The organism is Hymenobacter monticola (assembly GCF_022811645.1).
Classification (GTDB): Bacteria; Bacteroidota; Bacteroidia; order Cytophagales; family Hymenobacteraceae; genus Hymenobacter; species Hymenobacter monticola.
In genome coordinates, this window is the sequence record NZ_CP094534.1 from 57672 (window position 1) to 112085 (window position 54414).

Below are 54414 nucleotides of genomic sequence, written 5' to 3' on the forward strand. Positions count from 1 at the left end.
CCGTGGTGCTGCAGCCCGTAGCCGGCGGCTTCGCCATCCGCTACCGCGGCGCCATCGACGACAACCCGCAGGTGGCCGGCAGCGTGCAGCAATACTACCTCAAACAGGCGCTCGACAACGTGCTGGCCGGCCGCCCCGTCGGCGGGGAAGCCAAGCGCGCCACCGGCTGTTTAATTAAACAGTAAGGCCTCTGGCTGTCATTGCGAGCACGACAATTCGTCCTGTTCTCAGTGACCGGCCTGATAAGATTATAAAGTATAAAAAGCCCCGGCACTGTACAGTGTCGGGGCTTTTGCTTCGCTGACTTTCGGTTCTGGTAAAAGAGCGGGTCTGGTTTTGACAGGACGGATTGCTTCGGCTCCGCCTCGCAATGGCAGTCGGGTGCAGACACTTGCTACTCCAAGATGCTCAGCAGTACAGCTACCTCAGCGGCTTTCAAAGGCTCCTGGAGCTTCTCGAAGCTCATTTGCAGGTTGCGCAGGGCGCGGCGCACGATGTCGAGGTTGGAGCAGGGCTCGTAGAACATCGGGTTGGAGGTGATGTTGAGCTGCGAGACGTAGTGCTCGATGTCGGTGCGCGAGAGCACGAGGCCGCGGTTGTAGCAGTTGATGTAGAACGGTTCGGCGCCTTTGAGCTCGGGGCGGAAGGTGAGCACAAACAGGTTGGGCAGGTTCACGCCGAACACCGGCAGCTTGAGGCGCTGGGCCACCAGCAGGTAAATCACGCAGAGTGTGAGCGGGTTGCCGCGCTTGGTTTCAATCACACGCTGCAACATAGAATTGGCTGGCGAGTGGAAGTGCTGGGTGTTGGCCGCGAACTTGTGTTGCCGAAACATCACGTAGTTCAGCGTCTGCACCTGGTCGGCGGGGTGCATGTCGGGGCGCAGGGCGGTCCAGGCCTCAAAGCGGAGCTGCTCGATGGCGCGGTTCAGGGCTTGGAAGTCGGCGTCAGGGTACTGGTAGGTGTTCAGCAGCCACATGCCTTCGAGCAGGTCGGTGGCGCCGGCCTCGCGCCACACTTTCAGGCGCTGCTGCAAGCCCTCAAACTGCAGGTGGTGAATGAGGTCTTCGAGCCGCTGCTGCTGCTGGCCGTCGAGGGTTTCTTCCCAGCTTTCTTCCAGAAACGGAATGATGCTCTCGCCCAGGTTCTGGATTTTGTCCTGGATTTGCGGCGCGATTTCCGGGTCGTCGAGCAGCGAGATGAGGGCTTTGATTTCTTTGTTGGTCATGGATGCGAAACGGCCGCCGCTAGGGTTGCGGGGCCGAATTTAACACACGGCAGGGCCTTTTGGGTTCGGTATTGGCGCGCGCCGTCGCCGTTTGTCCGCGCCGCCAATCATCCTGAGCGCAGCGAAGGACCTTATCATGACTGAACAGTTTGCAGTGATTACTGCTCCAAACGTGATAAGGTCCTTCGCTGCGCTCAGGATGACAGACGGTGGTTTTACCGAAACAGATTCGTCTTCGCCAGCTCCAGCAGCTCGCTTCCCTTACCGTTCATCAGCGCCTTCAAGGCATACAGCCCGAAGCCCTGCGCCTGCTTCAGCTCGATGCTGGGCGGTATGCTCAGCTCTTGCCGCTTCACCACGGCATCCACCAGGGCGGGTCCGTCGTGGGCCAAGGCTTCGCGCAGCACGCTTTCCAGGTTGGCCGGGTCGCTCACACGGAAGCCTTTCAAGCCGGCGGCCTCGGCCACGGCACCGAAATCGGGGTTGTCAAGCTCGGTGCCGTATTCAAGGATGCCGGCGGCCTTCATTTCCAGCTCCACGAAGCTAAGGGCCGAGTTGTTGAAAACGATGATTTTAACCGGAATATTGTGCTGGCGGATGGTCAGCAATTCGCTCAGCAGCATGGCCAGGCCGCCGTCGCCGCACATAGCGATAACCTGCCGGCCGGGCTCGCTGAGGGCCGCGCCGTAGGCCTGCGACACGGCGTTGGCCATGCTGCCGTGCACGAAGGAGCCGATGAGCCGGCGCTGCCCGTTCATGTGCAGGTAGCGGGCGGCCCAGATAGTGGGCGTACCCACGTCACAGGTGAAAATGGCGTTTTCCGCGGCCATTTCGTCCAGCAACCGCGCCACGTGCTGGGGGTGCAGGCTGGTGTCGCCGGCGTCGCCGGTGGCCAGCTCAGCCAAGTGGGCGTCGTCGTCGCGGTGGCGCTCCTGGGCCGCTTCCAGGTGGCTCGAATCGGGGTGCGAAACCAGGTATTGCAGCAACTGGCGCAGGGTGTCGGCCACGTCGCCCACCAGGCCGATTTCGACGCGGGTGCGGCGGCCGATGTTTTCGGGCCGCACATCCACCTGCACCACGCGGGCATCTTCAGGATAGAACTGACGGTAGGGGAAGTCGGTGCCCAGCATCAGAAGGGTGTCGGCTTCCATTAGGGCGTGGTAGCCGGCAGGCATGCCCAGCAGGCCACTCAGGCCCACGTCGTAGGGGTTGTGGGGTTCCACGTGCTCCTTGCCGCGCAGGGCGTGCACCACGGGCGCCTGCAGCAGCTCGGCCACTTGCAGCAGCTCGGCGTGGGCCCCGGCGCAGCCAATGCCGGCCAGAATGGTGACTTTGCGGCCGTTGTTGAGCACCTGGGCGGCCTGGCGGATGTCGGCATCGGCCGGGCGCAGGGCACTGCGACGGCCCAGAGTGGGCAGCAGCACTTTGGGGGCTTCGGCTTCGAGGTAGGCCACGTCGCCGGGCAGCACCACCACGGCCACGCCGCGCTGGCCCAAGGCGGCGGCCACGGCGCTTTCAATGGTGCGCACGGCCTGCTCAGGGGTCGAAATCAGCTCGCAGTAGTGGCTGCACTCCCGGAACAGGCGCTCGGGGTGGGTTTCCTGGAAATAGCCGGTGCCGATTTCGACGCTCGGAATCTGGGCGGCGAGGGCCAGCACCGGCACGCGGCTGCGGTGGCAGTCATAGAGGCCGTTGATGAGGTGGGTGTTGCCGGGCCCGCAGGAGCCGGCGCACACGGCCAGGTCGCCGGTGAGGTGGGCTTCGGCGCCGGCGGCAAAGGCGCCGCCTTCTTCGTGCCGCACGGCAATGAATTCGATGTTGTCGCGGGCGCGGATGTTGTCGGTGATGCCGTTGAGCGAGTCGCCCACCACGCCAAACACGCGCTTGACGCCGGCGGCCACGAGGGTATCGACGATGATTTCGGCTACGGATTTTTTGGCCATGTTTTCATAAAGTTGAGGTTAGCGGGTGTACGCAAAAACAAAAAGCCCGGCAGAAATTGCCGCGCTTTTCTCCGTTGGCTATTTCAACTATTTCGGCTGGCAGGCCGCGCCTTTGGCCGAGTATTCGTCGGCTAAAAACATTGAGGCGCAACACCGGGCGCACAACGCTAGTACGGTCTGTGACCAGGCAATATTCTTTAATCGAGTCCGTTTTTCTCCACATGAAACACTTTTTCACGGTGGCGCTTCTCGCAGGCGCTTTCTCCGCTCAGGCCCAGCAGGGCTCGCTCTACATCGGCGGACAGGCGGGCTTCAACACCTCCAACACCGAAACCGATGGTTCCCTTGGCACCATCACCATCCGCAAGGCCAGCAACTACAGCTTCTCGCCCGAGCTCGGCACCTTCCTCAGCAACCAACTGCAGCTGGGCGTGGGCGTCACTGTCAGTGGCTCGCGGGAGGAGTCACCCCGCTCCTTTGGCACCACTCTTATTTCGCGCACCAACCGCTTCGGAGGCACCGTGTACGGCCGCTACTTCTTCGGCGAGGGCAACTTCCGGCCTTTTCTCGGCCTGAACGTGTCGGTATTGCCCGGCAACCGCACCGAAGAAAGCAGTGGAGTGGCCAATTCCACCACCAAATACACCACCCTCGACCTGGGCGCCAACCTCAACGCCGGCTTCGCCTACGGCCTGAACACGCGCTGGACCGTGGTGGGCTCGTTTGGCACGCTGGGCTTCCAGCGCTCTACCTCGAAGCTGGATGATATCGACTACAAAACCACCACCACCGATTTCGGCCTCAACGTGAACACGCTGGGCAACCTGTTCACGGTGGGCGTGTACTACACGTTCAAGGAGGCGAAGTAGGGGGCAGCGCTGTAAACCCTGCGCTCGTCGGCGCCTAGTCCTGCTGCGAGGGCAGGCGCTCCTGGCCCGGCGGCACGGCGCGGTGCGATAACTTGTAGGTGAGGGCCAGCACGATGTTGTTTTTGGCGGCCGTGTTTTGCAACACAAACTGGCCCTGGCGGCTGGTGTAGTTGTAGTTGGCCTGGTTCACGTAGCCCAGCTGCGCAATGAAATGCTTGGTGAACTGGTAGCCCACGCCACCATAGATGCGGTTGCGCTCGAACACCGGGCCGCTGGGGTTGAGAAAAATCTCGTCGTAGGCCGAGAGGAAGAGCGTGCCGGTGGTGATGGTTTTCTTATTGAGCGGAAAAAATCCGTTGAGGCGGTAGCGGATGCGCTGGCGGAAGGCCGTGCTGTCGTCGCGAAACGAAAACCAGCGCTGCTCGATGCGGTAGCGGTGCTCCAGCTTGAGGCGCTTGGAGTATTGGGTGAGCACCAGCTGCTCCCACAGGCGCTTTTCGGTGTTCAACGGACCGTCTTCGAGGGCGCGGTAGTCGGAGGTGGAATAGCGGCCGCCGCCCACCAGCACCGTGAAGTTGGGGTCGATGTCGAAGCTCACGCCGCCCTTCAGCTCGTAGTAGAAAAACTGCCGGGCCAGAGCGTTGGAGCGGCCCTGCAGCTCCACGTAGCCGCCCCAGCGGTGCTCGGCGCTGCCCGGTAGCTGTGCCGTCAGAATGGCCCAACTGCCCCAGGGCTGCACGGGGTTGAGGGGCGTTTGGGCGCGGGCGGCGGGGGCCGCGCTCAGCGTGGCGGCCAGCAGGGCGCCGGCCAAAAGGTGCTTGTTCATTCGGAAAGCCGAGGCCCTGACTTCTGGAGCTGGCCGGGGCCTCAAAGTTACCCCACCTGGCAACCGGTAACATTCGCTTAACACAATGGTAACACAGCAGCTGAGGTTGTTGACCGAGCGCATTGGCTGCATGGCCCATTCCCTTTCACCGCTGCACGATTCAATGGCGAGTTGTGCAATGGCAGGGGCAGCCGCTACGTAGCCCGGGCGTTCCGTTCAACGGCGGGCGGGGCAAGCCCCGCCCCTGCCCGCTGCCGCCACAAGCCAACCAACAGCGCCACTGCCCCCACGCCTACGCATCCGCCAAGCCAGAACAGAAAATCATACCGGTCGGTGAGCACGCGGTAGCCAGCGGTGAAGGCAAACAGCACCGCCCCCACCCCAGCCCAGAGCGGGCTCTCATACAGCGGCGAGGTTTGTTCCGCCACCACCGGCAGGTTCAGCAGCACGCGCAGGCGGTTCCAGTCCCAGAGCAGGAGCAGCAGCGTGGCCAGCAGCATGAGGCCGGTAATGACGGGCGTATAGGCGAATGGGTAGGACAGGGTGATGACGAAGACGTTGGCGATGATGCCGAAAAAGAGCACCGCGCCCAGCATAGCGAAGCGTTGCGTGAGCAGCAGCAGCCCCGCCAGCAGCTGCGCCCAGCCCAGAAACTGCCAGTACAGCCCCGACTGATACATCATCTCGAAGAAGTGGCCCGCGCTGTGCCCGCCATCGTCGGGAATTTGGGTGAAGCGGTGGCCCTTGATTTTAATCAGACTGGCAAAAACGAACGCACCACCGATGAGGTAGCGGGTATAAATGACGGCCAGCTGCAACAGCAGCGACTGCTTCAGGGATTGACGGGTCATGGAATGGAGCCGTTTGGATGCAGAAAGGCCGGCCGTGAGAGAATCCTTCGATTCGGCCACAACCGGCTTTCTGTTTGCAGAAAAGAGGATGAGAAAAGCGGTGTTTTTTCTTAGCGCTGGCCGAGGTTGTTCAGCCCGGCGCCCGTGAGCGTGGCCCGGGCGCTGTCGCCAAACTGGGTGCGCAGGTTGGCAATGCCGCCGGCTTCGAGCTGGAGCTGGCCTTCGTTTTGCACGTTCAGGTAGGCGGCCGCAATGCGGTTGCTTTTTTCGATGCGCAGCTGCGGGTGGCTGCCGGGGCTGTGGCCGGCTTCGGCCCGCAGGAAGCCCAGTTGGTTGCGGGCCAGTTCTACCAGCGTGCCGTGGTCCTGCTGCACAGTCAGGCTGTCCTGGCGGAAGCCTTCGATGCGCAAGGACTGGCCGGCGTATTGCTTATCCGTCACGGGTTTGCCGTTCATCAGGTAGGTGCCAGAGGCGCTGAGCTTGGCGAGCCGGGGCAGGCTGATGGTCAGGGTTTGGCGGCCAACCGACTCGCGGCCCTCGGGGAACACCAGCGCAATGCGGAGACGCTGGCCCTGCTGGGTCACTTTCACGTATTTTTCGGCGGCCTTGTTCAGGCGCACGCTGTAGGGGCCGGCCACCACTTTCAGGCCCACCACGTTGGCCGCCTGCAGGTCGATTTCCGTGAAATCCTTGAAGTTGAGGGCCACGGTGTTGCGGTTGGGGTCTTTGTAGGCGCCTTTGCGGAACTCGGCGCGCAGGCCCATGTTGTAGGCCGTGAGCGAGCCCAGCAGCAGCAGCAGCGCCGCCAGCAGCCATTTATTACTGGTTTTCATTGTCCGTTGGGGGTTGCGGTGGAAATGGGATGACTGGCCAATTGCTCGGCTTTGAAGGCGGTGTAGCGCTGCTCCAGCTCTTCGAGGCTGATGTCGAGCAGGAAAATGGTTTTGAACACCTCCGGCAGTTCCTGCTGCAGGAAGCGCGCCCGGCGCATCTGCTTCACCTTGAGGCCGGCATCGGGCGCCACGAAGAAGCCGATGCCGCGCTTGTTGTACACCACGCCCTGGTTTTGCAGAAACTCGTAGGTGCGCATCACCGTGTTGGGGTTCACTTGCAGCTCGCTGGCCAGGTCGCGCACCGACGGGATTTTGTCGTCGGGCGGCCACTGCTGGCGCAGGATTCTTTCGCTCACGTACCCGGCTATCTGCAGGTAAATGGCTTCGTTATCGCGGAATTCCATAAGGATTGATGAAGATTAAAGCTGCTTTTCCGTCACGCGGAAATACGAGGCCACCCACAGCAGCCCGGCCAGCAGCACGGGCACCCAGGCCATCCAGGTGGCTTGGTTTTCGGGCAGGCCAATGGTGTAAAACTGCTGCCCTTGCGCGAACACCACGCCCGTGAACGGCGGGGCCACCCGCAGGTCGGCCGAGCCCACCAGCACTTTCAGCACCTGGTGGTTCAGCACCGAGAGCACGCCCATTAGCAGCAGCACGGCAAACGCGGTTTTGATGAAGTGGGCTTTTTCGAAATAGATGGCGCCCCACAAACCCACGCTGTTCAGCAGCAGCAGAAACCAGAGCACGGAAATGATATTCTCGCGGACCGCAACGGCGAAGATGTTCACCACCTCCGGCGCCTGCCCCGGCGCGGCCCCGGCGTGCACCACCGCCGCATCGGCCAGGTAAAACAGCGGCGTGAACACCAGCAGAAAAATCGGCAGCGAGTAGAGCCAAGCCACCAGCCATTTCTCGAAGTGCGAGGCCGGCAGCAGCAGCGCCACCGAGGCCCGCCGCCGCTCGCCAAACTGCGCAAACACCGTGCTGGCGAATACCAACCCGCCGGCCAGCAGAAACAGCATGAAGAAGATGCCCTGGGCCGTGACGCTGGGGGCACTTTTTTGCAGGTAGGTGAGCAACCCCATCACCACAAACATGAGGCCCAGGCCCACGGCCGCCGTCATGAGGTAGGCCGGCAGGTGCTCGGCCGTGTGCCGGCCAAACAGGCGCGCAAAACGCGGGAAGCTGAAGGTTTGGTTACTGGACGGGCGCATGGCTGGGCTGATTGAGGTAGGCATAAAAGGGCGCCGCATCGGCGCTGGTGAGGGCGTTGAAGAGCAGCTCCAAGTCGACGCGGCTGTAGGCGCCGGTGTGGTTGGGCCGGATGGCCACCGGCCCGCGCACCGACATACCCGTGTGGAACGCGCCCGGTGCCTCGGCCTCGGGGCCGGTGGCGAAGGTGAGCCGCTCGGCCAGCTGGTCGATTTCCTCGTTGAGCACGATTTCGCGGTTGTGCACCACCACCACGGTGTCAATGAGGCTTTCGAGGTCGCGCACCTGGTGGGTCGAAATCACCATGCAGCGCTCCTCGCTCAGGGCCGAAGCCAGGATTTTGCGGAACTGCACCTTGCTGGGAATGTCCAGCCCATTGGTGGGCTCGTCGAGCACCAGCAGGCCGGTGTTGGCGGCCAGCGCGAAGGCAATCATGAACTTCTTCTGCTGGCCGTGCGAGAACTTATTGAGCTTGGCGCCGCGCGGCACCTCCAGCTCCAGCAGGTACTCATACAGCTGCTCGGCGTTGAAGCGCGGGTAGAAGCTGGCCGTGTGCGCCACAAACTGCTCGGCCGTCAGGGCCGGCGCATACACTTCCTCGGGCAGAAAAAACAGGTCTTCCAGCACCTGAGGCTGCCGGGCGGCAGCTGGCTGCTCGTCAATCAGGCAGGAGCCGGCCCAGGGGAAGGCCAGCCCCACAATGTTCTTGAGCAGGGTGGTTTTGCCCGCCCCGTTCTTGCCCAGCAAGCCGTAAATATGGCCGCGCTCCAGCGTCAGGCTGAGGTTTTGGAAGAGGGGGCGCTTCTTGGAGTACCCAAAATCGAGGTTGCGGATGCGTACCATGAGCTTGTCGTTCTAGTGTATTATTGTTCTAGTACACCACAAACGTAATGCAACCTTTCTGTCTGCGCAAGCTTTATTTTTTATTGACACAAAAAAACCCTTTTCGGCAGCGAAAAGGGTGGTTGTTGCAGCCTTGAGGCGCGAAAATCAGAAGGTTGCCAAGATGTAGTTCCGGCGCTCGTCATACTCCGCTTCGGTAATGCGGGCGGCATCGAGCATGCTTTTCAGCGCGCGCAGTTCCGTGAGCGTGGCGTTGGGGCCCGCCGCGAGGGCCGTTTTAGGCCGAGTGACCATCGTGGCCAGTTGCTTGCGCCGAACGCAGTGGCTGCAGGTATCGCCCAGCGCAAGATGGCCGCATTCGCAATACATGTTTTCCATCAATTATTACTTTTTGGCGAAACTTCAAATTTCCGAAGGCCGCGTAGGACGATGCGAAGGTCAAAAATTTCTTTTCTTTGTAAGAAATCTACTGAACTCCCTGGTGCCTCGCCTTTCATCTCCCCTGCAAGCCGCGTTGCGCGAGGCCGTGGCGGCCCGCTTTGGCCAGCCGCTGCGCTACCCCAGCCACTGCGACGCCCTGGAGCTGGAACTGCAGCACAACGCCGCCACCGCTGGCCGGCGCCTGAGCCCCAGCACCCTGCGGCGCTTCTTTGGGCTAGTTGATAAGGAAGGGGGCTACCACCTGCATACCCTCGACACGCTGGCGCGCTATGCTGGCCACGCCGACTTTGCTGCCTTTGGCCAGTCCGTGTCGGGCCGTGCCCTGCAGCCGGATAGTGCCCACCACCCAGCCACCACCGACATTCCCGAGCTGCTGGCCATGGAGCAGCTGGCCTACCCCGAGAAGCTGCTGCTGGGGTATTTTTTGGGCCGCATCACGCGGCCAGCCGTGCCGGGAGGGCCCGCCGCGCCGCTGGCCCTGCAGCTGGCTACCCACCCCGCGGGTCAGGAGTTCTACGTCGAATCGTTCGTGGACCTGGCCCACCTGACCGGAGCGTTTGGGGAGGTGCTGGCCGTTTACCTGCAGCACAAGCGCACGCCCGAAGCCCAGCTGTTTGGGCACGCTGCGCTATTTCTGGCCGAATTTCTGGCCCAGGACGAACCGGCCTGGCGCGCCCGCCTGGCCGTGGTGCGGGCGCTGCCCGTGCCGCCGGAGGTGCACGCCTTCCCAAGGGGCCGACGCGCATTTGCCGAGATTGTGACGGCCTGGCACGACGCCCCCGACGGCGTGGTGCCGCCCGCGCTGCTGGCCCGCGTGCGTCAGGAGGCTGCCATTGTGCCGCGCACGCCGGTGCCGCCGGCGCCCCTACCGGCGTTCTACAACCTGTTTCCGGCCGGCTACCACTATTTCGTGGCCGAGGCGCTGTTCCTTACGGGCCAGTTTCCGGCCTTGCTCGATTGGCTGGCCTTCACCAACCGCGAGTTTCCCGAACTGGCCTGGCTCGAAACCAACGTGTTCGACCAGCTGCTGCGCGCTTTCCAGGCGGTGGCTGAGCTGCGCACCGGGCTCATCAGCGCCCGCGCGCCGCACCTGCATTCGCTTTTCAATCTCGAAACCAACAGCTGGCTGCTCGACTATTTTCAGGTGCACATCTGGCTGGTGGAGCTGCACTTCGCCGCCGGCACCGATGCCGCCGAAGAAACCCGGCTGCGCAGCCACATCCAAGAGTTTTCCGAGCTGCACGGCATGCCGCTTTTCGAGTGCGTGGCCGAAGGCATCGGAGCAGTGTAATGGCAGAGGCTACTCCGCCACCTGCGGCGGAATTTTGCTCAGAATGCGACTATCGATATAGAACGTACCGAACGGCACGATGCAGGCCAGCAGCACTTTCCAGGTGGTCTCGCTAAACTTCCAACGCTTTTCCACGCCCACGCTCAGCGTTTTGATGACGAACAGCAGGAAGAGTAGCCCGTGTATAGGGCCCACACGCGCACCAGCGTGGGGTTGCCGTAGAAGTGCTTCAGGGGCGTGGCTACCCCGAGCAGCACCAGCAGCGAGATGCCTTCTAAAAGCCCAATCAGCCGCAGCTGACGCACATTATCCTGGAAAAAACTTGCCATCAATCAAAAGTGAAAAAGAGCCCGGCTGGCCAGCGGCGAAAACGGCCAGGGAATGAATAAAAAGATGCTCAACAGAGCCACGCCGTGCCAACGCAGCAGGGTCCGGAATTGCGCCCGCGCCGTGGCCCGCCGCTTGGCCAGCGCCGAACCAATGGTGATGAGCACCACCGAAACTAACATCAGCAGCGGGTGCAACAGGGCAAAAAAGGCGGCATTCAGGGCCCAACCCGTTTCGCGCAAGCTGGCGAAGCTGGCCTTCACCACGGGGCTGCTGACGTAGAGCGCCATGCCCAGCAACAGCTGCACGTGGGCCAGGGTGGCCGTCCAGTGCCGCACGGCATCATCGGTTTTGGTGAAAGACTGCCCGGCCGTCAGGCCGGCGTAGGCGCGCAGCAGCGCATAAAACAGGCTGGCCAGCACGAGCCAGCGAAAGGCGGAATGGAGCGTCAGAACCGTGGCGTACATCGGGCGGAAATGAATGCGGCAAAGGTCTGGGCGGGGCCGGGGTGCCGGCTAGGATGGATGCGGCCGGTTTCCGGATTTTTCAATCCGGCGCCGGAACTCCAGCGGCGTGAGGCCCTCATGCTTTTTGAACAACCGGCTGAAAGAGGATGCATCGGTCAGGCCTACTTCGGCCGCCACCTCCCCCACCGACAGGGCACTTTGGTGCAGTAGTACCTTAGCTTCGAGCACCACGGCTTCGGCTATCCACGTGGTGGGCGACTTGCCGGTGGCGGCCTTCACCACTTTGTTGAGGTGGTTGGGCGACACGCAGAGTTGGGCCGCGTAATCGGCCACCAGCTGCTGGGTTTTGAAATGAGCGAACAGCAACTCCCGAAAGCGGTTGGCGAGGTGGGCCCCGGCGGCCGGCCCGGCCGCCACCGGCCGGTAGTCCTGGCTGATTTCGCGCAGCAAGGCCACGAGGTAGGCTTGCTGCAAAGCGGCGTGCGCCAGCGCATGACCGGCGTGGTCCTGCAACATGCGGTCCATAAGCTGCTGCACAAATCCAGCCGTTTCTGTGGTGAGGCGAATGCGCGGGTTGCCCCACACGCGCAGAAACTCGAACTCCGGCGGCCGGTTGCCAGCTGCGGGTGGGCCCACCAGAAAGTCGGGGCGGAAGTTGCACAGATAGCCCCGGTTCTGGTCGACGCCGCTCGCGAAGGCAAACACCTGGCCGGCGGGCACCACCAGGCACTCGTGCGGCCCGATGGTGTAGGTTTCGCTCCCGATGTCCATTACGGCTTCGCCGTCGGTGAGGAAAACGAGCGAGCTGGCGTCGGTGCGCGTGGGCGGCACGGGCAGTTTCATTTGCCGCATCATGTCCTCGACCCGCACGATGAAAAACTGCTCAAAACCGGGTTGCAGCAGCGGCTTCTGCGGCGCCTCGGGCTGGATGTAGGCCTGCCGGAAAGAGGCCGTACTATACGTTTTGATGGGGTCGTGCAACATCGGAAATTCTGCTGGTCACCGTTGGCGGGGCTATGCCTGCGCCGGCCGCGCACATCTTATGCCCAAAGATGCCGCAGCCGCTCCCATAATCCTGGCCGGGCCTCTTCGGCGTCCTCCACCGGCAGGGGGCCCAGCAGCGCCTGCGCCCGAAAAATGTCCTTGCCAATGACGCTCACGCCGTGCCGGTAGTCGTTTTGGGCATACAGAACCCGAAAGGGATGCGGGGTAATGCCCGCCGCCGCCAGCCGCGCCTGCAAGGCCCGCGCCGCCGGCTCGCTTCGCAGGAAGCCCACCAGGTGGCTGTGCTCCATCTGCATCACGAAGTCAAAAAAATACCGGCAGGCCGCATCCTCGTCCGACGAGATGAAGATGGGCTCCTGGTCTTTTCCGCGTTCGGAGTAGAACACGGCCCACCCCCGGCCGTTGTGCATGAGGCAAAAACCGTCGTAGCTGCGGGTGTTGAGGGCGTAGTTGGCGGGGTTGGCGCCTTCGGCCAGCAGGCGGCGGTTGAGGTCGGCGGTGGTCATGGGGGGTGCTGCCGCCGTCACTTCAGCAGCGCGTTCATTGTTTGTTGCGCGCCTATTGGGTTGTATCCTTTTTTGATACACGCCAAATTAATGATTTCCGAGGTAAGACCCGAAGCGTAATAATCCTGCGGTTTGGTGCGCTCGTAGCGGTCAATTACCGCTTTAAAAGAACCGCTTTTTACTTCATCAAAAATTTCCTGCGCTTGTTCCTTGGTTGATATTTTTTTCAGCCCTGCCAGTTCCTTCATGTAAGCGTCGCTGAAATACGTGAAGTAAAAACCGGTGCGCAAGGCATTGGCGCTGATTTTGGCCGTGTCGATTGCTGCTTTGGTCGAACCAAAGCGCTGGGACAAATAGCCTACGGCATCCTTGCTCATATGATTTAAAATCACGAGCGAATACCTTGTCTCGGGATAAGGCTCTGAAGTCAGGGCGAGCGTATCGAGCTGCTCCACCTTCAGAACATCAAATTTTCCGGACCGAGCCGAAGAAATGATTTTGAAATGGTCCCCCGCCCGCTTCAGTTGGGATGACGAATGGGTTCGGCCCGCAAAGACGGCCGGATAGTCACGAAATAAGTAGAGCGTGTCGTGGCTCTGCCGCAGCGTGGTCGTACCCAGTCCCCTGCCGATGAAATGATAGTCCTGCGTGAGAAAAGTTTGGCCCTGCGCAGGGCCAAACGTGAGCAGTACGGCAACAAGCAGCACAAACCTCGTCATAACAGGAAGCCGGTTTAACAATTACAAAAGCAAGAATACGCTTCGCTGTGGCCTCTCACCCGCCTCGGGCCGGAAGGGCGAGAGGCCGCGGGTTGTTTCGTCGGCATTCACGAGCTCACGGCATCCTAGTAACCCGGGCATCAGAGTAAAGGCGGCTGTGGTTTTGCCCGCGCCGTTGCAGCCGGCTAGGAGGTAAAGGGTTTGCAGGGGTCTAGCAACGATACTTCACTAAACTCAATCAATTAGGATTATCACCTTCCAACGTGACGGTATTGCGCACCCAATTGAGAAGTATCAGCCCTACAAATACTGATAATAATCGATACAAGTAAAACTCAACTTGTGATGCGGCAGAGTCTTGTATCATTTCATTCATAAAGCGTCCTGCCATTCGCAACACCGGGCTAGCAATGAGCGCAACTATTATCCACAGCTTGATATTAAGCAGAGCCTTTGAACTCCTGATATAAATCAGATAGATAATACTGCTTACCCAAAGAACGTGAAGCAATGTCGATAGCTCGAATTTTCTATTTAGCAATAACACGTGCGCTATTAATGTAAGCGAAAGCACTGCCAGTACCACCCAATAAATTCTCTTATCGGCAAAAACCAGTTTCATTTTCATTGCTCAGTATGCTTCTGCATTCTCATACCTGAATAACCCCCACGTTGTACGCCTTCTCAATCGGCGCGTGGTTGGCTGCCGCAATGCCTTCGGAAATGACTTTGCGGGTTTCCAGCGGGTCAATCACGGCATCGACCCAGAGGCGGGCGGCGGCGTAATAGGGCGAGAGTTGCTCCTCGTAGCGAGCCTTGATGCGGTCGAGCAGTTCCTTTTCGGCTTCGGGGGTGATGACTTCGCCTTTGGCTTTGAGGCTGGCCACCTGAATTTGCAGCAGCGTGTTGGCCGCCGCGGCGCCGCTCATGACGGCCAGTTGGGCCGTGGGCCAGGCCACGATGAGGCGCGGGTCGTAGGCTTTGCCGCACATGGCGTAGTTGCCGGCGCCGTAGCTGTTGCCCACGATGACCGTGAACTTGGGCACCACCGAGTTGCTCATAGCATTCACCATCTTGGCGCCATCCTTGATGATGCCACCCTGCTCACTCTGGCTGCCCACCATGAAGCCCGACACGTCGTGCAGAAACACCAGCGGGATGCGCTTCTGGTTGCAGTTCATGATGAAGCGCGCCGCCTTGTCGGCCGAGTCGGAGTAGATGACGCCGCCCATCTGCATGCCGGTTTTCTTGCTTTTCACAATCTTGCGCTGGTTGGCCACGATGCCCACCGCCCAGCCATCGATGCGCGCCAGCCCGCAGATGAGCGTCTGGCCGTACAAGTCCTTGTAGGGCTCAAACTCCGAGTTATCAACCAGTCGGTTGATAATGTCCATCATGTCGTAGGGCTTCACCCGGTCGGAGGGCAGCAGGCCGTAGATTTCCTGCTCGTCCTGCGCCGGCTTGGCCGGGGCCACGCGGCTGAAACCGGCCGTGGCCTGCCCACCCATCTTGTCGAAGATGTTGCGGATGTGCGTCAGGCACTCCTCGTCGGTGTCGAACTTGTAGTCCGTCACGCCCGAGATTTCGGAGTGCATGCTCGCGCCGCCCAGCGCCTCGTTATCAATGCTCTCGCCAATGGCCGATTTCACCAAATAAGAGCCCGCCAAGAACACCGAGCCCGTGCCGTTCACAATCATTGCCTCGTCGCTCATAATGGGCAGATAAGCCCCACCCGCCACGCAGGGCCCCATAATGGCGGAAATCTGCACGATGCCCATGCTGCTCATCACCGCGTTGTTGCGGAAGATGCGGCCGAAGTGCTCCTTGTCCGGGAAAATCTCGTCCTGCATGGGCAGGTACACGCCCGCCGAATCGACGAGGTAGATGATGGGCAGCTTGTTCTCGATGCTGATTTCCTGAGCCCGCAGGTTCTTCTTGGCGGTGATGGGAAACCAGGCGCCGGCCTTCACGGTGGCGTCGTTGGCCACCACCACGCACTGCCGCCCCTGCACGTAGCCGATGACGACCACCACGCCGCCGCCGGGGCAGCCTCCTTCTTCCTTGTACATCCCCTCGCCCGCAAACGCGCCGATTTCCACCTGGGCCGCGCCCTTATCCAGCAGGTAGTCAATCCGCTCGCGAGCGTTGAGCTTGCCCTTGGCCTTGTGGGCTTCGATGCGCTTCTCGCCGCCGCCGAGGGCTACTTTCCGGAGCTTTTGGGTGAGGTTGAAGCTGAGCTGCTTGAGTTGGTCTTCGTTGCGGTTGAACTCGACGTTCATAAGAAATGCGGGGTGGGATTTTGGTGGGAATAGGAGCAAAAAAATCCGCCCGGGGGGCGGATTTCAAAGGTACGGCGGGAATTGTAGCGCGGACTTTGTGGTCCGCGTCCCCACGCCGTTCGGATGCCGGACGGGGACGCGGACCACAAAGTCTGCGCTACTGACGTGCTACTTAATCGTCGTTTTTTTCTCCGTTTCCACCACGCTGCCGTTGGGCTTGGTCGTAGTGGTTTCGGTCTCGGTTTTCTTCTTGCTGCCCCCGCCGCCAAACACCGAGAAGTGCACGTAGCGCTTGGGGTTGGCTTTCAAGTCGGTGAGCAGCTCGTTGGAGCTGGCGGTGGTGGCGGCCAGGTTGTTGTAGAGCGTCGAGTCGTGCAGCAGGCGGCCCATCGAGCCTTTCTGGTCGCTGAGGGCCGTGTTGAGGCTTTGCACGGTGGTTTGGGCGTCGGCCAGGGTAGAGTTGAGGCGGCGCAGGGCCGGGCCCACGGGCGCGGTTTTGAGCGAGTCAGAGAGCTGGCCGAAGTTCACGGCGATTTTGTCGAGCTTGCCGGTGGTGCGGTTCAGCGCGGTGCTCATCTGGGCCAGGTTGCGGGTGATGAGGGCAATGTTGGCTTGGTTGGCCACAATTAGCTTTTGCAAGGCCTCGGTGCTGGCGCGGGCACCGGCCAGGGTGCCTTGGATGCTCGTCTGGGCGTCCTTGTTCAGAAAGCCGTTGATGTGGGCCAACGTGGCGCCCACCGTGTCGAGCACGGGCAGGGCTTTCGCCTGGAAGGCATCGATGCTGCTGATGGCCGACTTGGTGCGTAGCTCCTCGCCGCCATTAAACTCCTTGCTGTTTTTGCCCATAAACAGCGTGATGCTCTTCGAGCCCAGCAACGAGCCGCTGAGGCCGGCCGTGGTGGAGTCGCCCACGATGATGCCTTTTTCAAGCTCTAGGGTGGCGCGCACGGTATTTCCTTTTTCGGGCTGCAGCTCCAGGTTTTTCACCTGGCCCACCTTGATGCCGTTGAGCAGCACCTGGGCGCCCACCGTGAGGCCGTCGGCCGTGGGGTACACGGCGTAGTAGGTGCGGTCGTTGGAGAGTAGGTTGCTGCCTTTCAAAAAGTTATAGCCTATCACCAGGGCAGCAATGGCAACGATGGCCAGCAGCGCCACTTTGATTTCTTTAGACACGGGAAAAGTGTTGAGTGTTGAATGTTGAGTGTTGAGATAATTAAATACCAAGTGTTAAAAGCTGAAAGATGCCACAGTGACTGTCACTTAACACTCAGCATTCAACACTCAACACTTAGCAGATGGCTAGCCGCCTTCGAGCTCGCGCTTGTATTCGCGAAACGCGCGGTAGATGCCCGCAGCCATATACGTTTGATTGGCTTTGTCGTTGAGGTACCGCTCCTCGGTGGGGTTGGTGAGGAAGCCGGATTCGATGAGAACCGAGGGCATGGTCGATTTCCAGAGCACCAGAAAGCCGGCCTGCTTCACGCCGCGGCTGGGGCGGCTCACGGTGGTGCGCAGCTGCCGGTCCACGCGCTGGGCAAAGCGCAGGCTGTTGGTGATGTAGGCCGACTGAAACAGCGAAAACATGATGTGCGACTGCGGCGAGCTGGGGTCGAAGCCGTTGTAACGCGACTGGTAGTTCTTTTCTTGCAGAATAACCGAGTTTTCGCGCTGGGCCACGCCCAGGTTGGCGGTGGTTTTGTGCAGGCCCATGGTCCACACCTCGGTGCCGTGGCTTTGGCTGGGGCCGGCGTTGCAATGGATGGAAATGAACAGGTCGGCGTGGTTGCGGTTGGCGATGGCGGCGCGCTCGTCGAGCTCCACAAACACGTTGGTTTTGCGGGTGTAAATCACCTTCACGTCGGGCATGTTCTGCTCTATCTGCTTGCCCAGGGCCAGCACAAGGCTCAGGGCCACGTCGGCTTCGCGGGCACTCACGCCGGCGCAGCCCCGGTCTTTGCCGCCGTGGCCGGCGTCGAGCACCACCTTGCGCAGCCGGTAGCGGTCGGGCGAATCGGGGGCCGTGGCAGCCGAGTCGGGCGCGTAGCGGGTGGAATCGGCCGCGGTCTGGGCCTCCGCCTTCCACTCTCCACTTGCGGCGCCTAACAACAAAAGAGCGGCGCTGGCCAGGATGACAATAATCCGCACGTTGTTCGTTGAAGAGGCGGTAGCGACCTGCTACCTTTGTAGAAGCCCCAAAAGTAAACGAATTAACCGCTACTATACTTTGCCTGCTAGGTTTGGCCTTCGTTCCGAAGCCGGGTTTCGGCCCTCGCCGCACCGCCTGACGGCGGCGCGGCTTCGCCCTGGCGTGCTGGGGTGTGTCTTTTTACTGCTGTTCGGCCTCGCGGGTTTAGCTTCGGGCCAAACAGGGCAGCCCACGCCCAAAAAGACCCAGCGCAAAGCCAAAATTCAGGCCCGCAAGGCGCGGGCCCAGGCCATCCGGCAGGCGCCCACCACGCCGGGCGTCGACTCCAGCACCGTGGCCACGCCCCGGCGCGGCACCACCGTGGCCCCGGCCAAGCCCGGCCAGCGGCCTGGCTCGGCCCCCACCCCGCCGGTGCGCAACATCTCGGCCGACCCGCGCGACCCCGTGGGCCCGCCCCCGCCCGGTGTGCGCAACGCCGGCCAGTCGCGCGTGCCCGGCGCTTCCCACAAGCCCGTACCCGATACGCTGGCCCCCGGCGGCGGTGCCCGCCTGCCCGGCGTGGTGCCCACCGACACCAGCGGGCTGGTGAACGGCGTGCGCGGCGCCGGCGATTCCTTGCAAGTGGCGGCCAAGCCCAAGGGCCAGATTCAAACCACCATCAACTACACGGCCAAGGACTCCATTCAGTTCGACGTGACCAAGAAGGTGGCGCGGCTGTATGAAAGCGCCAGCGTGGTGTATGGCCAAACCGACCTCAAGGCGGCCCTCATCACGGTGAACTACGGCAACAACACCATGCAGGCCGAAGGCCGGCTGGACTCGGTCAAAAACAGGCAGGTGGGCACGCCCATTCTTACCGACAATGGCCAGAAATACCAGGCCCGCACCATTGCCTACAATTTCAAGAGCAAGAAAGCCAAGGTATCCGAGGCCGTGACTACGCAGGGCGAGGGCTACGTGGGTGCGCAGGTCATCAAACGTCTGCCCAACGGCGACATCAACGGCCTGATGGGGCGCTACACGACGTGCAACCTGGAGCACCCCCACTTCTACATTCAGGCCAAGAAAATGAAGATGATTCCGGGCGACAAGGTCGTGACCGGGCCCTTCAACCTCGTCATTGGCGACGTGCCCACGCCGCTGGGTTTCCTGTTCGGGTTTTTCCCCACGCCCAAGCGCAGCCGGGGCTCGGGGGTGTTGATTCCGACCTTCGGGCAGGCCGCCGACCGGGGCTACTTCCTCACCAACGGCGGCTACTATTTCGCGCCCAACGACTACATCGGCGTGCGCCTGACCGGGGACATTTACGCCGGCAACGCCGAAACCTTCGGTGGCTGGGGCGCCACGGCCGACATTTCGTACCTGAAGCGCTACACCTACCAGGGCAACTTCAACTTCCGCTTCTCGACGCGGCCCAGCAACCAGATTCTGGCCACCGACGCCGTGGGCGTGGGCCAGACCTACATCCGCCCGCCGGCCGCCAACTCGTTCTGGATTACCTGGAGCCACACGCCCGTGCCCAAGCCCGGCGGCGGCCGCTTCTCGGCCAGCGTGAATGCGGGCACCAGCAGCTACAACCAAATCAACAGCCTCGACGCGCGGCGCTACCTGTCCACGCAGTTCAGCTCCAGCGTCAGCTACTCGAAGCAGATTCGCAACTCCCCCATCAACTACGACATCCGCCTGAGCCAGGCCCAGGGCACCGACGGCCGCATGACCTTCACCCTGCCCGACATCAGCGTGGGCGTGGCCCGGCAATACCCCTACCAGTGGTTCGGCATCAAGCCGGGCCAGGGCGGCAAGTTTGGGGCGGCCACCTACGAGCAGTTCACGCTGAGCTACAACCTCACGGCCCGCAACGAGGTGAGCAACACCATCGGCGCCCGCTCGCTGGCCAATGGCCTGCCCCTGCTGGGCGGCACCAACGACAACATCCGCATTCCGTTCAGCTTTGCCACCCTGGGCCGGCTATTGCAGAATTCCAACAACGGCATCCAGCACCAGTTCGGCATCGGGCTGGGCTCTTACGACTTGGGGCCCCACTTCAAGCTCAGCCCCTCGGTGAACTACAGCGAGGTGTGGTACAGCAAGAAACTACGCTACCTCTATAGCCCGGTGGCCCAAGCGGTGCGCATCGACACCGTCTACGGCTTCAACCGCCTGAATACCTATTCTGGAGCGCTGAGCCTCAACACCACCATCTACGGCACGGTGGTGCGCCGGGGCGTGCACAAGATTCAGGCCCTGCGCCACAAGATAACGCCCAGTCTCAACTACACCTATGCCCCCGACCTGCGCACCGAAGAGCGTTTCCCGGTGGGCTCGACGGTGCTTAATGGATATATTAACCAGTTTGGGCAACCCGTCTACAACACTACGCGGGCCAACCAAGTGCTGCTCAACAACTACACTTTTGACTCTTACCAGAGTTTCCTCTACGGCACGCCAGGCGGCAGCAGCCAGAACACGATTTCGTTCAGCCTCCAAAACGCGGTGGAAATGAAAATTCGGGATTCCAACGATACGACTGGCCTCAACCCGTTCAAGAAATCCAACCTGATTGAAGGACTCGACTTCAACATTGGCTACAACCTGAACAACGGGGAAGCCGACTCGTTGAGGCTGACGCCCCTGGGCGTGAACTTCCGCACCCAGATTGCCAAGAAGCTGAACCTGAACAGCACCGCCACCTTCAGCGCCTACCAGCGCGACGCCAGCGGCCGTACCATCAACAAGTACTTGTTCGAAGCCGACCCACGCAAGCTCCTGCGCCTGACCTCGGCCAGCTTTGGGGCCACCTATAGCTTCAACCCCGCCACGGGCAAGAAGAAAAGCACCATTCCGCGCGCCGTGGCCCCGGCCAACGACCCCACCCTGGGCACCGTGGGCCCGCCCAACTACTACGCCGACTACGTCGATTTCGACATTCCGTGGGAGCTGTCCCTGACCTATGCGGCCGGCTACACCACCAACCCGGTGCCGCTCACACAGGCCTACCTCGACGCCAACTTCCAGGGCCGGCGCCCGCCCATTCTGGCCCTGAACACGGTCGGCGTGACGGGCTCCGTGAAGCTCACCGAGAACCTGCGCCTGAGCTACAACCTGGGCTACGACATCACCAATCAATCCATCACGTACCCGAACATCACCTTCTTCCGCGATTTGCACTGCTGGCAAATCAACGGTACCTGGATTCCCTTCGGAATTACGAAAGGCTACAATTTCACCATTGCGGCCAAGAGCAGTTTATTGCAAGATTTAAAGATTAATCGAAACCGCTACGCGCAGTTTCAGTAGTGCTGAATTCGTTCACATAGGAATTGGCTGTGTTGGCGGGGCGGGGCTTGGCGTTGGGCGCCATTGCCAGCGCGGGCACCCGCCGCTTGGTTGTTTTGGAAACCTTTCCGTTTCCCCTACCGCCATGAATCCCTTCTTCCTCCGCGTGCTCCTGGCCGCCGATTCGGCCCCCGACACCACCGCCGTTGAATACTACCTGCACGACGCAGGCCATGAAGTGGTGCGCGTGGAGGCCCACGGCGACACGGCCCTCAAAGCCGCCCGCCTCGTGCACCCCGACCTAGTGGTGCTTAGCGGCTCCCTGCCCGGCAGCCTCGACGGTGTGGCCCTGGCCGCGGCGCTCCAGCAGCAGGTGCTGGCGCCCACACCCGTCATCATCGTCACCGACCCGGCCGAGCTGCCCGCGCTGCTGGCGCGGCAAATTCCGTCCGCTGCCTGGCCCTGCCATTCCGAAGCCTCCACACTGCCCGATGCCGCCGCTTAAACGCTGGCGTGCAGGCGGTTTTATTGGTTTTTGATATTCGCCCCTGCGCCCCGGCCAGGGGCTTTTTGCGGCGCATGTGGCGCCGGGTAACGAAATTGTTGCCAGCTTTGCCCCGCTAAACGGCCCCTTCACCCAACCGCTGCCGTTTGGCCCACCCCCATGTCCCAGCACAAGGAAGTTAAGCTCATCACCACCCACCAGATGCTCGCCATGAAGCAGCGGGGGGAAAAAATCTCCATGCTCACGGCCTACGACTACTCGATGGCCCAGATTCTGGACGGCGCCGGCGTCGACGTGCTGCTCGTCGGCGACTCCGCCTCCAACGTGATGGCCGGGCACGAAACCACCCTGCCCATTACCCTCGACCAGATGATATACCACGCCCAGAGCGTGGTGCGCGCCGTGAAGCGGGCCTTCGTAGTGGTGGACATGCCGTTTGGTTCCTACCAAGGCAACTCGTCGGTGGCCCTGCAGTCGGCCATTCGCATCATGAAGGAGAGCGGCGGCCACGGCGTGAAGCTCGAAGGCGGCGCCGAGGTGAAAGACAGCATCATCCGCATTCTCACGGCCGGCATTCCGGTGATGGGCCACCTGGGCCTCACGCCGCAGTCCATTTACAAGTTTGGCACCTACACCGTGCGCGCCAAGGAAGAAGCCGAGGCCCAGAAGCTGCTCGAAGATGCTCGCCTGCTGCAGGAAATCGGCTGCTTTGGGCTGGTGCTGGAGAAAATTCCGGCCGCGCTGGCTAAGCGTGTGGCCGAAGAGCTCACCATTCCCGTCATCGGCATCGGCGCCGGCCCCGACGTGGATGGGCAGGTACTGGTGGTCCATGACATGCTAGGCCTCACCAAGGAGTTCAAGCCCCGCTTCCTGCGCCGCTACGCCGAGTTGCACGACATTATGACCGAGGCCGTGCAGCACTACGTGGCGGACGTGAAAAACCGCGAGTTTCCCAGCAAGGAGGAAGGGTATTAATGTAATTTGGTGTAGGGGCGGGGCTTGCCCCTGCCCGGTCGTACGCATCGTTCCAACGATTTTGTGCAGCGACCGGGAGGGGGCACGCCCCACCCCTAGGTTGTCCAGGCGCTCCGTAGCTACTAGTCGGTAACCGCTTCACTTTCCATCAGCTTCGTATCTTCGCCTCCAGAAAAGCAAGAGCGAAACGCCCGGTGCGTGTGGTCTGATGATGTGCGGAAGCTCCCGAGGAGCCCTGGCGCGCTCCTGCTGATAGTCAACCCCGCCCGCTTCCCCTAAGTGAACCGTCCCAACCTGTGGTCCGAAGGCAGAGAAATTCTGTTTGAAGACAATCATTTGCTCGTCATCAACAAGCCCGCCGGCATCCTCGTGCAGGGCGACGCCACCGGCGATGAGCCCCTGTCGAAGAAAGCCGCCGAGTACCTGCGCTTCAAGTACAAGAAGCCCGGCGAGGCCTTCGTGGGCGTATGCCACCGCATCGACCGGCCGGTGTCCGGCATCGTCATCCTGGCCAAAACCAGCAAGGCTTTGAGCCGGCTGAACGAGCTGTTTCGCGATGACAAAATTCACAAAACCTACTGGGCCCTCACCGGCAAGCCGCCCATTCCGGAAAATGGCACGCTCATTCACTGGCTGGTGAAAGACACCGTGCGCAACGTGACCAAGGCCTACCCCACCGCCCACGGCCAGGGCCTGCGCTCCGAGCTGAAATACGAGCTGCTGGGCCAGGCCGGCAACCGCTACCTGCTGCAGGTGAATCCCGTGACGGGCCGCCCGCACCAGATTCGGACCCAACTGGCCACGGGCCTGAGCACGCCCATTGTGGGCGACGTGAAATACGGCTTCATTGCCCCGCTGCCCGACGTGAGCATTGCCCTGCATGCCCGCCAGCTGCAATTGCAGCATCCCGTCACGAAGGAAACGATGACCTTCACCGCCCCGCTGCCCGATGCCGCGCACTGGGACGCGGCGCGTGAGTACTATCAGTAACGCCGCACCCCGAAGCTGTGCTTCGCCCCGCGTGAGCTAACCTATACTGCGCTTATCCTGCTACGTCTGACGCAAGGCGTAGCACAGCTGCGCGGTAGGGCGACTACGTGCAAGATTTTGGCCTTCTGATACCAATCATCCGGCTCCCTTCTCGCTAGCCGTAATTTTGTGTTCATACTACTGAACCTAAGCGCGGGCCTTTTGCTTGTGCGGTCAGTTCAGCTTTCACAACCCTTATGGCTATTCTGATTTTCTTCGTTGCCCACTACTACTTATCGCTGTTCACGCAGACGTTTTACCTGCACCGCTACGCTGCGCATAAAATGTTTACGATGAACAAGTTCTGGGAGAAGTTCTTCTTCCTGTTCACCTACCTCTGCCAGGGCAGCAGCTTTCTCTCGCCCCGGGCCTACGCGCTGCTGCACCGCATGCACCACGCCTACTCCGACACCGAGCTGGACCCGCACTCGCCCCACTTCTCGAACAACGCGTTCGATATGATGTGGAAGACGAAAGTGATTTATAACGACGTGGTAAACAACAACCACGCGGGCGCCAAGCGCTTCGAGGGCGACATTCCGGAGTGGAACTGGCTCGACAAATTTGGCGGCACGGTGTATTCGCGCCTGGGCTGGGGCACGGCCTACGTGCTGTTCTACATCAACTTCGCCACGGCCTGGTGGCAGTACCTGTTGCTGCCCATCCACTTCCTGATGGGCCCCATCCACGGCGCCATCGTGAACTGGGGCGGCCACAAGTACGGCTACCAGAACTTCGACAACAACGACAAATCGATGAACACGCTGGCGCTGGACTTCCTGGCCTTTGGTGAGCTGTTTCAGAACAACCACCACAAGCTTCCCATGCGCGTCAACTTCGGCGTGAAGTGGTGGGAATTTGACCCCACCTACGTCGCCATCTGGAGCCTCGACAAGGTGGGCATCATCAAGGTGAAGCGCAAAAACATGAACCTGAACACGATTTCCAAACAGGTTCGAACCAAGCGTGAGGCTGTGGCAGCGTAGCAATGCCTCGAATGACAAACCCTAAAAAAGCTCCGGCTCCGCGCCGGGGCTTTTTTTATGTGCGCCCCTAGCTAATGCGCTGACCAAACGCTACCTTTGCACTCCCAATTTCGGGAAACCCTCACCAGACGCACGAGTTGCGTCGCACAACCCCACCGGTTTATGGCAGTTAAAATCCGCCTTGCCCGTCGTGGCCGCAAAAAGGCTTCGACTTACGACATCGTAGTAGCCGACTCCCGCTCGCCCCGCGACGGCCGTTTCATCGAGAAACTCGGCACCTACAACCCCCACACCAACCCCGCCACCATCAACTACGACGCCGACCGCGCGTTCTACTGGATGATGACCGGTGCTCAGCCCACCGACACCGTGCGGGCCATGCTCAGCTACCGCGGCGTACTCTACCGTCGTCACCTGCAGTTGGGTGTCGACAAAGGCGCCATCACCCAGGAGGTGGCCGACCAGCGTTTCGACGCCTGGAAACAGGAGAAAGACGCCAAAATCGAAGGCAAGCGCACCGGCTTGGTTGACGCGAAAGAAGAAGCCCGCAAAGCTGCCCTTGCCGCCGAAACCAAGGTGAAAGAAGCCCGTGCCGAAAACCTGCGTCAGAAGCAGGCTGCCCTGCTGGCTGCTAACGCCCCCGCTCCGGCCGCCGAAGAAGCTGCTGACGCTGCCGAAGCTCCGGCTGCTGAGGCTACCGAAGCTGCTGCCGAGTAGTTTTTAGGTTTCTGAAAACCGAAAGCGTTTGGGAGTTGTGAGCCGGACCGGCTGGCAGCTCCCAAACGCTTTTTCGTTCTCCCCTCCCCCACCATGACCCTCGACGAAACCTATCAGCTCGGCTACATCCTCAAAACCCACGGCCTGCGCGGCCACGTAGCCGCCCACTTCGACGTGGACGACGTAGCTGATTATCTCAAGCTTAAAACTGTATACCTCGCCCTGCCTGCCGCCCCAGCCAAGCTGGTAGAGCACAAGGTGGAAAAGGTGCAGTCCCAATCCGGCAATAAGGTGCTGCTCAAGCTGCGCGGCATCGACCGGATTGAGGAGGCCGAGCCTTTGCGCGGCTCGCAGCTCTACCTGCCCCTGACCGAATTGCCGGCGCTGGAAGACGACCAGTTTTACTTCCACGACGTTGTCGGCTTCACCGTGGTCGATTCAACCCTGGGCGAGCTGGGCACCGTGGAAAATTTCTACGAGCTGCCGCAGCAGGACATGCTGGCCATGCGCTACCAGGGCCAGGAAGTGCTGATTCCGGTGGTGGACGAGCTGGTGAGCCACGCCGACCACGAGAAAAAGCAAGTCCACGTGAACCTACCTGAAGGGTTGCTTGACGTGTACCTCAAACCCTCGTCGCGCGATAAGGACGAGCCCGACGAATTCGACGAAGCTTAATGTAGCGTGGACTCTGCGAGTCCGCGCTTGGGCGAACGTTCTAGCAATGCGCGGACTCGCAGAGTCCACGCTACATTCATAATATGCGCATCGACATCCTCACCTGCCTGCCCGAGTTGCTGGTCAGCCCGTTTTCGCATTCCATTGTGAAGCGGGCCCAGGACAAGGGCCTGGCCGAAATTCACCTGCACCAGCTCCGCGATAAGGCCATCAACAAGCACGGCCAGATTGACGACTTCGTGTTTGGCGGTGGCGCGGGCATGGTATTGCGCGTCGAGCCCATTGCGGCCTGGATAGATGAGCTGCAGGCCCAACGGCCCTACGACGCCATCATCTACCTCACGCCCGACGGCGAAACCCTGCGCCAACCGCTGGCCAACCGGCTGTCGTTGCTGCAAAACATCATCATGCTCTGCGGCCATTACAAAGGCATTGATGAGCGTATTCGCCAGACCTACATCACCCACGAAATAAGCGTGGGCGACTACGTGCTGAGCGGGGGCGAGCTGGGCGCGGCCATTCTGGTCGATGCCGTGGTGCGGCTGCTCCCGGGCGTGTTGGGCAATGAGGAGTCGGCGCTTTCTGACTCTTTTCAGGACGATTTGCTGGCGCCGCCCATCTACACCCGCCCGGCCGAATGGCGCGGACAGGCCGTGCCCGACATTCTGCTATCGGGCAATACGCCGAAGATTGAGGAGTGGCGGCACGAGCAGGCACTGGCCCGCACGCAGCAGCGCCGGCCCGATTTGTTGGCTTAAAACCGGATTTGGCCACTCCAATTTTCGAATCAGCAGCAAATCAGTGAACAAGCTAACGCATGTTCTACAAATGACTTGCTATCCTCAACGGAAAGCCCTATCTTTGCGCTCCGTTTCGATAAAAAACTAATTCCCGACGGCGGCGCCGTCTTTCGCAATTTTCTCAGCCATGAGCGTACTACTTGACTTTATCCAGGCCGAATCGCAGGAGCGCCGCGCCAGCTTTCCCGACTTCGCCGCCGGCGACACGATTAACGTGCACGTGAAAATCCGCGAGGGCAACAAGGAGCGCATCCAGCAGTTCCAGGGCGTGGTGCTGCAGCGCCGCAACCCCAGCTCAAACGGTGAAACCTTCACCGTGCGCAAGATTTCGAACCAAATCGGCACCGAGCGTATTTTCCCCCTGCTGTCGCCGAACATCGACAAAATCGAGGTTATCCGTCGCGGCAAAGTGCGTCGCGCCCGTCTGTTCTACCTGCGCGGCCTGTCGGGCAAGCAGGCTCGTATCAAAGAGCGGCGCTTGAACGTGGCCAAGGCTACTGCCTAAGCACGGAAGCAGCCCTAGCTTCTTATAAAAGAAAAAGCCGGCCCCACGCGTGGGGCCGGCTTTTTTAGCTTAGCGCTAACTCGGCGTTTAGATTTGGCCCTTGGGCGTGTGCGAGGAGAAGTCCTGCGGCAACTTGCCGTCTACTTCTACCGAGCCACCCTTGAGTTGCTGAGCCACGGCCGACAGCACCTCGCCAAGCTTGGTCATGCGGGTGGCGGTGTTCACGTTCTCGGCAAAGTTGGCGGCCTGCGTGGTGCCAGTGCCCAAGCGAGCCAGCAGCGGCGAAATGACGTTCACATCGAGGGTGCCGCTGCCAAAGTGGGCTTTCAGGGCCTGCAAGTCGACTATTAGTTGGTGCAGGGCCGGGTTGTTGGCGTCTTTCAAGTCCTCAATCCAGCGCTGCAGCTGGTTGTCGAGGCCCGCTTTTTCGGTGATGGCCGTCAGGTCGCTGGTGAGCAGGTGAATGGCGCTGTCGAGGTGCACTTGGTGCTGCGAATCTTTCTTTTCCATGGGGGGGGTGTTTGGGTAGCTAAGGGCGGCTGTTTTCACCGCCTTTTTAGCCAACGTAGTTTCTCCCCGCCGGGTTGGCGCTCACGCCCAAAGCAAAAAGCCCCGCCGGAACCGGCGGGGCTTTTGTGTAGGATACTTACTTGCCAGCAAGCAGCCGCGCGGCTACTCGATTTTGTTCATGCGGTCTTTCACGGCTTCCAGGGCCACGCGCATGCTCACAATGTCGCCGCGGGCGGCTTCCTGCTCTTTCAGGTTGAGGTCGATGAGGTTGTTGAACTGTTGCAGTTCGGCGGCGTTGGCGGCCAGCATCTGCTGGATTTCAATCTTGCGGGCCTTGTTCTTCTCAATGTCCTTTTTGATGGTTTCGGCCTTGGCAATCACCGCCATGTGGTTGTTTTGCGAGGCAACCAGGGCACGCTCGGCTTCGGCGATTTGCGACACCAGGTCTTCGCGGTACATCATGCGGGCGAAGTCCTTGAGGTACTTCTCGGCCGACTTCCACTGTACCGGCGTTTTGTCTTTAGCCAAGTAGGCGTTGCCCAGGTCGATGCTCCACCACACGGTAGTGCCGGTGGGCGTAGCATCCACCTTGGAGATGACGCGAATAGGGGTAGGTGCAATTTCTTCGATGATAACACCGTCCATTGTCACGACCCCTTTGTTGTTCTTCACCTTGCTGCCAAACTTCTCGTTCAGTTGTTTCAGCCAAGCCGCTTCGACGCGCTTGTTGTCGAGCTGCATGCTCACGCGCTGGCCCGTGCGGGGCACGTTGCCAATCGACATATCAGCTTCATCCACAGGGGATTTCTGGGCATAACCGCCCAGTGTCGCTAAGCATACAAGAAGTAGGATGAGTAGGCTTCGTTTCATGGTAATAATATCTTTATGAGTGCTTTAAAAATGGCCAGTGGAAAAGAACGGAACGAGTACATCGTTGTCCGGCTTTCCAAATTTAAGACCTTTATTTCATGCAAATTCTTTTCCCAAAGATTTTTTTAGGAATAATGCTGTTTTTATTAATTTTGTGCAAACCATAGTTTTTAAAGTATACTAAACCGCAATAGGCCTATTCATGGAATTATGGCCAATGTGGCTTCCACCGCAACAAAGGTACCGGGACCGGGTTATAAGGCTTATGCAAGTCACCGTTTGCCGCACCGAGCACTTCAACGCCGCCCACCGCCTGTACAACCCTGCGTGGAGCGACGAGCAGAACCAGCGGGTTTTTGGCCTTTGCAACAACCCTAACTACCACGGACACAACTACAACCTGACCGTGCGGCTAACGGGTGAGGTCGACCCCGAAACGGGGTATGTGTATGACTTGAAGCGGCTTAGTGATTTGCTCAAGCGCGAGGTGCTGAACCGCTTCGACCACCGCAACCTGAACCTTGATACGGATGACTTCCGCAATCTGAACCCCACGGCCGAAAATATCGCCGTGGTAATTTGGCAGCGCCTGCGGCCGCACCTGGACGCCGGCCTGGCGCTTTCGGTCACGCTCTACGAGACGGACCGTAACTTTGTAGAATACCATGGATAATGCTTCCGGGCTAGGCCCGGCCCCCGACTCGCACCTGCCCCCGGGCCTGCGCACCCCGCTCCGCGACGATGCTTTCGTGCGCAGCGACGACGAGAAAATAGCGGCCATCAGCGACCATTTTGAGGCCATTATGCACGAGTTGGGCCTCGACCTGACCGATGACAGCCTAGCCGGCACGCCGCGCCGCGTGGCCAAGATGTTTGTGAAGGAATGGTTCAAAGGACTCGACCCGGCCAACCGACCCGAGGTGCGCATGTTTGATAACCGCTACGACTACCACCAGCTGCTGGTGGAGCGCGACATCACGCTGTTTTCGTGCTGCGAGCACCACTTTGTGCCCATCGTGGGCAAGGCGCACGTGGCTTATCTGCCGGGCTCGCACGTGGTGGGGCTGAGCAAGCTCAACCGCGTGGTGCAGCACTACGCGCGCCGCCCGCAGGTGCAGGAGCGCCTCACCCGCCAGATTGCTGAGGAGCTGAAGCAAAGCCTGGGCACCGACGACGTGGCCGTGCTCATCGAGGCCGACCACCTGTGCGTGATGAGCCGCGGCGTGAACGACACCAGCAGCTCAACCCTGACCAGCGAGTACGGCGGCCGGTTTGCAACTGACGGGGCGCTACGCAGCGAATTTCTGCGGCAGATTGGGAAGTAGGCGACGGGCGTTGGAGGTTTTGCCGTTTGAACCGTAAGCGGAGTTCGATGTTGGCGCAGAGCGACGGGTTTACTTTTGTCTGAAACAAGCATTATGACCGACACTTCTCCTCGCAAAGTCCTCATCACCGGCGGCACCGGGCTCATTGGCACGCGGCTGGCCGAAATGCTGATTGACAGCGGCTACGAGGTGGCCCTGCTGAGCCGCGAGCCGGCCAAGAGCAGCCACTTCCGCAGCTTCCGCTGGGACCCGCGGGCGGGCACCATCGACGACGCGGCCATTCTCTACGCCGATTACATCGTGAACCTGGCCGGCGCTAGCGTGAGCGACGGCAAGTGGACCGACGAGCGCAAGCGCGACATTATGAGCAGCCGGCTGGGCGGGCTTGCGCTGCTGCACCGCGAGCTTAGCAACCCGCGCCACCACGTGCAGGCCGTTATTTCAGCCTCGGCCATTGGCGTGTATGGCGACACGGGCGACCAATTGCTGACTGAGGAAACGCCGCCTGGCCTGCCTACGCACGATTTCCTGGCCGATGTGGCCCACCAATGGGAGCTGGCGGCCGCGCCCATTGCGCATCTGGGAATTCGGACGGTGGTGCCGCGCATTGGCATTGTGCTGAGCAAGGAGGGCGGGGCCCTGCCTCAGATTGCGCGGCCGGTGAAGCTGGGTGCGGGCGCGGCGCTGGGAAGCGGCAAACAGTACATGTCCTGGATTCACCTGGATGATATTTGCCGCCTGTTCATCGCCATGCTGGAAGGGGCGGCCTGGGAGGGCACTTACAATGCAGTAGCGCCAAACCCCGTCACGAACCAGGAGTTTACCCGGGAGCTGGCCGAGGTGCTGCACCGGCCATTGATTTTGCCCAAGGTGCCGGCCTTCGGCCTGAAGCTGGCCATGGGCGAGATGAGCGACATCGTGCTGGCTTCGCAGCGGGTGAGCGCGGCCAAGGTGCTGGCACAGGGCTTCCGGTTTGAGTATCCGGAGCTGCGCGGGGCGCTGCAGGCGCTGTATGGGGGGGAGTGAATTGGATGGGGCGGTTGTTGGGACGTAATACGTAATTTGCTTATCCAACCAATCGCATTATGAATACGTCCTCCCCCATTACCGTGCATTTTGAGCAGCCGTTTCTGGAGCGGCTGGAGCAGCTGGCGCGGCTTAGCGGCAAAAGCGTCGCGGAAATCGTAGAGCTGCAAACGAAGCTGCAACTGGGGTGGCGGCCACCGACCCCGCCCCTGAGCCCAGAGGTGCAGGCGCTGAAAGGAAGTTTGCCGCTGCTGCAACAGGTAGATTATAAGACGGCCGTTACCGAGGCCATTCTGCGCAAATACGGGGCATGAGGCACTTCTTCGTTGACACCAATGTGTTGATTGACTACCTCTCGGGACGCGAACCTTTTGCGAGCGACGCGGCAGTCCTCTTCGACCTGGCTTTCACCGGCCGGGTGACGCTTTATGCGGCGAGCATCTCGTTCAGCAATTGTCACTACATCATCAGTCGGCAATACCGGACTCTCAACGCACGAGCGCTGCTGGCGGATATATTGCCGTGGCTGGCGGTGACAGATGTTTCGGCAGATGTCATCGCGCAAGGGCTGACCTCCGGCTTCACGGACTTTGAAGATGCCCTGCAATATTATTCGGCGCGCTCCAATCCGTTGGTAGAGGCCATTGTGACGCGCAACGGCAAGGATTTTACGCTGGCTAACATTCCGGTTATGGAGCCAGCGCTGGCTATTATGTTGGCGTAGGTCACGTGAATGAGTCAGCAATAATCGGAACTCCTCCAACAGTTCCGGCAACTCGCTTAACGCTCCCGCAAGTCATTCAACGCTTCCGGAACTTCGTCCAACGTTTCCGGAAAGGCTTCCAACGGCCCCGCAAGTCATTCAACGCATCCGGAAGGGCTTTCAACGCTTCCGCAAGCCAGTCAACGGGTCCGGAACGGCGTCTGACGCCCCCGGAAACCGTTCCGATGGCTCTGTAAACCAGCCGACGCATCCGGAATCGCCTCCGATGGCTCCGTAAGTGCGTCCGACGGCCCCGCAAGCCAGCCGATGGCTCCGGAAACGCATCCGATGAGGCTGGGCAGCCGTTTGCTACCTTCGTTTCTGCCTTTACTTCAACCACCCACCCTATGCTCCAATTACCCGACCTCGAACTAGTAGCCGAAAAAGTCCACGAAGCCTGGATGAAAACCAAGCGCGACCAAGGCGTGACCACCCGGCTGAGCGAAACCGGCGAAGAGCTGATGGTACCCTACGCCCAATTAAGCGAACCGGCCAAGGAGCTGGACCGCATGACCGTGCGGACGGTGTACGCGGCCATTGAAGCGTTGGGTGGCTGAGGTGGCTCTATGTTGCCGTCATAGATTATGCTCAGGAAGAAGAAATGGCGGCAATTCAGGCGGCGAATTCATACGCTAGGTATGGCGCTACTCGACGCAATTAATCGGCTTAGCATTTGGACAAAGCACAAGCTGCATATGGCTCATACCATTTCCCAAGAGCGCGCCCAATTCCTCGAAGAGCATTTCTCAGGGTTCGGTTTTAAAGACAGCACACCGGATAAGCGCTTGTTCGAAACCATCACCAGCCTGATGGAACTGCATTATTTAGCTCACATCTATAATTGGGATGCTGGCCCGGAAGTGCTTAGCTGGATAATTAACAGCCCCCATTGCGACCAAGGCACGGCGGCGCTGATTTTCTGGCGCTCGCAGCCGGATTTCTACCAAGAATACACTGACGAATCGCAGATGAGCTTGCAGGATGGCGTGTTGCCGCTGCTGCAAAGCATCATGGGTAACTGGGAACGGGGCTTCTATCAGCAACAGATTGCTTACGACCGACACGAGGACCCCGCCGCCGGGAAGCTATACCCTGACAATCCGCGGGAGAAGTGGCCAGTGCCTGCTTACTTGCTCACGCCCACCAAAGGCAAGCCTTTTCTATTTGCCTAGCGCCGCAAACTATCCGGCACGCCACCCCCGTTGTTCATCTGCTCCAGCAGGTTGTCGGCGGCGATGGTATCGACGGCCACGGCGCGGCTGGTGTAGCTTTGCTTATGCGTGTTGCCTTGCTTCTCCTGTTCTTGCTTCAAGCAGATTTTCTGTTTGCCCAATCGATGCAACCCCGCCCACTGACCGAGCTCATTAACACCCAAGACCCGGGCTGGCCACTGGTGCAGGGCTGGATTACAGCCGCGAAGAACAAGGTGCAAATATTGCCCAAGACGGCGGCCCGCGCTGACAGCGCTTTGCTAGCGGCACAGGTGACCACCCGTTCGCCAATGGGCGCGGTGGTTTACGAAACGGGTGGAATCCTCGTGGATAATGGCTGGCTCCGCATCCTGGGTTCTGGTTCGCCGGGCCTCGCCCGCGATTTGATGGGTTGGAACAAGGACAAGCAGAAAGGGCTTCTGCTGATTGCCGATGATGCGTTGGGAGGTTTTTTCGCGCTCAACAGCGGCGCTTTTGGACAAGCTATGCTCGGCAAAATTTATTACCTCGCGCCCGAAAACCTGGAGTGGGAGCCGCTAAACAAGGGCTACTCTAATTTTTTGGTTTTCTGCTTTTCCGGCAATCTGGAAAAGTTTTACGATAAGATGCGTTGGAAAGGCTGGCAACAGGAAGTAGCCAGCCTCAATAGCAATCAAGGCTTCAGTTGTTACCCTTTTTTATTCACCACAGAAGGAAAAAATCTAAGTAAGGTTCTGCGGAAACCAGTGCCCATCCAAGAGCTTTGGATGTTCAGTAACGACATGCGCCAGCAACTCGGGATTCATTAGCGCCGGATGGTGTCCATCAAGTAGCGTCCAACATTCATCCACGCTATTTGCAACAAAAAACTATGCTCAATAAGAGAATTTGGCGGCACTTCAAGCGACGAGTTCATACCCTGAGCATAGCGCTACTAAATGCAATTAATCAGCTTAGCATTTGGACGAAGCACAAGTTGCATATGGCCCATGCTATTTCCCAAGAGCGCGCCAAATTCCTCCAAGAGCATTTCTTCGAATTCAGTTTTAAAGACAGTACACCAGACAAAAACCTGTTTGACTCCATCACTAGCCCGGCGGAGCTGCATTATTTAGCCTATATCTATAATTGGGACGATGGCCCGGAAGTGCTTAGCTGGATAGTTGATAGTCCTAATTGCGACCAGGGCACGGCGGCGCTGATTTTCTGGCGCTCGCAGCCAGATTTTTATCAAGAATACACCGACGAATCAGAAATGAGCTTGCAGGATGGCGTGTTGCCGCTGCTGCAAAGCATCATGGGTAACTGGGAACGGGGTTTCTACCAGCAGCAGATTGCCTACGACCGACACGATGACCCCGCCGCTGGGAAGCTATACGCTGACAATCTAAGGGAAAAATGGTCGGTACCTAATTACCTGCTCGTGCCCACCAAAGGCAAGCCGTTCCTATTCGCCTAGCGCCGCAAACTATCCGGCACGCCGCCCCCGTTGTTCATCTGCTCCAGCAGGTTGTCGGCGGCGATGGTATCGACGGCCACGGCACGGCGGCGCGGCTCCGACTCAGACACGCAGGTGTACTTCTTGTTGATTTTGACGGTGGGCTTGGGAAAGTGGCCGGGCGTGTAGCCCAGCTCTTTGTCCTGGTAGATTTTCTCCATGAACTTGCCGAAGATGGGCAGGGCCGTGCGGCCGCCCTCGCCCTGCTGCGAGCCCACGAAGTGGATGCTGCGGTCTTCGCCGCCCACCCACACGCCGGTCATCAGGTCTTTGGTCATGCCCATGTACCAGCCGTCGGAGTAGTTGGAGGTGGTGCCGGTTTTGCCTCCGATTTGGTTGTCGTTTTTCCAGAGCTCGTAGTCCCAGAGGGCCTGGGAGGTGCCTCCCGGTTCTTCCATGCCGCCGCGCAGCATGTAGGTCATCAGCCAGGCGGTTTCGGCCGGGATGGCGCGGTGCTGCACGGGGTCGAACTGCTGGATGACGTTGCCGTTGCGGTCCTCGATGCGGGTGACGAGGCGCGGGTCGGAGCGGAAGCCGTTGTTGAGGAAAGTGCTGTAGGCGTCCACCATTTCGTACACGCTCACGTCGCCGGCCGAGCCCAGGCCGATGCTGGGCACCGGCAGCAGCGGCGAGGTAATGCCGACTTTGTGGGCGTACTTGGCCACGTTTTCCCAGCCCACTTTCTCGGTCAGCTGGGCCGTTACGGAGTTCACGGAGCGGGCCATGGCGTGGCGCAGCGTCATGTTGATGCCGGTGTATTCGCGGGTCACGTTGTCGGGCTTCCATTCCATGGGCTGGCCGTTTTCGACGTAGTTGATGGTGACGCGCTGGTCCCGAATGCGGTCGCAGGGCGAATAGCCGTTGTCGAGGGCGGTGAGGTAGACGAAGGGCTTGAACGTGGAGCCAGCCTGGCGCTTGCCCTGCTTCACGTGGTCGTACTGGAAAAAGCGGAAATCGAGCCCGCCCACCCAGGCCTTAATCTGGCCGGTGTAGGGGTCCATGCACATCATGCCCGATTGCAGGAAGTGCTTGTAATAGGCCAGCGAATCGAGCGGCGACATCACCAGCGTGGTGTCGTTGTCGTCGTGCTTCCAGGTGAACACCTTCATCGGCCGCTTGGCGTTGAGGGCCGAATCGAGGCGTTGGGGCTGGTTTTTGTACCGATTGGCGAGGCTCTTGTAGCTCTCGGTGCGCTTCATTTGGGTGAGGATGAAATCGGGGATTTCCTGGCCTTTCTCGTCCACCCAGGGGTTCGAGCCACGGTTGCGCCAGAAATTGTCGAACTGCCGTTGCAGGGCCTTCATGCGCTCGTGCAGGGCTTCCTCGGCGTGGGCCTGCATGCGCGAGTCGATGCTGAGGTAGATTTTCATGCCGTCGCGGTACATGTCGTGGCCGGTGCTGTCGCACCAAGCGTCGACAAACTGGCTGATGGCGCTGCGGAAGTAGGTATCGGGCCCGTCGATGTGGGGCTCGACGTGGTAGTTGAGCACGATGGGCGTGGCCTTCAGGGCCTGAATCTGGGCGGCGGGCAGCACGCCGGCCTGGCCCATGCGGTCGAGCACCACGTTGCGGCGGCGCAAGGCAGCGGCCGGGTGGAACTTGGGGTTGTAGGCCGTGGGGTTATTGAGCACGCCCACCAGCATGGCGGCTTCCTCGGGCTTGAGGCTGTCGGGCGAGGTGTGGAAGAAGGTTTTGGCCGCTACCTTGATGCCGAAGGCGCTGGAGCCGTACTCCACGGTATTCAGGTACATCCGCAGAATTTCCTCCTTGGTGTAGCGCTGCTCCAGGTCCACGGCCGTGAGCCATTCCTTGGTTTTGGCCACGATGGTGCTCACCACCGGGATGTAGCCCAGGGCGCCGCGGCTCTGCTGGCGGCGGATTTTATACAGGTTTTTAGCCAGCTGCTGGGTGATAGTGGAGCCGCCGCGCTTCTCCCCACGCAACGACGAAAACGCGCCACCTACCACGGCCTGCAAATCGATGCCCGAATGGTCGTAGTAGCGCACATCCTCGGTGGCAATGAGGGCCTTGACGAGAACGGGCGAAATCTGGCTCAGGGCCACCGGCGAGCGGTTTTCGCGGAAATACTTGCCGATGAGCACGCCATCCGACGTGTAGATTTCCGACGCCTGCTCCACCTTGGGGTTTTCCAAGTCGGCCAGGCTGGGCGACTTGCCGAAGAGGAACATAAAATTGGTGCTCACCAGAAACGGGTACACCAGAAACAGGATGATAACCAGCCCAAACAGCACCCAGGCCCAGCTGGCCAGCCGCAGGGGCCAGCGGCGGCGCGGCGCTTTCGGTTTGGAGCCCGAAGAAAGGGAAGAGCTTGTCGGTTGGGAGTCGGCCATGCGAGGCTGCAGAGTAGAGAGCGAAGTCGAAACTTAGCCGCGAAGAACGACAAATATACCAAGCCGCGGCCCCAAGCAAGAAGGGGCCGGATGGCCCGAGTACCCCGAAGCTCCTGCTTCGGCCCGTTGAACGATGCAGACGCAAGCCGAAGCAGGAGCTTCGGGGTACTCGGGCTAGCGGCGCTGGCGGGCGGCCAGGATGGCCTGGTGGTGCACGTTGCGGCGGGCCCGGACTTTGTTGCGCTGCCAGCGCCACACCAGCTCGGCCAAGGCCAGCAGAATAATGCCCAGCCCCAGAAAGTAGCTCCAGTGCAGCATGCGCACCTGTCCCCGCGTAGGAGCTTCCAATTCCTTAAACAGTAGCAAGCCCCACAGCTCATCGAGCAGCGTGAGCACCCACACCACCCCGGCAAACACCCGCCCTACCCGGCCCAGCGCCAGCTGCCAGTGCAGCAGGTAAAGCGTGAGTCCGGGCAGCGCCGAGAGCAGCACCAGCGGCTCCTCCTGCACCAGCGGCAGACCCAGAAACACGATGCTGAGCGTTTCCTTCAACACCTGCGCAGCCGCGAGGCCGCGGCCCAGGCGCGAAATTTTGGGAATGGAAGGCAGCGGATGCAGGTGGTGCGAATGAGGCATAGCGCGGGCAGAGACGAGGCCAATACGCCGCCAATATAGGCAGCCGCCGCTAGTAGCGGCGCAGCATGACGCGGCTGGCCTGGCAGCGCCAGGTCAGGACCACAATGAGCAGGCCCTTGACGGAATCGAGCAGCAGGTTGTCGGGTTTGCCGAAAGCCAGGTAGATGCCGATGCCAATACCTACCCACCACATGCCCAGCACGTAGCACCAGGCTGCGTAACCCCGCTGCCGCTGCGCCACCTGCACTAATGCTACTAAGGCAGCTAATGAAACAAAGCACAGCAGCCAGCCCAGAATGTAAGTCAGAAACCTGGTTTCTGGTCCGTATTTTACGCCGAACTGCGCGAGGGTGAACGACGGCGCGAAGAAGGCGCCCCCCGTCAGCGCCACCTCGATGAGCAAGGCGATGAGCAGCACAACCAAAAGCAGCGTACGGGCCATGAGCGAAGGCAAGCGAGAAGCCGTCACAAGCCTTTCTCAGATGCGGAAAGCCCGACGGGCTGCCAAGCTAAACAACAAACTTGGATTTGTTACTATTCAGACATAGCATCTATTCTACCCTTCATTTGGTTTCAGCCTTGACAATGGGCACATTCGCACCTTTGTGGGCAACACACCGGCGACTCCGTTCTTGGTTAGATTAAATTTCAATTTAACAAAATTCTATCTAATTAGTGCTAAACAGCTCGGCACATTGTTGGTTACAGGCCTCCAATTGGCCTCACCCGACGCCCAGAAACGCCGCCCGCAGGCCGCTGAGGCACGCCAGCAACAGCGTAACCATGGCCACGCCCAGGCCCAGCGCCAACGACACGCAGCTCAGCGCCAGTCGAAGCCAGCGCGGCCCATCATAGCGCAGAGGCCAGCGTAGCAGCACGCCAATGGTTTGCAACCCACCCGCCAGCAACAACAGCGTGAGGACGACCCAGGTCCAGAACTCGGCCCGTGGCGAGTTGGGCCAGATTTCCTGCTCGAAAAGCAGGCTGAGGCCCACCAGCCCAATGCCCGCGGCCGTGCCCCACAGCCGGGGCGGCACCGCGGGCCAGTGGGGCAGGAAGTGCCGCAAATGATGCTGGAACATAAGGCGAACGAGTAAAAAGCTGAATTGAGAAAAAGCCCGGGGCGCTATTTTGACGACCACAGCAGCATGAGTTGCGTGAAGGCCAGCAGCAGCAACGCCAGCAGCACCACCGTGGCCGGCAGCACGCCGCGCACCAGGCGCTGCCAGCGCACATCGGGCGTGGCGCCCCGCTCCTGCCAGGTGAGCAGCACGCCAAGCACGGCCACGTCGCCGATGCAGAATAGGATGCCGAGGAAAGTGAGGGCGAATTGAGGAAACATTGCGTTAAGGCTCGATTGCGTTAGAAACTGATTACTGGAACTATTCAACCCACATATTCTTACCGTCATCGAACCAGCTGAGTACCATCATCAAAGCCAGTATCGCATTCACTACCCACCAGCCGGCCAGCAACAGCCGCAGCCCTACGGCCCAGCCGAAGGCCATATCTCTGGCCCAGCCACGGCAGGTAATTTGCTGAAAAAAGGAGCCGAAGCCAATGATAGCCTTGTGGTAAAAAAGGTTAGCACCCAGCACGAGGACCACCGTGAGTGGCGTAATCAACCAGCCGGTGCCGCAGGTGCGGCAGTCGGCGCCCTGTACCACCATCACCCAGTACCCAAGGCCGGCGCAAGGCAGCACGCAGGCCACCGCCCAGGTCAGGCTGCGGGTTAACCAGCGCCCAAGGCCCGACGGCGGGGCCGTGTGAATGAGCTTATTCATGGCCGCGCAGCTGTTGGCCGGCCTCGTAATCGGCCCAGGTAAAGCTTTGCCAGTCGGTGGGCGCGGCGTAGGCGGCGCGGGCATTGGCTAGGGCAACATCGAGGCGACGCTGGGCTTCGGCGGCTTCGATGACCCGATAAGTGCCGTAATAGGTGTCGGCAGTGAGTTGGGACACCTGGTTGAACACGGCGCGGCGGGCCTGCAGGACGGGCAGCACCCGGTTGGGCATGTTGAGCAGGAAGCCGATGTCGATGCTACGAAAGCGGGCCTGCAGGTTGTACTCGGCCATCCACACCTCCCAGTTGCCGGCGGCCAGCATGAGCAGCACCGCGTAGGCGGCCAGGGCATTGAGCCGCACGAGGCTGTAGGCCGAGCGGCGCTGCCAGATTTTGAGCAGCACCGTGGCCAGCCCGAAAAATACCAGCAGCAAGAAAAAACACACCCCGATGCGCTTGTAGGCCACCCCGCAGTGCAGGATGTAGTAGTAGTTGCGCAGCCCCACCGACACGGCCAGCACCGCATTCTGCACCACCCACACCGTGGCCCCGCCGCGCAGCCAGCGCAGGCCGGGCTGGTAGAAATTGAGGTTGCGCCGGAAAAACCACAGCACGATGCCCATAGCCAGCAGGATGCTGAAGATGAGCACATACGTGCCCTCGTGCACGAACTGCATGAGGTTGAAGCCCGGCGCGGGCTCAAAACCAAACCACAGCCAGCGAATGTCGATGGCATTCACCACCAGCAACAGCACGTTCACCAGCCCAAACACGGCCGCGGCGGCGTAAAACTCCTTGCGCAAATCCAGCACCCGCACGTTTTTCAGCCGGAAGTCGGGCCGGCGCACGCCGAAGGAGGCCACCCGGTCGCGCTGCCGCCGGATGAACTCGCCGAAGCGCGATTCGTGGTCGGCAAACACGTACACCGGCACCACCACCAGCGCCCCGGTCACCACCACAAATCCCATGAATACGAACAGCAGGTGCGCCAGCGAGATATCGGGAATCAGCCGGGCCAGCCAGTCGCCCAGCAGCGCCAGCACCCGCCCGCTCAGCTGGTCATACACCGGGTTGGCGATGGCGAAGAGCAGGTGAAACGCGCCCAGAATGACCAGCGGCACCACCAGCAAGCGGCCGTAGAACCAGCTCCGGCGCACGCCCGCACCCCGGTGGCGCGGTGCCCGCAGCCCACGCAATACCCGCAGCCAGGCCTGCGCCGCGCTGCTGGCGGCCGTGAGCGCGGCGTAGAGCACCAGCTTGAGGTGGGGCTGATTGACGTAGCCCAACAACAGCAGCACCGATACCCAGCAGGCCAGCGCCGCCGCGCCCGAGCCATACACGGCCATCATCGCCCCGCTAAACAGCGTGCCGACCACCGCCAGCCAGAAGTAGCCCGAGCGGCGCACCGCCGCCACGCGCGGCAGCAGTACCAGTTGCGCCGCTACCACAAACACCGTGAAGACGAGCATGTTCAATCCGCCGGTTTCCTGCCAGAACAGCCAGTCGAACAACACCATGCCCAGCGGCAGAAGCACCTTTTGCGCCTTGGTGATTGGCGTGTGCGGCGTGGTAGTGGCAAATGTCACCGGTGAGGCAGCGGGCCATTCGGCCCCGGGTTGGAGGGAGGTTTCCATCGATTGAAACGCTTTGTATTTCAAAGTAGATTTTCAAAAAAATTAGCCGCGAGGCTATGGGTGTGGCGCAAATGGGTAGGAGTACTTGATGAGCCGCCAGTACGGGCTGGTTGCTTCAGCAAGGGCCGGAAGAATGAGCTCTGCTTTCATCTTAAAGAACTTTGTATTTCAAAGTTTAAAGGCAAAAAAAAGAGAGTTGCATGTGTGGTCTGTCATCCTGAGCGCAACGAAGCACCTTCTCACGCTGGGAATTTTGCAGCAACTAATTCAGACGTGAAAAGGTCCTTCGCTGCGTTCAGGATGACAGACGATTACCCCCGCAGCAGCTTTTCCAGCGTCTCCAAGTGTTGCTGAAAGGCTACTTTGCCGGCGGCGGTGGCGGCGTAGGTGGTGTTGGGTTTTTTGCCCACAAACTGCTTGCTCACCAGTACGTATTCGGCTTTTTCGAGGGCGGCCACGTGGCTGGCCAGGTTGCCGTCGGTGAGGTCGAGGGCTTCCTTGAGGTCGTTGAAGCTTACGGATTCGTTGGCCATCAGCACGGCCATCACGCCCAGCCGCACGCGGTGGTCGAAAGCCTTGTTGAGGGTGTGGATGAGGTGCTTCACGAAGAGACGACGGGTTTGGCAGCCGCGTCCGGCCGCTCGTAGCGGTTATACATCACCAGGCCATAACCGATGTGGCCGAGTCCGAAACCCAGTGCAAAGAAAAGCAGCCCGTACTCCGGCAGCAGCATGCACACCAGCCCGAGGCCAATTTGCGTGACGCCCAACCAGCGAATTTCTTCCAACGTGTACTTGCTGGCGTTGAGCAGCGCCAAGCCGTAGAACAGCAGCAGCCCCGGCATCACCATCGCCACATCAGGGCCCAAATACAGGCGCAGGCAGAACAAACCGCCCGCCACCAGCGGAATGGCCAGGGCTACCGCCAGCCGCCGGCCGGGGGCGCTCCACAGCTTCTGCCCGCCGCTGTGGGTGCGGCGCCGCGTGAAGTAAAAGGCCACCAGCACCGCCAGCGCAATCAGGCTGCCGGTGAGGAAAAGCAAGCTAGGCAGCTCCCGCAGCCGCATTTCGGGCGTGGAATGCAAGAGCCGGGCATAGCCGCCCACCACGGAGGCGTCCTGAAAAGCGCTTTCGAGCAGGCGCATGCTGAAGGCCGTGCCCAGCAGCGCCACCACGCCCGCTCCTATCCCGCTCAGGCCCGAGAGCGACAAAAAGCGCGAGCTGCGCTCCATGATGGCGCGGATTTCGGTGAGTTGGGCTAAGGGGTCGGGGTTGGCGGGCTTCATAAGTATCGAAGTGCTTTGTATTGCAAAGTTGAAGAAAAGAACTGATACATTTTCACCCTCGCTAAACTTTTTTTCAATGCCATCACGTGAGCAGGCCACCTCTCGCCAGGCCTGGGCACTTTGGTTATTGACCAACGCACCGGGAATTGGCGGCCTTCTATTCGTAAACGTCTACTGAAGTCCGCTCCAATTTGACATTGGTAATGAACCGTTTGCCATGCTATTGGCGGATGGGTTTACCCTGGGGGCTCGGCGCTGGTTGTGCCAGTAGCCCCGCTTTTTCGACAGCTGCTGGCAATGCCGAAACAAAGGCAGCGCGCCCTGGCGTAGGTGAGCACCCTTTTCGTCGCCCCGGCTTTTTTCTTGTTTGTGACGGCCGGCACGCTGGCGGCCATTGCCCTCTACGCCAGCGCCTGGGCATATTGGCCCGCAACGCTTTTGGCCGCAACCTGCGTGTACCACAAACCCCTTTTCTGGCCCGGCGGACCCGGGCCCTCGGCCAGAGCAGTGGAAGCGTTTTGAACAATCCTGCTTCGCCTTGGCAGCCATTTCGCTTCTCTTGTTGTCCTGGCTTCGTTGCTAAAGACCATTGCTTCTCAAATACCACTACGGGCACCGGGCATGAGACAATTAAATGCCATGCAGACCGTTCAATGGTTGCCAAAAGCTGGAGTGTGTCCCGCGTTCGGAAGCGCGTAGTTCCGCATCGCGCGCTCTTGAGCAGCCAAAGCCACAAGCGGCAAACTGATAGACTTAGCACCAGTTCAATACCCTGCCACTGCGAATTCCCAAAATGAGTGAGTTATTCCAAAAAATATAATCCCCGGCCCAACAAACCACTCATTTACAAGGCATCGTAAATCGAGCCAGCAAAACAAGGCATCTCAATCTGCACATGGTTTTGCTACCTGATTGCCCTCTCTTCTGACCTGCCTGCTATGAAACTCACTTACCCGACTACCGCTGCCCCGGCCCATGCCTCCGCCCTGACGAGCACGCTGTACGTGTGGCTATTCACTAACTTGGGCGGCACCGCGCAACTCGTAGCCGGTTTTGGCCTCGCCGAGCCGGCCGACGTCAAAGTGCCGCTGCTCATTGGCTTGGTGGCGGCGTTGCTTTCATTGGCGGCGGTGCCGCTGGCGGTGCCCGTTTTTGCCTTGGCCCAGCGAGCCTGCACAGGCTGGCGGTGCCGCCTCACGGCGCTGGCGGGTGTGCTGCTGGCCTTCGCGGGCGCCAATGCACTGCTGTTGTACGGGTTGCCCCTGGGTTCGCCCGCCAGCCTGCTGAGCCTGACGTGGCCTTACCTGGCCGCGGCGTTGCTCACGGTAGCGTGGCTTTACCGGCCGCGCCTGGCGGCCAAGCGGCTGAGCCGCCCGGCACCCCTGCTTAGCACATGGCGGCAACGCGCCGGGAAGGCCGCCCCGGCCTACTTGGCCCACTGATAAAGCCCGCGGCGCTTTCTGTAGCCCGCAAAACCAGCCGGCTTTGCCTTTTGTGCGTAAGGTGGGCCCATGCGCCTTCGCCTGCGGTTGTTTGAGTTCGAGGATTTGCCGTGGTTTCCGGCTGTCATCCGGGCCGGGATGATGGACTACCTGCGCTTCATGATTTCCTGGCTGGGTACCTACCGGCCCATTGCGCCGCTGCTGGCCGAGGGCATGGTCCGCACCGGCCAAACCCGCGTGCTGGAACTGGGGGCCGGTGCGGGCGGCGGCACCGAAACCGTGCTCACCGCCTTGCGCGCCCACGGCCAGCCCCGGGCCACCATTCTTCTCACCGACCTCTACCCCCAGCCCACGGCCTGGGCCGACATTGCCCGCCGCACCCACGGCGCCATCGGCTACGAACCGGCGGCCGTGAATGCGCTGGCGGTGCCAGTTCACCTAACCGGTTTCCGCACCCTGTTTTCCGCCTTCCATCACTTTCCACCCGGGGCGGCTACGGCCATGCTGCGCGATGCCGTGCAAGCCGGCACCGGCATCGGGGTGTTTGAGGGCGCGGGCAAGCACTGGGCCGAGCTGCTGCTGGCCTGGACGGTGCTGCCCGTCGCGCAACTGCTGCTCACGCCGTTTTACCGGCCGTTCCGGCTCAGCAGGCTGGTATTCACTTACCTGATTCCCCTCATTCCGCTTTGCACCATCTGGGATGGCACGGTGTCGGTGCTGCGCATGTACCCGGTGGATGAGCTGCTGAAACTGGCGCACGCGGCCGACCCAGCCGGCCGATTTACCTGGCAGGCGGGCAAGAAACGACACTGGTGGGGGCCGGAGGTGACGTATTTGATTGGTTGGCCGAAGTAGCACGTCGTGTCGAGCGCAGCCGGGAAATCTCGCGTGCTGCAGTATTTAGTTTTCCGAGGCGAAATGTCCCGGCTGCGCTCGACATGATGTTCCTTTGTTCACTTTGCACCGCTAACTTCTAACTATTCCTTGCTCACCGCCTACAAAAAAGCCCTGCCGCTGCTGCGCATCCCGTTTTCGGTGTATCTCATGCCGGTGTTCTGGTTTGGGCTGAGCGCCTTGCGCGGGCCCTGGAGCGGGTGGCGGGCGCTGGGCGTGTTCGGGGTGCTGCATTTGCTGGCCTACCCGGCATCCAACGGCTACAACTCCTACTACGACCGGGACGAGGGCAGCATCGGCGGGCTGAAAGCGCCGCCCAAGGTGTCACCGGAGCTGCTGCATCTGGTGTGGCTGTTCGATGCGCTGGCGGTGGCGGGCGCGGCACTGCTGTCGTGGCCTTTTGCGGCGCTGGTTGTCATCTATTTGTTGGTTTCAAAGGCATATAGCTACGAAGGCATTCGCCTGAAAAAGTACCCGCTGCTGAGCACGCTGGTGGTGGTGGTGTTCCAGGGCGCGTTCACGCTGCTGATGACGCAGGTGGGCGTGGGCGCTGCTTCGGCGCAGCTTTTTGAGAAAACCAACCTGCTGCTGGCGCTGGTGAGCACGCTGTTTTTGTGCGGCTCTTACCCGCTCACGCAGGTGTATCAGCACGCGGAAGACGCCCGGCGCGGCGACCGCACGCTGAGCTTGCGGCTGGGCATTCGGGGCACGTTTGTGTTTGCGGCGGTGGGGCTGCTGGCGGGCGCGGCGGCGCTGGGGCTGGCCTACTGGCTGCGGCAGGAAATGCGGCCGCTGCTGATTTTTCTGGTGGCCACGGGGCCGGTGGTGTCACTGTTCAGCCGCTGGGCCTGGGCGGTGTGGCACGACGAAAAGGCCGCCGATTTTGAGCACACCATGCGCATGAACCAGGTTTCATCGTTGTGTTTGAGCGCGGCCTTCATTGCCATGCTGCTGTGGCGCTGAGCAGCGGCCAACGGTTGAGGCAACTCAGAGCGCTACCGGTAGCGTATTAGCTCCACATTTTCCAACAAATCAGCTTTCGCCATGCGCTTTTCCTGGCTCCTGTTGCTGCCGCTGCTGGCAGCTTGCAATTCTAATCCTTCGGCGGAAAGAGGGGAACCAGGCTTCGGCGCGGCCGACCCGGAAAGCCCGGCCGATGCCACCGCCCTGCCCGCCCCCGACACCGCCAGCACCAAAGCCGTTTCGGCCGTGAGCGACACGCTGCGGACCGTGCGCCAGAAGCACAACTTCAGCAACCCCAAGGGCCCGGCCGACTTGTTCAAGCTGGTATATCGGGGCCCGTCCATCCTCGACGGCACGGGCGAGTTCACCATTACCAATCCCACCGGCGAGGTCATTTTCCGGGAGATGCTGACCGAGCCCGACCTCGAAGCGGCGCTGGTGTACGAGATGAAAAACCCCACCGCCACCCGCGCCGAACGCGAAACCTACGTGCTGCGCCGCATCGACCGGTTTTTCGTGCCTTCGCAGTTTCACACGCCGGCCATTGACCCGAACGCGGCATTTCCAACGGGCTTGGAGACGCTGGAGCGCGCTACCTGGGACGACCTGCAGCACCGCCCCGATGCCATCGGCTTCGATTACCTGAAGGGCAAAGAAGACCGCCAGCGCATCGCCTGGTCGCCGCTTACCAAACAGGTGGTGCGGGTGCAATAGCGCCGCCAGCACGTGTACCCCGAAGCTCCTGCTTCGGCCCGCCGAAACATCAATCGTTCAACGAGCCGAAGCAGGAGCTTCGGGGTACACGTGCTAGCCGCCCGTTTCCTCGCGCAGGAGCTGCTCCAGGCCCGCCCGCATCTGCTCGTAGGGCTGGAAGCCGCGGGCCAGCACGTAGCCCTGCTCGCCAATGCGCACCACGGCCGTGGGCAAGCCCTCGACGCCAATGCGGGCCACGGCGGCAAATTCCTGCCGGGCAGCCTGCGCGCTTTCCGGCGCGGCCCAGCGGCGCTGAAATTCCACCACGTCCACCTCAAAAGGCGTCAGCAGCTCGTTGTAAGTAGAAGGGTTGTTTAAATCCAGGCCGTCGCGGAAAAGCGCCCCTTGTACGGCGTGGGCAAAGGCCACGGTGCGGGCCGGGTCCTGCGTGAGCTGGCGGAAGGTGGCAATGGCCCGGCTCGGCGGCTCCGAGTCGTAGATGTACTCGCCGGCAGCGCCCAGGACTTTGAAGGCTTCACCAAATTGTACGCCGGTCACTTCCTCCACATCGTTGAGGCTGCGGCGCAGGTCGTCCCAAATGTCGGCAATGGGGCCCACGTCCTCGCCCTTTACCATGCCGCCGCACAGCACCGACACGTCGAGCCGGCCCGCAAATTCTTTCTGCAGGCGGTTGATGACCGGGCTCGTGCCGTAGCACCAGCCGCAGAGCGGGTCCTGAATGTAGAGCAGTTCGGGCAGGTGGGCGGGCGCGGTTTCTGGGGTCATCGGGCAAAATAACCGCACAATCGGCGGGGCGCAGGCACGATGGCTGTGAAAGCTTCCGAAAATTCGCCACATTTATGGGCTAACTCTTTCGCCTGCTGATGGAAACACTTTCCCCGCCCCTGGCCCCGGCGCTGGTGGTACCCGTGCCGCCCACGCCCGAAACCCCGGTTTGCGCCAGCTGCCACACGCCGCTGGCCGGCCCCTACTGCCACGCCTGCGGCGAAAAGCGCCTGCACCGCCACGACTACGCCCTCAAGCACTTCCTGGAGCATACCGTCGACACCGTCACGCACTTCGACCTGCGCGTGCTACGCGACTTGTGGCTACAACTGCGCCGGCCGGGCTTCCTGGCGGCGGAATGGCTGCAGGGGCGCCGCGTGGCCCACGCCCCGCCGGTACAGTTGTTCCTCATCACCAACCTGCTGTTCTACTTAGTGGCCAGCGTGTCGCACTTCAGCCCCTTCGAGAGCAAGCTCACCAGCCACCTGCATTCCACCAATGGCTACCGCCCTTTTGCCAACCGCCTGGTGCTGGAACACCTGCGGCACATGCCCAACACGCATTTCCAGTACACCGAATTTGAGCGGCACTTCAACGCATTGGCGCACAGCTACTCCAAGAGCCTGGTTTTCCTGTTCATTCCATTGCTGCTGCCGCCGCTGTGGCTACTGTTCTGGCGCCAGCGCCGCTACTTCGTCGAATGGATAATGGTGAATACCTACCTCTTTGCCGGCATTTTGCTGTTGTATGCCGTGGTGGCGCTGGTTTCCCTGTCCGCTTTCGTCGTGCCGGCGTTGATGCCCCTGTTCAACAACGACGGGCTCATCAGTTTGATGATGCTGCTGCTTACCATCGGCTACACAGCGTTATTTTTCAACCATGTTTTTCCGCTTGAGCCCACGCCGCGGGGCTGGCGCCGGATGCCGGCCGTGGCCTGGCGCTGGAGCAAGCCCGTGCTTTACACCGCGGCATTCGTGGTGGCCATGATAGCGCCCTACCGTTTTGCCCTGTTTCTGGTGTGCTATTGGGCTGCTTCTTAGACTGAAAAGAAATAGCTGCCCGAAGTTGAATCCTTTCGCCGCACCCGCCGTTACGGCCTCGATATGCTACCGCGGTAGTGCTAGGCTCAATACTTCGTTGATATATAATAAAAAGCCCCGTGGCAGTGCTGCCACGGGGCTTTTTTTATGGCCGAACCAGAAATTACCTAGCCGTTCATGGCCAGCAGGAATTCTTCGTTGTCCTTGGTGCCTTTGATGCGGTCCTTGAGGAATTCCATGGCCTCGGTGGCCGTCATGTCCGACATGAACTTGCGGAGCACCCACACGCGGTTCAGCTCGTCCTTGCTCATCAGCAGGTCCTCGCGGCGCGTGCCGGAAGCCGGGATGTCGATGGCCGGGAACACGCGCTTGTTGGCCAGCTTGCGGTCGAGCTGCAGTTCCATGTTGCCGGTGCCCTTGAATTCCTCGAAGATAACCTCGTCCATCTTGGAGCCGGTTTCAATAAGGGCCGTGGCGATGATGGTGAGCGAGCCGCCACCTTCCACGTTGCGGGCCGCACCGAAGAAGCGCTTGGGCTTTTGCAGCGCGCCCGCGTCGATACCACCCGAGAGGATGCGCGACGAACTGGGCTGCACCGTGTTGTAGGCCCGCGCCAGGCGGGTGATGGAGTCGAGCAGAATCACCACGTCGTGGCCGCACTCCACCAGGCGCCGGGCCTTGTCGAGAGCCATTTCGGCAATTTTCACGTGGCGGTCAGCCGTTTCGTCGAAGGTCGAGCTCAGCACTTCGGCTTTCACGGTGCGGGCCATGTCGGTCACTTCCTCGGGGCGCTCGTCGATGAGCAGCACCATGAGGTAGACTTCGGGGTGGTTTTCGGCAATGGAATTGGCTACTTCCTGCAGCAGCACGGTTTTGCCGGTCTTGGGCTGGGCCACGATGAGGCCGCGCTGGCCCTTGCCAATCGGGGCAAACAAATCGAGCACGCGGGTGCTGATTTGGGTCGATTTCGTGGTCAGTTTCAGCTTGGAATCGGCAAAAAGCGGCGTGAGGTGGCTAAACGGCACCCGGTCGCGGACTTCCTCCACAGTGCGGCCGTTCATGCTTTCCACGCCTACCAGCGCGAAATATTTCTCACCTTCACGCGGCGGCCGAATGGTGCACACCACCGTGTCGCCGGCCTTCATGGCATACTGCTTCACCTGCTGCGGCGACACATAAATGTCGTCGGGCGAGCTGAGGTAGTTGTAGTAAGGCGAGCGCAGGAAGCCGTAGCCGCCGTCCGGCATCAGCTCAAACGTGCCACCGCCGGGCACCACCAAATCCAGGTCCTGACGCTGGGGGCGCTGCTGTTGCTGGTTTTGATTTTGGTTCTGGCCCTGTGGCTGGTCGGTGCGGGGCGTGCCGTCGGCGTTTTGCTGGCGTTGCTGGCGCTGCTGGTCGCGCAGGGCGTAGCGCTCCTCGCGGGTCAGGTTGCGGTTGTCGCGGCCGTCGCGCGGCTGGTCCTGGTTGTTGCGGGGTTGGTCCTGACGGGGCTCACGCGGTTGGCCGTCGCGGTTTTCGCGGGGCTGGTCGTTGCGCGGTTCCCGCGGCTGGTTGTCCTGGCGGGGTTCGCGGGGTTGGTCGTTGCGCGGCTCGCGGGGCTGGTTATCTTGGCGCGGCTGTTGGTTGTCGCGGGGCTGCTGGTCCTGGCGGGCGGGGCGCTGCTGGTCGCGGCCGTCGCGCAGGGGCTGCTCGCGCATGTCGCGCTCGAAACGGTCGGCGCGGTTGTCGCGGCGGTCGGCGAAGCCGTTGCCACCAAATTCACGGCGGCGGTTTTCCGGGTTGTTTTCGCGGTTTTCAGTGCCATTGTCAGCCAGTTTGGCGGCAGCGGCGGCTGCCGCTTCGGCCGCTTTTTCGGCGGCCATCTCGGCGGCGCGCTGCTCGGTGATGGGGCGGCCGGCCCGGTCCACACGTTCGCGGCGGCGGGGCTGGGTGGCATTACCGTTCTGGTCGGCAGCCGGGGCATCGGCAGAAGTTTCAGCCGACGCTTCAGTGGCAGGCGCTTCCGTTGCAGCAGGGGCTTCGAGCGCGGTTTCGGGCACCGAAGTGAAAGATGTATCGGGCTCGGCGGCCAGCACGGCGCCGGTGGCATCGGCGGCGGGCACCAGGGCCAGGCCTTCGATGGGGTCGAGGATTTCGACGGTGGGTTCAACGGCGGGCGCCTGGGCAACCGGAGCAGCTTCGCGGCGCGGCTCGCGGGCCGGGCGGGTGGGCTGGGCTTTGCGGGCCGGCGGGGCTACGTCCGAGAAAGGCTGCTCGGCGGTGCTGGGAGCCGGGCGGCGGGCCGGCTTGCTGGCGCGGGGGGCTGGAGCGGCCGCGGTAGCGGGTGCTTCGGCCGCGGCGGGAGCTGGTGCGGCCGGCGCGGGGGCGGGCTGCTCGTCAGCGGTGGGAGTCAGGGCTTGCTGGTCGAGGATTTTGTATATCAAATCCTGCTTGCTCAGCCGCTTGAAATTGCCCACGTTCATTTTCTCGGCAATCTCTTTGAGGTCGGACAACAGCCGGTCCTTCAGCTCGTTAATGGTGTACATAAAGGGAATAAAGGGGAAACATCGGCTTGGGGCGGGGAGGGAGCTGGCTTGTCGGCGAAGCCAACGAAAGGGCTTGCGGGGCCAGCAATGGCACGAGGCGGCGGGGCCGCAACGGGTACTCGCGGGGTGCACAAAAGGCACCGGATACGCGCCTGGGGCGCAATCAGAATAAGCAGGAAATGTGGTGCAGAATGGGCCGCTGGGATTTTCAGCAAGAGACGGGCCGGGGGCAGGCACTGCGGCCCGCGAACCCAGACCACGGCGGCCGGTTGCTCCCGCAATGTTAGGGCATTACGGGCAAACCGCCAAATCGGATGCGGCTGGATATGGTTTAAACACGGCGGATTGGGAAATAAGTTGCCAAGCGCGGCGTAGGTATCACCGGCAGGACGCGGAGCGGGTCAGATTTCTTACGACCTTTGCCCGCATTACCTTCTTTTTATGCTGCAACTTTCCGTTCTCCGCGACCAGACCGACCTCGTGCTGGCCGGCCTCGCCAAAAAGCGCTACCCCACCGGCCCGGCCGACGTAGCTGCCATCCTCGACCTCGACCAGCGCCGCCGCCAGCTCCAAACCAGCCACGACTCAGCCCAGGCCGAAGCCAACAAGCTCGCCCAGCAAATCGGTGGCCTGATGAAATCCGGCGACCGGGCCGGCGCCGAAACCCTGAAAGCGCGCACCGCTGAGCTGAAGCAGCACACCCAAAGCGCCGCCGCCGAGCTGGCCCAGGTGGAAGAAGCCCAGAAACAGCTGCTCTACAAGCTGCCCAACCTGCCCCACGCCAGCGTGCCTGAAGGCCGCGCCGCCGCCGACAACGAAGTGGTGCGCGAGCACGGCGCCAAGCCCGAGCTGGGCGCCGACGCGCTGGCCCACTGGGACCTGATTAAGAAGTACGACATCATCGACTTCGAGCTGGGCGTGAAAATCACCGGCGCTGGCTTCCCGGTGTACAAGGGCCAGGGGGCCCGGCTGCAGCGCGCGCTCATCAACTTTTTCCTCGATGAGGCCCGCAACGCCGGCTACACCGAGATGCAGCCGCCCATTCTGGTGAACGAGGCCAGCGGCTACGGCACCGGCCAGCTGCCCGACAAGGAAGGCCAGATGTACCACGACGCCAAGGACGACCTGTACCTGATTCCGACCGCCGAGGTGCCGCTGACCAACATCTACCGCGACGAGATTATTCCGGTGGAGAAGTTGCCCATCCGCATCACGGGCCACACGCCCTGCTTCCGCCGCGAAGCCGGCTCGTGGGGCGCCGACGTGCGCGGCCTCAACCGCCTGCACCAGTTCGACAAGGTGGAAATTGTGCAAATCACGGAGCCCGAGCACAGCTACGCGGCCCTCGACACGATGGTGGCCCACATTGAAGGGCTGCTGCAGAAGCTGGGCCTCCCCTACCGCGTGCTGCGCCTCTGCGGCGGCGACATGGGCTTCACCAGCGCCCTCACCTTCGACTTGGAGGTGTGGAGCGCCGCCCAGGGCCGCTGGCTGGAAGTGAGTTCGGCCTCGAACTTCGAAACCTACCAGGCCAATCGCCTGAAGTGCCGCTACAAGGCCGAGGGCGGCAAAACCCAGCTGCTGCACACCCTGAACGGCTCGGCGCTGGCCCTGCCCCGCATCGTGGCCGCCCTGCTGGAAAACAACCAAACGGCCGACGGCATCAACCTGCCGGAGGTGCTGCACAGCTACTGCGGCTTCAGCAAGATTGGGTAGGCATTAATTGCTGACTAGCGCAGCGAGGCGGCTTCGGAACAATGTTTCGGGGCCGCCTCGTCGTTTGTGGTGGTTTGTAGCTACTTTTCTGCGGTTCTCACCTCAACGCCCGCGCCCATGTCCGATATTGTTTCCCTTGATGAAGTCGAGCAGTTGCAGCAGGAAATTGAGGCCGCGGTGCGGGAACCCGACCCGGTGCTGGCCAACCTGCTGATTACGCGCTGCCACTACCTGCTTTCGCAGGCCTTGCAGCGGGCGCTGGGGGCCGGGGCCGGCGCCAACTTTCACTCCTGGGCCGTGTGGGGCTCGCGCAAGGCCGGCGTCACCATTCGGCAGGAAGACCTGGACGATGCCCGCCGCGACGGCACCATCGTGGGCGGCATTGTAGGGGCACTAGTGGGCGTGGGCTGCGGCTGGCTGCTGCAATTTCCGCTGTGGCTGGAGCCGGGGGCGGCCGTGCTGGGAGCGGCTTGTGGCATTGCCGCCGGGCGCCTCATCATCAACCGGAGCCGGCGGCGCTCGGCGGGTCTGGTACTGGCCGGCAACCGCACGGTGCTGGAAGACATTGGCTTGCAAACGGTGCGGTTTCTGCGCTGGCTGGTGCAGGCCGCGCCCGCCCAGCCGGCCGATGCCGCCGCGTTTCTGGCGCCGTTGCAGCCCGGTGCGGTGGGCCAGCAAAACCAAGAGCTGCTGCGGCAGGCCTTCACCCAATACTACCGGGCCCGAATGGCAAGCAGCGCGGCCGAGAAAGAGCAGGCTACTTATTTCGGCAACTGCTTTGCGGTGTGGCACGAGCACGTGCGCCTCGAACCCTACATTCAGGGGGCCATGCCGCTCATCATCCGGCGTTGCGTGACGCAGCGGCTGCTGCAGTTTGATATCGGGGCGGTGCGGCTGGCGGTGGCGCAGGATGTACCAGCCAATGAAGCAGCGGCGGCGCTGGCCCTGCCGCAGTCCGCGCAAAGCGAGCAGGCGCTGGCCCTGCTGCGCCAGGGCAGCGGCAATGTGCAAAGCGGCACCCCGTTCCGAGGCACGGCCGCCGGCGACTGGACGCGCATCAAGGAACGTATGCGCTATGTGTTTGCGCTGTTCCAAGCATTTCACGCCGAGCCGCAGGTGTTTTCTTCGCCCTACGATGCTGCACAACTAGCCGCACTGGCGGCCGGGCAGCGGCCAGCGGGTACTTGGTAGGGCGGGTAGCTTAGTACTCCGCCATTTCCTCGTCCACGTAGCACCAGAGCCACCGTTCGCCGGGCTCGGCGGAGGCGATGACGGGGTGCTCGGTGGCTTGGAAATGCTTGGTGGCGTGCTGGTTTTTGGAGTTGTCGCAGCAGCCCACGTGGCCGCACTCCTGGCACGTGCGCAGGTGCACCCAGGTATCGCCGAGGGCCACGCATTCGGGGCACACGTGCGAGGGGACGGTTTTGAGGCTGGTGAGGGAGGTGAGGTGCTGGCAGGGCTCGGGCATGGGATGAAGGTAATAAAACGGACATTAAATCCTCAGCGGCCATCGCGCGAGGGTGGCAACTCCAGGTTCAGCGTCTGGTTGCGCATGCACTTAAAATGGCCTTGCGGGCACTTCTCGAAGCCGATTTTGGAGCAGGGGCGGCAGGGCAGTCCCGGCACTTCCAGCACGCGGAATTCGGTTTTGTAGGGGTACATGCCGAAAGCGGGTACAGTATTGCCCCACACACTGAAAATTTCCTTGCCGAAGGCCGCCGCAATGTGCATCAGGCCGGTGTCGTGGCTAACCACAAACAGTGCTTGCCGCAACAGCGAGGCGGACTGATGCAGCGAATAACGCCCACAACCGTTGTGAATCAGGGTTCGAGGAACCTGGGGATTCAGGGGTTTGGCCGGGAAATAATACGGGCTGTCGGGTATGACATCAGCCTTTTCAGCTGTTGCGGCCTGTGTCTCAAATGCCTGCTCGATGACGTGGCCGATGCTTTCGTCTTCAGGCCCGCCGAGTAGCACCACGGGCTGGGCCAGCTTGGTACACAGTTCGATGAGCTTTTCCACGGGCAGGCGCTTGGTGGCGTGCTGCGCACCAATGGCCACGGCCACGTAGCCGCGCTGGAAGGGTGCGGACAGCGTGGTTACGTCTACTTCCTGGCCAGCGGGGATGAAATAATCGAGCCCGCGGCCGTCGTCTCGCACGCCCAGTGGCGCGGCGGCCGCGAGGTAGCGTTGCACAATGTGCATGCGCGGCATTTTATCAACCTTG

General features: G+C 61.2%; 63 protein-coding genes (2 of these 63 running past the window's edge). 28 read left to right on the forward strand and 35 right to left on the reverse strand.

The genetic code is table 11. The features are described from left to right. A protein-coding gene (locus MTP16_RS00245; protein WP_243514805.1) for a redoxin domain-containing protein crosses the window boundary here: on the forward strand, window positions 1–185 show its 3' portion. It extends 397 nt beyond the left edge of the window; the window shows 185 of its 582 coding nt (coding positions 398–582); its start codon lies off the left edge, out of view; the stop codon is at window positions 183–185. A 209-nt stretch (window positions 186–394) separates the two neighbouring features. On the opposite strand, the gene MTP16_RS00250 is transcribed toward MTP16_RS00245, so the two are convergent. Both MTP16_RS00250 and poxB read right to left on the reverse strand, forming a co-directional pair. Then, the gene (locus MTP16_RS00250; RefSeq protein WP_243514808.1) at window positions 395–1228 is read right to left on the reverse strand and encodes a transglutaminase-like domain-containing protein; all 834 of its coding nucleotides are present in this window, start codon (window positions 1226–1228) and stop codon (window positions 395–397) included. Between the two features lie 215 nt (window positions 1229–1443). Continuing rightward, window positions 1444–3171 (reverse strand): ubiquinone-dependent pyruvate dehydrogenase, encoded by a 1728-nt coding sequence (poxB, locus tag MTP16_RS00255; protein ID WP_243514811.1) that lies wholly within the window; start codon window positions 3169–3171, stop codon window positions 1444–1446. A 221-nt stretch (window positions 3172–3392) separates the two neighbouring features. Here poxB and MTP16_RS00260 point away from each other — a divergent pair, with 221 nt between their 5' ends. After that, entirely contained in the window at window positions 3393–4040 is a 648-nt protein-coding gene (locus tag MTP16_RS00260) for an outer membrane beta-barrel protein (RefSeq protein WP_243514812.1), read from the forward strand. 34 nt (window positions 4041–4074) lie between these two features. Here the strand turns inward: MTP16_RS00260 and MTP16_RS00265 are convergent, their stop codons facing one another. From MTP16_RS00265 to MTP16_RS00295, 7 genes are all read right to left on the reverse strand, one after another. Then, the gene (locus MTP16_RS00265; protein ID WP_243514814.1) at window positions 4075–4866 is read right to left on the reverse strand and encodes a DUF2490 domain-containing protein; all 792 of its coding nucleotides are present in this window, start codon (window positions 4864–4866) and stop codon (window positions 4075–4077) included. Window positions 4867–5060: 194 nt separating this feature from the next. Continuing rightward, a complete protein-coding gene (locus tag MTP16_RS00270) occupies window positions 5061–5717 on the reverse strand; it encodes a hypothetical protein (RefSeq protein WP_243514816.1) in 657 nt (218 codons plus the stop codon). A 110-nt stretch (window positions 5718–5827) separates the two neighbouring features. Further along, window positions 5828–6550, reverse strand: coding sequence for a hypothetical protein (locus MTP16_RS00275; protein WP_243514818.1), 723 nt, complete (start codon window positions 6548–6550; stop codon window positions 5828–5830). Beyond that, window positions 6547–6954 (reverse strand): GntR family transcriptional regulator, encoded by a 408-nt coding sequence (locus MTP16_RS00280; RefSeq protein WP_243514820.1) that lies wholly within the window; start codon window positions 6952–6954, stop codon window positions 6547–6549. The genes MTP16_RS00275 and MTP16_RS00280 overlap by 4 nt, the downstream gene beginning before the upstream one ends. 15 nt (window positions 6955–6969) lie before the next feature. Continuing rightward, the gene (locus MTP16_RS00285) at window positions 6970–7767 is read right to left on the reverse strand and encodes a hypothetical protein (RefSeq protein ID WP_243514822.1); all 798 of its coding nucleotides are present in this window, start codon (window positions 7765–7767) and stop codon (window positions 6970–6972) included. Beyond that, window positions 7751–8608, reverse strand: coding sequence for an ABC transporter ATP-binding protein (locus MTP16_RS00290; RefSeq protein WP_243514824.1), 858 nt, complete (start codon window positions 8606–8608; stop codon window positions 7751–7753). The genes MTP16_RS00285 and MTP16_RS00290 overlap by 17 nt, the downstream gene beginning before the upstream one ends. Window positions 8609–8755: 147 nt before the next feature. Further along, window positions 8756–8902: a hypothetical protein gene (locus MTP16_RS00295; protein ID WP_243514826.1), complete on the reverse strand. Its 147-nt coding sequence runs from the start codon at window positions 8900–8902 to the stop codon at window positions 8756–8758. 187 nt (window positions 8903–9089) lie between these two features. Between MTP16_RS00295 and MTP16_RS00300 the strand changes: the two genes are divergently transcribed. Beyond that, a complete protein-coding gene (locus tag MTP16_RS00300) occupies window positions 9090–10340 on the forward strand; it encodes a hypothetical protein (protein WP_243514828.1) in 1251 nt (416 codons plus the stop codon). 9 nt (window positions 10341–10349) lie between these two features. On the opposite strand, the gene MTP16_RS25975 is transcribed toward MTP16_RS00300, so the two are convergent. The 10 genes from MTP16_RS25975 to MTP16_RS00345 all read right to left on the reverse strand — a co-directional run bounded on the left by MTP16_RS25975 (window position 10350) and on the right by MTP16_RS00345 (window position 17779). Then, window positions 10350–10535 (reverse strand): DUF3817 domain-containing protein, encoded by a 186-nt coding sequence (locus MTP16_RS25975; RefSeq protein WP_317244083.1) that lies wholly within the window; start codon window positions 10533–10535, stop codon window positions 10350–10352. Next, window positions 10484–10645 (reverse strand): DUF3817 domain-containing protein, encoded by a 162-nt coding sequence (locus tag MTP16_RS25980; protein ID WP_317244084.1) that lies wholly within the window; start codon window positions 10643–10645, stop codon window positions 10484–10486. Before MTP16_RS25980 ends, MTP16_RS25975 begins: the two co-directional genes overlap by 52 nt. A gap of 27 nt (window positions 10646–10672) precedes the next feature. Further along, entirely contained in the window at window positions 10673–11134 is a 462-nt protein-coding gene (locus MTP16_RS00310) for a hypothetical protein (protein ID WP_243514830.1), read from the reverse strand. Window positions 11135–11182: 48 nt separating this feature from the next. After that, window positions 11183–12118: an AraC family transcriptional regulator gene (locus tag MTP16_RS00315; protein ID WP_243514831.1), complete on the reverse strand. Its 936-nt coding sequence runs from the start codon at window positions 12116–12118 to the stop codon at window positions 11183–11185. Between the two features lie 56 nt (window positions 12119–12174). After that, on the reverse strand, window positions 12175–12645 hold the full coding sequence (locus MTP16_RS00320) for a hypothetical protein (protein ID WP_243514834.1): 471 nt from the start codon (window positions 12643–12645) through the stop codon (window positions 12175–12177). Between the two features lie 17 nt (window positions 12646–12662). Then, complete coding sequence (locus tag MTP16_RS00325) at window positions 12663–13364, reverse strand: hypothetical protein (RefSeq protein WP_243514836.1); 702 nt, start codon at window positions 13362–13364, stop codon at window positions 12663–12665. A 238-nt stretch (window positions 13365–13602) separates the two neighbouring features. After that, window positions 13603–13992: a hypothetical protein gene (locus MTP16_RS00330; protein WP_243514838.1), complete on the reverse strand. Its 390-nt coding sequence runs from the start codon at window positions 13990–13992 to the stop codon at window positions 13603–13605. Window positions 13993–14014: 22 nt separating this feature from the next. Further along, a complete protein-coding gene (locus tag MTP16_RS00335; RefSeq protein WP_243514841.1) occupies window positions 14015–15643 on the reverse strand; it encodes an acyl-CoA carboxylase subunit beta in 1629 nt (542 codons plus the stop codon). A 168-nt stretch (window positions 15644–15811) separates the two neighbouring features. Further along, window positions 15812–16816, reverse strand: coding sequence for an MlaD family protein (locus tag MTP16_RS00340; RefSeq protein ID WP_243514843.1), 1005 nt, complete (start codon window positions 16814–16816; stop codon window positions 15812–15814). 126 nt (window positions 16817–16942) lie between these two features. After that, a complete protein-coding gene (locus MTP16_RS00345) occupies window positions 16943–17779 on the reverse strand; it encodes an N-acetylmuramoyl-L-alanine amidase family protein (RefSeq protein WP_380287000.1) in 837 nt (278 codons plus the stop codon). 88 nt (window positions 17780–17867) lie between these two features. Here MTP16_RS00345 and MTP16_RS00350 point away from each other — a divergent pair, with 88 nt between their 5' ends. The 9 genes from MTP16_RS00350 to rplS all read left to right on the forward strand — a co-directional run bounded on the left by MTP16_RS00350 (window position 17868) and on the right by rplS (window position 27257). Then, complete coding sequence (locus MTP16_RS00350) at window positions 17868–21086, forward strand: putative LPS assembly protein LptD (protein ID WP_243514846.1); 3219 nt, start codon at window positions 17868–17870, stop codon at window positions 21084–21086. A gap of 124 nt (window positions 21087–21210) precedes the next feature. Then, on the forward strand, window positions 21211–21570 hold the full coding sequence (locus MTP16_RS00355) for a response regulator (RefSeq protein WP_243514849.1): 360 nt from the start codon (window positions 21211–21213) through the stop codon (window positions 21568–21570). A 159-nt stretch (window positions 21571–21729) separates the two neighbouring features. After that, the gene (panB, locus tag MTP16_RS00360; RefSeq protein ID WP_243514852.1) at window positions 21730–22545 is read left to right on the forward strand and encodes a 3-methyl-2-oxobutanoate hydroxymethyltransferase; all 816 of its coding nucleotides are present in this window, start codon (window positions 21730–21732) and stop codon (window positions 22543–22545) included. Window positions 22546–22824: 279 nt separating this feature from the next. Beyond that, a complete protein-coding gene (locus MTP16_RS00365) occupies window positions 22825–23535 on the forward strand; it encodes an RluA family pseudouridine synthase (protein ID WP_243514854.1) in 711 nt (236 codons plus the stop codon). 236 nt (window positions 23536–23771) lie between these two features. Then, window positions 23772–24560, forward strand: a complete 789-nt coding sequence (locus MTP16_RS00370; protein WP_243514856.1) for an acyl-CoA desaturase — start codon at window positions 23772–23774, stop codon at window positions 24558–24560. Between the two features lie 162 nt (window positions 24561–24722). After that, window positions 24723–25277, forward strand: coding sequence for a 30S ribosomal protein S16 (locus tag MTP16_RS00375; RefSeq protein ID WP_243514858.1), 555 nt, complete (start codon window positions 24723–24725; stop codon window positions 25275–25277). 93 nt (window positions 25278–25370) lie between these two features. Further along, window positions 25371–25952 (forward strand): ribosome maturation factor RimM, encoded by a 582-nt coding sequence (gene rimM, locus MTP16_RS00380; protein WP_243514860.1) that lies wholly within the window; start codon window positions 25371–25373, stop codon window positions 25950–25952. Between the two features lie 83 nt (window positions 25953–26035). Continuing rightward, a complete protein-coding gene (gene trmD, locus MTP16_RS00385; RefSeq protein ID WP_243514862.1) occupies window positions 26036–26710 on the forward strand; it encodes a tRNA (guanosine(37)-N1)-methyltransferase TrmD in 675 nt (224 codons plus the stop codon). A 169-nt stretch (window positions 26711–26879) separates the two neighbouring features. Then, a complete protein-coding gene (gene rplS, locus MTP16_RS00390) occupies window positions 26880–27257 on the forward strand; it encodes a 50S ribosomal protein L19 (RefSeq protein ID WP_243514863.1) in 378 nt (125 codons plus the stop codon). An 87-nt stretch (window positions 27258–27344) separates the two neighbouring features. On the opposite strand, the gene MTP16_RS00395 is transcribed toward rplS, so the two are convergent. Further along, window positions 27345–27767: a hypothetical protein gene (locus tag MTP16_RS00395; RefSeq protein ID WP_243514864.1), complete on the reverse strand. Its 423-nt coding sequence runs from the start codon at window positions 27765–27767 to the stop codon at window positions 27345–27347. A gap of 162 nt (window positions 27768–27929) precedes the next feature. Continuing rightward, on the reverse strand, window positions 27930–28637 hold the full coding sequence (locus MTP16_RS00400) for a hypothetical protein (protein WP_243514867.1): 708 nt from the start codon (window positions 28635–28637) through the stop codon (window positions 27930–27932). A gap of 265 nt (window positions 28638–28902) precedes the next feature. On the opposite strand from MTP16_RS00400, the gene MTP16_RS00405 reads away from it, so the two are divergent. From MTP16_RS00405 to MTP16_RS00435, 7 genes are all read left to right on the forward strand, one after another. Beyond that, window positions 28903–29310 carry a 6-pyruvoyl trahydropterin synthase family protein gene (locus MTP16_RS00405; RefSeq protein ID WP_243514869.1) on the forward strand — a complete coding sequence of 136 codons (408 nt, stop codon included), beginning with the start codon at window positions 28903–28905 and terminating at the stop codon, window positions 29308–29310. Next, window positions 29303–29962, forward strand: coding sequence for a GTP cyclohydrolase I FolE (gene folE, locus MTP16_RS00410; RefSeq protein ID WP_243514871.1), 660 nt, complete (start codon window positions 29303–29305; stop codon window positions 29960–29962). Before MTP16_RS00405 ends, folE begins: the two co-directional genes overlap by 8 nt. A gap of 93 nt (window positions 29963–30055) precedes the next feature. Then, complete coding sequence (locus tag MTP16_RS00415) at window positions 30056–30988, forward strand: TIGR01777 family oxidoreductase (protein WP_243514873.1); 933 nt, start codon at window positions 30056–30058, stop codon at window positions 30986–30988. A gap of 59 nt (window positions 30989–31047) precedes the next feature. Further along, window positions 31048–31302: a ribbon-helix-helix domain-containing protein gene (locus MTP16_RS00420; RefSeq protein WP_243514878.1), complete on the forward strand. Its 255-nt coding sequence runs from the start codon at window positions 31048–31050 to the stop codon at window positions 31300–31302. Continuing rightward, window positions 31299–31712 (forward strand): type II toxin-antitoxin system VapC family toxin, encoded by a 414-nt coding sequence (locus MTP16_RS00425; protein WP_243514881.1) that lies wholly within the window; start codon window positions 31299–31301, stop codon window positions 31710–31712. Before MTP16_RS00420 ends, MTP16_RS00425 begins: the two co-directional genes overlap by 4 nt. 386 nt (window positions 31713–32098) lie before the next feature. Further along, window positions 32099–32308 (forward strand): RyR domain-containing protein, encoded by a 210-nt coding sequence (locus MTP16_RS00430; protein ID WP_243514884.1) that lies wholly within the window; start codon window positions 32099–32101, stop codon window positions 32306–32308. 81 nt (window positions 32309–32389) lie between these two features. Next, entirely contained in the window at window positions 32390–32923 is a 534-nt protein-coding gene (locus MTP16_RS00435) for a DUF4274 domain-containing protein (protein WP_243514887.1), read from the forward strand. Here the strand turns inward: MTP16_RS00435 and MTP16_RS00440 are convergent. Beyond that, a complete protein-coding gene (locus tag MTP16_RS00440; RefSeq protein ID WP_243514890.1) occupies window positions 32920–33063 on the reverse strand; it encodes a hypothetical protein in 144 nt (47 codons plus the stop codon). The two genes, MTP16_RS00435 and MTP16_RS00440, sit on opposite strands and share 4 nt — an antisense overlap. Between MTP16_RS00440 and MTP16_RS00445 the strand changes: the two genes are divergently transcribed. Further along, window positions 33055–33750 carry a DUF2625 domain-containing protein gene (locus tag MTP16_RS00445; RefSeq protein WP_243514893.1) on the forward strand — a complete coding sequence of 232 codons (696 nt, stop codon included), beginning with the start codon at window positions 33055–33057 and terminating at the stop codon, window positions 33748–33750. The two genes, MTP16_RS00440 and MTP16_RS00445, sit on opposite strands and share 9 nt — an antisense overlap. Before the next feature lie 47 nt (window positions 33751–33797). After that, window positions 33798–34400, forward strand: a complete 603-nt coding sequence (locus MTP16_RS00450; protein WP_243514896.1) for a DUF4274 domain-containing protein — start codon at window positions 33798–33800, stop codon at window positions 34398–34400. On the opposite strand, the gene MTP16_RS00455 is transcribed toward MTP16_RS00450, so the two are convergent. The 9 genes from MTP16_RS00455 to MTP16_RS00495 form a co-directional block, all read right to left on the reverse strand. Further along, entirely contained in the window at window positions 34397–36790 is a 2394-nt protein-coding gene (locus tag MTP16_RS00455) for a penicillin-binding protein 1A (RefSeq protein WP_243514898.1), read from the reverse strand. The two genes, MTP16_RS00450 and MTP16_RS00455, sit on opposite strands and share 4 nt — an antisense overlap. Before the next feature lie 174 nt (window positions 36791–36964). Further along, window positions 36965–37426 (reverse strand): hypothetical protein, encoded by a 462-nt coding sequence (locus MTP16_RS00460; protein ID WP_243514900.1) that lies wholly within the window; start codon window positions 37424–37426, stop codon window positions 36965–36967. A gap of 49 nt (window positions 37427–37475) precedes the next feature. Beyond that, window positions 37476–37868: a hypothetical protein gene (locus tag MTP16_RS00465; protein ID WP_243514903.1), complete on the reverse strand. Its 393-nt coding sequence runs from the start codon at window positions 37866–37868 to the stop codon at window positions 37476–37478. Between the two features lie 280 nt (window positions 37869–38148). Then, entirely contained in the window at window positions 38149–38508 is a 360-nt protein-coding gene (locus MTP16_RS00470) for a hypothetical protein (protein WP_243514906.1), read from the reverse strand. Between the two features lie 44 nt (window positions 38509–38552). After that, window positions 38553–38768 carry a hypothetical protein gene (locus MTP16_RS00475; RefSeq protein WP_243514909.1) on the reverse strand — a complete coding sequence of 72 codons (216 nt, stop codon included), beginning with the start codon at window positions 38766–38768 and terminating at the stop codon, window positions 38553–38555. Between the two features lie 40 nt (window positions 38769–38808). Next, a complete protein-coding gene (locus MTP16_RS00480; RefSeq protein ID WP_243514912.1) occupies window positions 38809–39210 on the reverse strand; it encodes a hypothetical protein in 402 nt (133 codons plus the stop codon). Next, entirely contained in the window at window positions 39203–40840 is a 1638-nt protein-coding gene (locus MTP16_RS00485; RefSeq protein ID WP_243514914.1) for a DUF4153 domain-containing protein, read from the reverse strand. Before MTP16_RS00485 ends, MTP16_RS00480 begins: the two co-directional genes overlap by 8 nt. A 311-nt stretch (window positions 40841–41151) precedes the next feature. Continuing rightward, window positions 41152–41445 (reverse strand): winged helix-turn-helix domain-containing protein, encoded by a 294-nt coding sequence (locus MTP16_RS00490; protein WP_196286342.1) that lies wholly within the window; start codon window positions 41443–41445, stop codon window positions 41152–41154. Further along, window positions 41442–42125, reverse strand: a complete 684-nt coding sequence (locus MTP16_RS00495) for a hypothetical protein (RefSeq protein WP_243514916.1) — start codon at window positions 42123–42125, stop codon at window positions 41442–41444. The genes MTP16_RS00490 and MTP16_RS00495 overlap by 4 nt, the downstream gene beginning before the upstream one ends. A 938-nt stretch (window positions 42126–43063) precedes the next feature. Between MTP16_RS00495 and MTP16_RS00500 the strand changes: the two genes are divergently transcribed. The 4 genes from MTP16_RS00500 (at window position 43064) to MTP16_RS00515 (ending at window position 46138) form a co-directional block, all read left to right on the forward strand. After that, window positions 43064–43567, forward strand: coding sequence for a hypothetical protein (locus MTP16_RS00500; protein WP_243514918.1), 504 nt, complete (start codon window positions 43064–43066; stop codon window positions 43565–43567). A gap of 69 nt (window positions 43568–43636) precedes the next feature. Beyond that, a complete protein-coding gene (locus tag MTP16_RS00505) occupies window positions 43637–44422 on the forward strand; it encodes a class I SAM-dependent methyltransferase (RefSeq protein ID WP_243514920.1) in 786 nt (261 codons plus the stop codon). A 129-nt stretch (window positions 44423–44551) separates the two neighbouring features. Beyond that, a complete protein-coding gene (locus tag MTP16_RS00510) occupies window positions 44552–45424 on the forward strand; it encodes a UbiA family prenyltransferase (protein ID WP_243514922.1) in 873 nt (290 codons plus the stop codon). Between the two features lie 81 nt (window positions 45425–45505). Beyond that, on the forward strand, window positions 45506–46138 hold the full coding sequence (locus MTP16_RS00515) for a hypothetical protein (protein WP_243514923.1): 633 nt from the start codon (window positions 45506–45508) through the stop codon (window positions 46136–46138). Window positions 46139–46231: 93 nt separating this feature from the next. Here MTP16_RS00515 and MTP16_RS00520 read toward each other — a convergent pair whose 3' ends face one another. Further along, window positions 46232–46903: a DsbA family protein gene (locus MTP16_RS00520; protein ID WP_243514924.1), complete on the reverse strand. Its 672-nt coding sequence runs from the start codon at window positions 46901–46903 to the stop codon at window positions 46232–46234. Between the two features lie 98 nt (window positions 46904–47001). On the opposite strand from MTP16_RS00520, the gene MTP16_RS00525 reads away from it, so the two are divergent. Next, window positions 47002–47943, forward strand: coding sequence for a DUF3667 domain-containing protein (locus MTP16_RS00525; protein WP_243514925.1), 942 nt, complete (start codon window positions 47002–47004; stop codon window positions 47941–47943). Window positions 47944–48110: 167 nt separating this feature from the next. Here MTP16_RS00525 and rho read toward each other — a convergent pair whose 3' ends face one another. After that, on the reverse strand, window positions 48111–50471 hold the full coding sequence (gene rho / locus MTP16_RS00530; RefSeq protein ID WP_243514926.1) for a transcription termination factor Rho: 2361 nt from the start codon (window positions 50469–50471) through the stop codon (window positions 48111–48113). A 441-nt stretch (window positions 50472–50912) separates the two neighbouring features. Here rho and serS point away from each other — a divergent pair, with 441 nt between their 5' ends. After that, a complete protein-coding gene (gene serS / locus MTP16_RS00535) occupies window positions 50913–52187 on the forward strand; it encodes a serine--tRNA ligase (RefSeq protein WP_243514928.1) in 1275 nt (424 codons plus the stop codon). Window positions 52188–52304: 117 nt separating this feature from the next. Next, window positions 52305–53378, forward strand: coding sequence for a hypothetical protein (locus MTP16_RS00540; protein WP_243514930.1), 1074 nt, complete (start codon window positions 52305–52307; stop codon window positions 53376–53378). Window positions 53379–53388: 10 nt separating this feature from the next. On the opposite strand, the gene MTP16_RS00545 is transcribed toward MTP16_RS00540, so the two are convergent. Then, window positions 53389–53655: a UBP-type zinc finger domain-containing protein gene (locus MTP16_RS00545; protein WP_243514932.1), complete on the reverse strand. Its 267-nt coding sequence runs from the start codon at window positions 53653–53655 to the stop codon at window positions 53389–53391. Window positions 53656–53687: 32 nt separating this feature from the next. Beyond that, window positions 53688–54414, reverse strand: the 3' portion of a protein-coding gene (locus tag MTP16_RS00550) for a glycosyltransferase family 9 protein (RefSeq protein WP_243514935.1). 335 nt of this gene lie beyond the right edge of the window; the window shows 727 of its 1062 coding nt (coding positions 336–1062); its start codon lies beyond the right edge, outside the window — the gene reads right to left on this strand; its stop codon occupies window positions 53688–53690.

Bases quoted from the DNA above. Each gene is read 5' to 3' on its own strand.
- MTP16_RS00250 (WP_243514808.1), bottom strand. From the start codon at position 1,228: ATGACCAACAAAGAAATCAAAGCCCTCATCTCGCTGCTCGACGACCCG.
- poxB (WP_243514811.1), bottom strand. From the start codon at position 3,171: ATGGCCAAAAAATCCGTAGCCGAAATCATCGTCGATACCCTCGTGGCC.
- MTP16_RS00260 (WP_243514812.1), top strand. From the start codon at position 3,393: ATGAAACACTTTTTCACGGTGGCGCTTCTCGCAGGCGCTTTCTCCGCT.
- MTP16_RS00265 (WP_243514814.1), bottom strand. From the start codon at position 4,866: ATGAACAAGCACCTTTTGGCCGGCGCCCTGCTGGCCGCCACGCTGAGC.
- MTP16_RS00270 (WP_243514816.1), bottom strand. From the start codon at position 5,717: ATGACCCGTCAATCCCTGAAGCAGTCGCTGCTGTTGCAGCTGGCCGTC.
- MTP16_RS00275 (WP_243514818.1), bottom strand. From the start codon at position 6,550: ATGAAAACCAGTAATAAATGGCTGCTGGCGGCGCTGCTGCTGCTGCTG.
- MTP16_RS00280 (WP_243514820.1), bottom strand. From the start codon at position 6,954: ATGGAATTCCGCGATAACGAAGCCATTTACCTGCAGATAGCCGGGTAC.
- MTP16_RS00285 (WP_243514822.1), bottom strand. From the start codon at position 7,767: ATGCGCCCGTCCAGTAACCAAACCTTCAGCTTCCCGCGTTTTGCGCGC.
- MTP16_RS00290 (WP_243514824.1), bottom strand. From the start codon at position 8,608: ATGGTACGCATCCGCAACCTCGATTTTGGGTACTCCAAGAAGCGCCCC.
- MTP16_RS00295 (WP_243514826.1), bottom strand. From the start codon at position 8,902: ATGGTCACTCGGCCTAAAACGGCCCTCGCGGCGGGCCCCAACGCCACG.
- MTP16_RS00310 (WP_243514830.1), bottom strand. From the start codon at position 11,134: ATGTACGCCACGGTTCTGACGCTCCATTCCGCCTTTCGCTGGCTCGTG.
- MTP16_RS00315 (WP_243514831.1), bottom strand. From the start codon at position 12,118: ATGTTGCACGACCCCATCAAAACGTATAGTACGGCCTCTTTCCGGCAG.
- MTP16_RS00320 (WP_243514834.1), bottom strand. From the start codon at position 12,645: ATGACCACCGCCGACCTCAACCGCCGCCTGCTGGCCGAAGGCGCCAAC.
- MTP16_RS00325 (WP_243514836.1), bottom strand. From the start codon at position 13,364: ATGACGAGGTTTGTGCTGCTTGTTGCCGTACTGCTCACGTTTGGCCCT.
- MTP16_RS00330 (WP_243514838.1), bottom strand. From the start codon at position 13,992: ATGAAAATGAAACTGGTTTTTGCCGATAAGAGAATTTATTGGGTGGTA.
- MTP16_RS00335 (WP_243514841.1), bottom strand. From the start codon at position 15,643: ATGAACGTCGAGTTCAACCGCAACGAAGACCAACTCAAGCAGCTCAGC.
- MTP16_RS00355 (WP_243514849.1), top strand. From the start codon at position 21,211: ATGAATCCCTTCTTCCTCCGCGTGCTCCTGGCCGCCGATTCGGCCCCC.
- panB (WP_243514852.1), top strand. From the start codon at position 21,730: ATGTCCCAGCACAAGGAAGTTAAGCTCATCACCACCCACCAGATGCTC.
- MTP16_RS00370 (WP_243514856.1), top strand. From the start codon at position 23,772: ATGGCTATTCTGATTTTCTTCGTTGCCCACTACTACTTATCGCTGTTC.
- MTP16_RS00375 (WP_243514858.1), top strand. From the start codon at position 24,723: ATGGCAGTTAAAATCCGCCTTGCCCGTCGTGGCCGCAAAAAGGCTTCG.
- rimM (WP_243514860.1), top strand. From the start codon at position 25,371: ATGACCCTCGACGAAACCTATCAGCTCGGCTACATCCTCAAAACCCAC.
- trmD (WP_243514862.1), top strand. From the start codon at position 26,036: ATGCGCATCGACATCCTCACCTGCCTGCCCGAGTTGCTGGTCAGCCCG.
- rplS (WP_243514863.1), top strand. From the start codon at position 26,880: ATGAGCGTACTACTTGACTTTATCCAGGCCGAATCGCAGGAGCGCCGC.
- MTP16_RS00395 (WP_243514864.1), bottom strand. From the start codon at position 27,767: ATGGAAAAGAAAGATTCGCAGCACCAAGTGCACCTCGACAGCGCCATT.
- MTP16_RS00400 (WP_243514867.1), bottom strand. From the start codon at position 28,637: ATGAAACGAAGCCTACTCATCCTACTTCTTGTATGCTTAGCGACACTG.
- MTP16_RS00405 (WP_243514869.1), top strand. From the start codon at position 28,903: ATGCAAGTCACCGTTTGCCGCACCGAGCACTTCAACGCCGCCCACCGC.
- folE (WP_243514871.1), top strand. From the start codon at position 29,303: ATGGATAATGCTTCCGGGCTAGGCCCGGCCCCCGACTCGCACCTGCCC.
- MTP16_RS00415 (WP_243514873.1), top strand. From the start codon at position 30,056: ATGACCGACACTTCTCCTCGCAAAGTCCTCATCACCGGCGGCACCGGG.
- MTP16_RS00420 (WP_243514878.1), top strand. From the start codon at position 31,048: ATGAATACGTCCTCCCCCATTACCGTGCATTTTGAGCAGCCGTTTCTG.
- MTP16_RS00425 (WP_243514881.1), top strand. From the start codon at position 31,299: ATGAGGCACTTCTTCGTTGACACCAATGTGTTGATTGACTACCTCTCG.
- MTP16_RS00430 (WP_243514884.1), top strand. From the start codon at position 32,099: ATGCTCCAATTACCCGACCTCGAACTAGTAGCCGAAAAAGTCCACGAA.
- MTP16_RS00435 (WP_243514887.1), top strand. From the start codon at position 32,390: ATGGCGCTACTCGACGCAATTAATCGGCTTAGCATTTGGACAAAGCAC.
- MTP16_RS00455 (WP_243514898.1), bottom strand. From the start codon at position 36,790: ATGGCCGACTCCCAACCGACAAGCTCTTCCCTTTCTTCGGGCTCCAAA.
- MTP16_RS00460 (WP_243514900.1), bottom strand. From the start codon at position 37,426: ATGCCTCATTCGCACCACCTGCATCCGCTGCCTTCCATTCCCAAAATT.
- MTP16_RS00465 (WP_243514903.1), bottom strand. From the start codon at position 37,868: ATGGCCCGTACGCTGCTTTTGGTTGTGCTGCTCATCGCCTTGCTCATC.
- MTP16_RS00470 (WP_243514906.1), bottom strand. From the start codon at position 38,508: ATGTTCCAGCATCATTTGCGGCACTTCCTGCCCCACTGGCCCGCGGTG.
- MTP16_RS00475 (WP_243514909.1), bottom strand. From the start codon at position 38,768: ATGTTTCCTCAATTCGCCCTCACTTTCCTCGGCATCCTATTCTGCATC.
- MTP16_RS00480 (WP_243514912.1), bottom strand. From the start codon at position 39,210: ATGAATAAGCTCATTCACACGGCCCCGCCGTCGGGCCTTGGGCGCTGG.
- MTP16_RS00485 (WP_243514914.1), bottom strand. From the start codon at position 40,840: ATGGAAACCTCCCTCCAACCCGGGGCCGAATGGCCCGCTGCCTCACCG.
- MTP16_RS00495 (WP_243514916.1), bottom strand. From the start codon at position 42,125: ATGAAGCCCGCCAACCCCGACCCCTTAGCCCAACTCACCGAAATCCGC.
- MTP16_RS00500 (WP_243514918.1), top strand. From the start codon at position 43,064: ATGAAACTCACTTACCCGACTACCGCTGCCCCGGCCCATGCCTCCGCC.
- MTP16_RS00505 (WP_243514920.1), top strand. From the start codon at position 43,637: ATGCGCCTTCGCCTGCGGTTGTTTGAGTTCGAGGATTTGCCGTGGTTT.
- MTP16_RS00515 (WP_243514923.1), top strand. From the start codon at position 45,506: ATGCGCTTTTCCTGGCTCCTGTTGCTGCCGCTGCTGGCAGCTTGCAAT.
- MTP16_RS00520 (WP_243514924.1), bottom strand. From the start codon at position 46,903: ATGACCCCAGAAACCGCGCCCGCCCACCTGCCCGAACTGCTCTACATT.
- MTP16_RS00525 (WP_243514925.1), top strand. From the start codon at position 47,002: ATGGAAACACTTTCCCCGCCCCTGGCCCCGGCGCTGGTGGTACCCGTG.
- rho (WP_243514926.1), bottom strand. From the start codon at position 50,471: ATGTACACCATTAACGAGCTGAAGGACCGGCTGTTGTCCGACCTCAAA.
- serS (WP_243514928.1), top strand. From the start codon at position 50,913: ATGCTGCAACTTTCCGTTCTCCGCGACCAGACCGACCTCGTGCTGGCC.
- MTP16_RS00540 (WP_243514930.1), top strand. From the start codon at position 52,305: ATGTCCGATATTGTTTCCCTTGATGAAGTCGAGCAGTTGCAGCAGGAA.
- MTP16_RS00545 (WP_243514932.1), bottom strand. From the start codon at position 53,655: ATGCCCGAGCCCTGCCAGCACCTCACCTCCCTCACCAGCCTCAAAACC.